This is a genomic window from Burkholderia sp. AU33423 (genome assembly GCF_002223135.1).
Classification (GTDB): domain Bacteria; phylum Pseudomonadota; class Gammaproteobacteria; order Burkholderiales; family Burkholderiaceae; genus Burkholderia; species Burkholderia lata_D.
Genome location: NZ_NKFH01000007.1, coordinates 1074592 through 1130301, shown reverse-complemented (window position 1 = coordinate 1130301; position 55710 = coordinate 1074592). Strand labels below are relative to the sequence as shown.

54 protein-coding genes (2 of these 54 cut by a window edge) are annotated in these 55710 nt (G+C 69.4%); 27 read left to right on the top strand and 27 right to left on the bottom strand.

Annotated features, from left to right (window positions below):
* Positions 1-622, top strand: the 3' portion of a protein-coding gene (gene mmsB / locus CFB50_RS23720) for a 3-hydroxyisobutyrate dehydrogenase (protein WP_069251227.1). Its footprint begins 269 nt before the window's first position; the window shows 622 of its 891 coding nt (coding positions 270-891); its start codon lies beyond the left edge, outside the window; the stop codon is at positions 620-622.
* A gap of 122 nt (positions 623-744) precedes the next feature.
* Here mmsB and CFB50_RS23715 read toward each other — a convergent pair whose 3' ends face one another.
* From CFB50_RS23715 to CFB50_RS23700, 4 genes are all read right to left on the bottom strand, one after another.
* Positions 745-1077, bottom strand: coding sequence for a hypothetical protein (locus CFB50_RS23715; RefSeq protein ID WP_069251226.1), 333 nt, complete (start codon positions 1075-1077; stop codon positions 745-747).
* Positions 1078-1327: 250 nt separating this feature from the next.
* Positions 1328-3742: a c-type cytochrome gene (locus CFB50_RS23710; protein WP_069251225.1), complete on the bottom strand. Its 2415-nt coding sequence runs from the start codon at positions 3740-3742 to the stop codon at positions 1328-1330.
* Positions 3732-4235 (bottom strand): (2Fe-2S)-binding protein, encoded by a 504-nt coding sequence (locus CFB50_RS23705; RefSeq protein ID WP_069251224.1) that lies wholly within the window; start codon positions 4233-4235, stop codon positions 3732-3734. The genes CFB50_RS23710 and CFB50_RS23705 overlap by 11 nt, the downstream gene beginning before the upstream one ends.
* A gap of 170 nt (positions 4236-4405) precedes the next feature.
* Entirely contained in the window at positions 4406-5563 is a 1158-nt protein-coding gene (locus CFB50_RS23700) for an FAD-dependent monooxygenase (protein ID WP_069251223.1), read from the bottom strand.
* A 298-nt stretch (positions 5564-5861) separates the two neighbouring features.
* Here CFB50_RS23700 and CFB50_RS23695 point away from each other — a divergent pair, with 298 nt between their 5' ends.
* The 5 genes from CFB50_RS23695 (at position 5862) to CFB50_RS23675 (ending at position 11738) form a co-directional block, all read left to right on the top strand.
* Positions 5862-6614 (top strand): maleate cis-trans isomerase family protein, encoded by a 753-nt coding sequence (locus CFB50_RS23695; RefSeq protein ID WP_060212471.1) that lies wholly within the window; start codon positions 5862-5864, stop codon positions 6612-6614.
* A 27-nt stretch (positions 6615-6641) separates the two neighbouring features.
* On the top strand, positions 6642-7472 hold the full coding sequence (locus CFB50_RS23690) for an alpha/beta fold hydrolase (RefSeq protein ID WP_069251222.1): 831 nt from the start codon (positions 6642-6644) through the stop codon (positions 7470-7472).
* A 47-nt stretch (positions 7473-7519) separates the two neighbouring features.
* Positions 7520-8560, top strand: a complete 1041-nt coding sequence (locus CFB50_RS23685; RefSeq protein WP_069251221.1) for a 2,5-dihydroxypyridine 5,6-dioxygenase — start codon at positions 7520-7522, stop codon at positions 8558-8560.
* 19 nt (positions 8561-8579) lie between these two features.
* Positions 8580-9233 (top strand): isochorismatase family protein, encoded by a 654-nt coding sequence (locus CFB50_RS23680; RefSeq protein ID WP_059792094.1) that lies wholly within the window; start codon positions 8580-8582, stop codon positions 9231-9233.
* A gap of 219 nt (positions 9234-9452) precedes the next feature.
* Positions 9453-11738, top strand: coding sequence for a xanthine dehydrogenase family protein molybdopterin-binding subunit (locus tag CFB50_RS23675; RefSeq protein WP_069251220.1), 2286 nt, complete (start codon positions 9453-9455; stop codon positions 11736-11738).
* A 72-nt stretch (positions 11739-11810) separates the two neighbouring features.
* Here the strand turns inward: CFB50_RS23675 and CFB50_RS23670 are convergent, their stop codons facing one another.
* Positions 11811-12257, bottom strand: coding sequence for a MarR family winged helix-turn-helix transcriptional regulator (locus CFB50_RS23670; RefSeq protein ID WP_046549825.1), 447 nt, complete (start codon positions 12255-12257; stop codon positions 11811-11813).
* Positions 12258-12791: 534 nt separating this feature from the next.
* Here CFB50_RS23670 and CFB50_RS23665 point away from each other — a divergent pair.
* Both CFB50_RS23665 and CFB50_RS23660 read left to right on the top strand, forming a co-directional pair.
* A complete protein-coding gene (locus CFB50_RS23665) occupies positions 12792-14099 on the top strand; it encodes an MFS transporter (RefSeq protein ID WP_089447432.1) in 1308 nt (435 codons plus the stop codon).
* A 296-nt stretch (positions 14100-14395) separates the two neighbouring features.
* Entirely contained in the window at positions 14396-15160 is a 765-nt protein-coding gene (locus CFB50_RS23660) for a DUF4397 domain-containing protein (protein WP_069251218.1), read from the top strand.
* Between the two features lie 65 nt (positions 15161-15225).
* On the opposite strand, the gene CFB50_RS23655 is transcribed toward CFB50_RS23660, so the two are convergent.
* Together CFB50_RS23655 and CFB50_RS39605 are read right to left on the bottom strand one after the other, a co-directional pair.
* Entirely contained in the window at positions 15226-15774 is a 549-nt protein-coding gene (locus CFB50_RS23655) for a DUF3005 domain-containing protein (protein WP_069251217.1), read from the bottom strand.
* A gap of 209 nt (positions 15775-15983) precedes the next feature.
* The gene (locus tag CFB50_RS39605) at positions 15984-16235 is read right to left on the bottom strand and encodes a hypothetical protein (RefSeq protein WP_069252892.1); all 252 of its coding nucleotides are present in this window, start codon (positions 16233-16235) and stop codon (positions 15984-15986) included.
* A 231-nt stretch (positions 16236-16466) separates the two neighbouring features.
* Here CFB50_RS39605 and CFB50_RS23640 point away from each other — a divergent pair, with 231 nt between their 5' ends.
* From CFB50_RS23640 to CFB50_RS23630, 3 genes are all read left to right on the top strand, one after another.
* Positions 16467-18017 (top strand): NCS1 family nucleobase:cation symporter-1, encoded by a 1551-nt coding sequence (locus CFB50_RS23640; RefSeq protein WP_069251216.1) that lies wholly within the window; start codon positions 16467-16469, stop codon positions 18015-18017.
* Between the two features lie 22 nt (positions 18018-18039).
* Positions 18040-18768 (top strand): aspartate/glutamate racemase family protein, encoded by a 729-nt coding sequence (locus CFB50_RS23635; protein WP_069251215.1) that lies wholly within the window; start codon positions 18040-18042, stop codon positions 18766-18768.
* A gap of 61 nt (positions 18769-18829) precedes the next feature.
* Positions 18830-20029, top strand: a complete 1200-nt coding sequence (locus tag CFB50_RS23630) for a LysR family transcriptional regulator (protein WP_069251214.1) — start codon at positions 18830-18832, stop codon at positions 20027-20029.
* 154 nt (positions 20030-20183) lie between these two features.
* Here CFB50_RS23630 and CFB50_RS23625 read toward each other — a convergent pair whose 3' ends face one another.
* Entirely contained in the window at positions 20184-21755 is a 1572-nt protein-coding gene (locus CFB50_RS23625; RefSeq protein WP_069251213.1) for an MFS transporter, read from the bottom strand.
* A 100-nt stretch (positions 21756-21855) separates the two neighbouring features.
* Between CFB50_RS23625 and CFB50_RS23620 the strand changes: the two genes are divergently transcribed.
* A complete protein-coding gene (locus tag CFB50_RS23620) occupies positions 21856-22734 on the top strand; it encodes a LysR family transcriptional regulator (protein ID WP_069251212.1) in 879 nt (292 codons plus the stop codon).
* Between the two features lie 157 nt (positions 22735-22891).
* Positions 22892-23878 (top strand): ABC transporter substrate-binding protein, encoded by a 987-nt coding sequence (locus tag CFB50_RS23615; RefSeq protein WP_089447431.1) that lies wholly within the window; start codon positions 22892-22894, stop codon positions 23876-23878.
* Between the two features lie 22 nt (positions 23879-23900).
* Here CFB50_RS23615 and CFB50_RS23610 read toward each other — a convergent pair whose 3' ends face one another.
* Positions 23901-24275 (bottom strand): phage protein NinX family protein, encoded by a 375-nt coding sequence (locus CFB50_RS23610; RefSeq protein ID WP_069252891.1) that lies wholly within the window; start codon positions 24273-24275, stop codon positions 23901-23903.
* Positions 24276-24591: 316 nt separating this feature from the next.
* On the opposite strand from CFB50_RS23610, the gene CFB50_RS23600 reads away from it, so the two are divergent.
* From CFB50_RS23600 to CFB50_RS23585, 4 genes are all read left to right on the top strand, one after another.
* Positions 24592-25674, top strand: coding sequence for a glycosyltransferase family 2 protein (locus tag CFB50_RS23600; protein WP_069251210.1), 1083 nt, complete (start codon positions 24592-24594; stop codon positions 25672-25674).
* Between the two features lie 6 nt (positions 25675-25680).
* On the top strand, positions 25681-26943 hold the full coding sequence (locus CFB50_RS23595; protein WP_069251209.1) for a glycosyltransferase family 87 protein: 1263 nt from the start codon (positions 25681-25683) through the stop codon (positions 26941-26943).
* 273 nt (positions 26944-27216) lie between these two features.
* Positions 27217-28296, top strand: coding sequence for a glycosyltransferase family 2 protein (locus tag CFB50_RS23590; RefSeq protein WP_069251208.1), 1080 nt, complete (start codon positions 27217-27219; stop codon positions 28294-28296).
* Positions 28297-28311: 15 nt separating this feature from the next.
* Positions 28312-29565, top strand: coding sequence for a glycosyltransferase family 87 protein (locus CFB50_RS23585; RefSeq protein WP_069251207.1), 1254 nt, complete (start codon positions 28312-28314; stop codon positions 29563-29565).
* Here the strand turns inward: CFB50_RS23585 and CFB50_RS23580 are convergent.
* The 12 genes from CFB50_RS23580 to CFB50_RS23525 form a co-directional block, all read right to left on the bottom strand.
* Positions 29538-30578, bottom strand: coding sequence for a TadG family pilus assembly protein (locus CFB50_RS23580; protein WP_069251206.1), 1041 nt, complete (start codon positions 30576-30578; stop codon positions 29538-29540). The two genes, CFB50_RS23585 and CFB50_RS23580, sit on opposite strands and share 28 nt — an antisense overlap.
* The gene (locus CFB50_RS23575) at positions 30571-30999 is read right to left on the bottom strand and encodes a TadE/TadG family type IV pilus assembly protein (protein ID WP_069251205.1); all 429 of its coding nucleotides are present in this window, start codon (positions 30997-30999) and stop codon (positions 30571-30573) included. Before CFB50_RS23575 ends, CFB50_RS23580 begins: the two co-directional genes overlap by 8 nt.
* Complete coding sequence (locus CFB50_RS23570; protein WP_069251204.1) at positions 30996-31871, bottom strand: tetratricopeptide repeat protein; 876 nt, start codon at positions 31869-31871, stop codon at positions 30996-30998. Before CFB50_RS23570 ends, CFB50_RS23575 begins: the two co-directional genes overlap by 4 nt.
* Positions 31868-32812 carry a type II secretion system F family protein gene (locus CFB50_RS23565; RefSeq protein WP_069251203.1) on the bottom strand — a complete coding sequence of 315 codons (945 nt, stop codon included), beginning with the start codon at positions 32810-32812 and terminating at the stop codon, positions 31868-31870. The genes CFB50_RS23570 and CFB50_RS23565 overlap by 4 nt, the downstream gene beginning before the upstream one ends.
* On the bottom strand, positions 32809-33786 hold the full coding sequence (locus CFB50_RS23560; protein WP_069251202.1) for a type II secretion system F family protein: 978 nt from the start codon (positions 33784-33786) through the stop codon (positions 32809-32811). Before CFB50_RS23560 ends, CFB50_RS23565 begins: the two co-directional genes overlap by 4 nt.
* Complete coding sequence (locus CFB50_RS23555; RefSeq protein ID WP_069252890.1) at positions 33783-35222, bottom strand: CpaF family protein; 1440 nt, start codon at positions 35220-35222, stop codon at positions 33783-33785. Before CFB50_RS23555 ends, CFB50_RS23560 begins: the two co-directional genes overlap by 4 nt.
* Positions 35219-36442, bottom strand: a complete 1224-nt coding sequence (locus CFB50_RS23550) for an AAA family ATPase (RefSeq protein ID WP_069251201.1) — start codon at positions 36440-36442, stop codon at positions 35219-35221. Before CFB50_RS23550 ends, CFB50_RS23555 begins: the two co-directional genes overlap by 4 nt.
* A 21-nt stretch (positions 36443-36463) precedes the next feature.
* Complete coding sequence (locus CFB50_RS23545) at positions 36464-36844, bottom strand: CpaD family pilus assembly lipoprotein (protein ID WP_069251200.1); 381 nt, start codon at positions 36842-36844, stop codon at positions 36464-36466.
* A gap of 15 nt (positions 36845-36859) precedes the next feature.
* Complete coding sequence (locus CFB50_RS23540; RefSeq protein ID WP_069251199.1) at positions 36860-38239, bottom strand: type II and III secretion system protein family protein; 1380 nt, start codon at positions 38237-38239, stop codon at positions 36860-36862.
* Positions 38240-38293: 54 nt separating this feature from the next.
* The gene (cpaB, locus tag CFB50_RS23535; RefSeq protein WP_069251198.1) at positions 38294-39322 is read right to left on the bottom strand and encodes a Flp pilus assembly protein CpaB; all 1029 of its coding nucleotides are present in this window, start codon (positions 39320-39322) and stop codon (positions 38294-38296) included.
* 20 nt (positions 39323-39342) lie between these two features.
* Complete coding sequence (locus tag CFB50_RS23530) at positions 39343-39816, bottom strand: A24 family peptidase (RefSeq protein WP_069251197.1); 474 nt, start codon at positions 39814-39816, stop codon at positions 39343-39345.
* An 88-nt stretch (positions 39817-39904) separates the two neighbouring features.
* Entirely contained in the window at positions 39905-40087 is a 183-nt protein-coding gene (locus CFB50_RS23525) for a Flp family type IVb pilin (RefSeq protein WP_069251196.1), read from the bottom strand.
* Between the two features lie 860 nt (positions 40088-40947).
* On the opposite strand from CFB50_RS23525, the gene CFB50_RS23520 reads away from it, so the two are divergent.
* The 6 genes from CFB50_RS23520 (at position 40948) to CFB50_RS23495 (ending at position 46829) form a co-directional block, all read left to right on the top strand.
* Positions 40948-42015, top strand: coding sequence for an ABC transporter substrate-binding protein (locus CFB50_RS23520; protein WP_069251195.1), 1068 nt, complete (start codon positions 40948-40950; stop codon positions 42013-42015).
* A gap of 15 nt (positions 42016-42030) precedes the next feature.
* On the top strand, positions 42031-42873 hold the full coding sequence (locus CFB50_RS23515) for an ABC transporter permease (protein WP_089447430.1): 843 nt from the start codon (positions 42031-42033) through the stop codon (positions 42871-42873).
* A gap of 39 nt (positions 42874-42912) precedes the next feature.
* Positions 42913-43734, top strand: coding sequence for an ABC transporter permease (locus tag CFB50_RS23510; RefSeq protein WP_089447429.1), 822 nt, complete (start codon positions 42913-42915; stop codon positions 43732-43734).
* A gap of 40 nt (positions 43735-43774) precedes the next feature.
* Positions 43775-44620, top strand: coding sequence for an ABC transporter ATP-binding protein (locus CFB50_RS23505; protein ID WP_089447428.1), 846 nt, complete (start codon positions 43775-43777; stop codon positions 44618-44620).
* A 148-nt stretch (positions 44621-44768) separates the two neighbouring features.
* A complete protein-coding gene (locus CFB50_RS23500) occupies positions 44769-45722 on the top strand; it encodes a TauD/TfdA dioxygenase family protein (protein WP_069251191.1) in 954 nt (317 codons plus the stop codon).
* 159 nt (positions 45723-45881) lie between these two features.
* Positions 45882-46829: a TauD/TfdA dioxygenase family protein gene (locus CFB50_RS23495; RefSeq protein ID WP_069251190.1), complete on the top strand. Its 948-nt coding sequence runs from the start codon at positions 45882-45884 to the stop codon at positions 46827-46829.
* 99 nt (positions 46830-46928) lie between these two features.
* Here the strand turns inward: CFB50_RS23495 and CFB50_RS23490 are convergent, their stop codons facing one another.
* Positions 46929-48590 (bottom strand): ABC transporter substrate-binding protein, encoded by a 1662-nt coding sequence (locus CFB50_RS23490; RefSeq protein WP_089447427.1) that lies wholly within the window; start codon positions 48588-48590, stop codon positions 46929-46931.
* Positions 48591-48871: 281 nt separating this feature from the next.
* On the opposite strand from CFB50_RS23490, the gene CFB50_RS23485 reads away from it, so the two are divergent.
* Together CFB50_RS23485 and CFB50_RS23480 are read left to right on the top strand one after the other, a co-directional pair.
* On the top strand, positions 48872-49279 hold the full coding sequence (locus CFB50_RS23485) for a DUF427 domain-containing protein (protein ID WP_089447426.1): 408 nt from the start codon (positions 48872-48874) through the stop codon (positions 49277-49279).
* Between the two features lie 296 nt (positions 49280-49575).
* Positions 49576-50568: a sulfonate ABC transporter substrate-binding protein gene (locus tag CFB50_RS23480; RefSeq protein WP_089447425.1), complete on the top strand. Its 993-nt coding sequence runs from the start codon at positions 49576-49578 to the stop codon at positions 50566-50568.
* A gap of 45 nt (positions 50569-50613) precedes the next feature.
* On the opposite strand, the gene CFB50_RS23475 is transcribed toward CFB50_RS23480, so the two are convergent.
* Positions 50614-51198 (bottom strand): putative glycolipid-binding domain-containing protein, encoded by a 585-nt coding sequence (locus CFB50_RS23475; protein ID WP_089447424.1) that lies wholly within the window; start codon positions 51196-51198, stop codon positions 50614-50616.
* A 174-nt stretch (positions 51199-51372) separates the two neighbouring features.
* Between CFB50_RS23475 and CFB50_RS23470 the strand changes: the two genes are divergently transcribed.
* Positions 51373-52281, top strand: coding sequence for a LysR family transcriptional regulator (locus CFB50_RS23470; RefSeq protein WP_089447423.1), 909 nt, complete (start codon positions 51373-51375; stop codon positions 52279-52281).
* A gap of 21 nt (positions 52282-52302) precedes the next feature.
* Here the strand turns inward: CFB50_RS23470 and CFB50_RS23465 are convergent, their stop codons facing one another.
* The 4 genes from CFB50_RS23465 to CFB50_RS23450 form a co-directional block, all read right to left on the bottom strand.
* Positions 52303-52923, bottom strand: coding sequence for an amino acid permease (locus CFB50_RS23465; protein ID WP_373452968.1), 621 nt, complete (start codon positions 52921-52923; stop codon positions 52303-52305).
* A 41-nt stretch (positions 52924-52964) separates the two neighbouring features.
* On the bottom strand, positions 52965-54122 hold the full coding sequence (locus CFB50_RS23460) for an iron-containing alcohol dehydrogenase (protein WP_089447422.1): 1158 nt from the start codon (positions 54120-54122) through the stop codon (positions 52965-52967).
* The gene (locus CFB50_RS23455) at positions 54119-54454 is read right to left on the bottom strand and encodes a putative quinol monooxygenase (RefSeq protein WP_089447421.1); all 336 of its coding nucleotides are present in this window, start codon (positions 54452-54454) and stop codon (positions 54119-54121) included. Before CFB50_RS23455 ends, CFB50_RS23460 begins: the two co-directional genes overlap by 4 nt.
* 207 nt (positions 54455-54661) lie before the next feature.
* A complete protein-coding gene (locus CFB50_RS23450) occupies positions 54662-55378 on the bottom strand; it encodes an SDR family oxidoreductase (protein WP_089447420.1) in 717 nt (238 codons plus the stop codon).
* Positions 55379-55511: 133 nt separating this feature from the next.
* Here CFB50_RS23450 and CFB50_RS23445 point away from each other — a divergent pair, with 133 nt between their 5' ends.
* Positions 55512-55710, top strand: partial view of a LysR family transcriptional regulator gene (locus CFB50_RS23445; RefSeq protein ID WP_089447419.1) — the beginning only. 779 nt of this gene lie beyond the right edge of the window; the window shows 199 of its 978 coding nt (coding positions 1-199); it begins with the start codon at positions 55512-55514; its stop codon lies off the right edge, out of view.

Here is a 55710-nt window from a genome sequence, read left to right as displayed (position 1 = left end):
GATCGACTGCAGTACGATCGATCCGGGCACCGTTCGCGCGGTGGCCGACGCCGCCGCGCAGCGCGACTTCCCGCTCGCCGACGCGCCCGTGTCGGGTGGCACGGGCGGGGCGCAGGCCGGCACGCTGACCTTCATGGTCGGCGCGGACGCCGCGCTGTTCGAGCGCATCCGCCCCGTGCTGCTCGACATGGGGAAAAACGTCGTGCAGTGCGGCGGCACGGGCACCGGGCAGATCGCGAAGATCTGCAACAACCTGCTGCTCGGGATCTCGATGATGGGCGTATCGGAAGCGATGGCGCTCGGCGCGGCGCTCGGGATCGATCCGGCCGTGCTGGCCGGCATCATCAATACGTCGACCGGCCGCTGCTGGAGCTCGGACGCGTACAACCCGTATCCGGGCGTGAGCGACACCGCGCCGGCCGCACGCGGCTACGCGGGCGGGTTCGCGGCGAACCTGATGCTGAAGGATCTCGGGCTCGCGACCGAAGCGGCACGCAGCGCCCACCAGCCGGTGTGGATGGGCGCGCTCGCGCAGCAGCTCTATCAGTCGATGAGCCAGCAGGGGCTCGGCACGCTCGACTTCTCCGCGTGCGTGAAGTTGTACGAGGCGCAGCCGGCGTAACCGCCGCAGCCCGCACCGGACGTGCGCCGACCCGCGATGTGCCTGGACGGCATCGCGGGTCGTTTTGCATGCGGGGGAAGGAAAACGTGCGGCAGAGACGGCGCGTCAGCGCCGCCGGCCGCTCAACCGCGCGGGTTCGACGCCGTCTCGAAGGTCGGATGGCACTCGAACGCGAGTTCGGAGCGCGCGCCGACACGGCTGCCGCCGGTCAGCGATTCCTGCTTCATGCTCGCGCGCATGCCGCGCTGCGTGCAGTAGTTGGTGGCTTCGTCGACGGCCTTCGTATGGGCATCGGCCCACGTCGTCGACACACCGACCGTGCGCGTCGTCACCGTATAGACGTTCGGGTTCGACGTCGCGGTCACGTCGGAAGCGGTCGAACACGCGGCGAGCAAGCATGCAGCAGCCGCGACGGTCAACCATCGCAAGGTTCGAAAGGAAACTGGAGTAGGCATGGGGGGCAAGCGCGCGCCGTTCGACGCGCATTGAGCAACATAGGCGACAGTATGCCTGCTCGATCGCCGGAGATCATGCCCCTTTCAGTGAACACATTGTTTCGAATGGTTAAACGATGATGAAAATGGGGCAATATTTCCGCCCCGTTTCCGGGCCAGATCACGCCAGCGGGTAGTTTTGCCCGATCGCCGGTTGCCCGTCGCCCGTCGCCCGCCTCCCGCAGCCCGCAGCCCGTTGCCTCGCGGCCGATCAGTGCGCGGCTGCCTGCCGGATCCTTGCCGACGCTTCCTCGAGGTTCCGCCACGCCGGCTGCCCCGGCGCGTAGCGCGCGCGGATATATGCGGCGAGTTCGGCCATCTGCCGGTCGTCGAATGCGTCGCCGAAGCCCGGCATGTAGCCGAGTTCGCCGGTGGCCGGCTGGTCGATCCCGTGATGCAGCACGCGCAGCAGGTTGTCCGGCGCGGCCTGGCTGACGCTCGTGTTGAGCCCCATCAGCGGGCGTACGCCGAAATGCCCGACGCCGCCCGATTCCGCATGACAGACCGCACACGCGGCGTCGAACGCACGGCGACCGTTCTCGAGGCCGAGCGTCGCGACGGTTTCCGCGCCGCGCGCCTGCCGGGCGGCCGCGTCGGCGGCGGCCGCTGCGTCGACGGGCGGCGACAGCGACGCGAGATAGTGCGCGATCGCCTGGACATCGGCCTCCGGCAGCGACGCGAGCCCCGCGACGACGGGCGCCATCGGCCCGGCCGCGACGCCATGCTGCGCGGAGAAGCCCGTACGCAGGTAATCGAACAGCGCGCCTTCGGTCCACGGCACCGGCGAAGCCGGCGACGCGACGAGCGGCGGCGCGACCCAACCCTCCGCTTCGCCGCCCGACAGGTACGCAACACCGCCCTTCTCCGCACCCAGCGCATTGCGCGGCGTATGGCACGCGCCGCAGTGCCCGGCGCCGTCGACCAGATACTTGCCGCGATTCCACGTCGCGGAGCGTGCCGGGTCCGGCGCGAACGGCCGCGCATCGTGAAACAGCCAGTTCCAGCCGGCGACGAGGCGCCGCTGGTTGAGCGGAAACGGCAGCTTCGTCTTCGGCGGCACGTGCTTCACCGGCGGCTGCGACATCAGGTATGCATAGAGCGCGAGCAGATCAGGCTCGCTCAGCTTCGCGAACGCCGTGTACGGGAATGCCGGGTACAGGTGCGTGCCGTCGCGCGAGATGCCTTCGCGCATCGCGCGCGCGAACGCCGGATACGACCACGTGCCGATGCCGGTTTCCGGATCGGGCGTGAGGTTCGTCGTGTAGATCGTGCCGAACGGCGTATCGAGTGCGAGGCCACCCGCGTTGGTCGCGCCGCCGGGCGCCGTGTGGCACACCGCGCAATCGCCGGCGAGGGCAACCAGGCGGCCGCGCGCGAGCGTCGCCGCGCTCCACATCGCGCCGTCCGCGCCGCCGGGCGCAACGGGTGCGATCGACGCGGGGCCCGGCAGGATCGCGCAGGCCAGGCCGATCAGCCCGCCGACCACCCCGCCCACGCCGCCGCCTGCCAGCCAGCGGCGCCAGCGCGATGCGCGACGCGGGTCGCTGCGCCCCGCTTCCACGGAATCGGTCGGCACCGGTCGCGCGAGCGCCGCGCGAATGCGCTCGGCGTCGAACGGCGGTGCGCGAAACCGCACGCCCGTCGCGTCGTACAGTGCGTTCGCGATCGCCGCCGCCGCGGGCGCCGCCGCCTGCTCGATCCGGCGCGCGTCGTGCCGAGAAAGCTCGCCGTGCGCGCGATGAGCGGTGTCGTCGAACGCAATCAGTTCATGCGCGATCGCATCCGGCTGCGCGCCCATGCCGGTTTCGTCGTGCGCGGGCCGCGCGGACAGGCGCGCGCCCATCACGCGCGAAATCGCCGCCTCGATCTGCCATGCGGGCAAGCCGGCCATCGACGCGTCGCCCGGTTCGCCGGCACCCTGCCCGGCCACGACGCGCCGCACCGCGACGTCGCCCGTCGCGCGGTCGACGTCGAGATCGACGACCCATGCGGACCAGCGCGCATCGCCGTCGCCTGTCGCGTCGGCGTCCGGCGGTGTGTTGCCGGACGGTGCCACGGCGCCATCGAAAGCGAAGCCACGCCCGCTCAGGCGCGCATGGGCACCCGGGTCGACCGCGGCCGGTGCGCCCCATGCCGCACGCTCGCTGACCATCCGGATGATCTCGCGTGGCCCGGCGTCCCGCGCCGCATCGAGATGCTGCAGGCGCAACGCAACCGGATCGCGCCGCAACGCGCTCGCGAGTTCGTCGACGAACGATTCGCGCGCGAACACGTGCGCGTGTCCGGGAATCGTGTGACCGGCATCGGCGAGTTCGATCGACGTCTGCGCGTGCCGGTAGACGAACGGTTCGGTCGGGCCGGTATCCGCGCGTTCGGTCTTCGCATCGTGCGGCGCGTGACGATCGTCCGGGGCCGCCTGCGCGCGATAGCGCCAGGTCGTCATCCGCCCGTCGGCCGCAGTCCGCGTTTCGACGTCGAACGATACCTGCGCGTCTGCATGCGCGTCGCCGATTGGCCAGGTATAGCGCGCGCGGTGTGCGCGCAATGCATCGGCGCCGGCTTCATCGCGCGGCTCGGGGCCCGTCACGCGCTCCGGTGCAACGGGCAAGCCCGTGTCAGGCTTCATCGCCGCCTCGCACGTAGCGGGCCGCGCGATGCACGGCCCGGATGATCTCCAGGTGCGTGCCGCAGCGGCAAAGATTGAAGCGCAACGCATCGCGGATCGCCGCGTCGTCCGGCGACGGATTGCGGTCGAGCAGCGCCTTCGTGCTCATGATCATCCCGTTCAGGCAATAGCCGCACTGCGCGGCCTGCTCGTCGATGAACGCGCGCTGGATCGGATGCGGCGCGTCGTGCGACCCGAGCCCTTCCAGCGTCGTGACGTCGCGCCCGCTCGCGGCGGCAGCCGGCACGACGCACGAACGCGTGGCCTGCCCGTCGACCAGCACCGTGCATGCGCCGCACTGCCCGAGCCCGCAGCCGTACTTCGGGCCGTTGAGCGCGCAGTCGTTGCGCAGGACCAGCAGCAGCGGCGCGTCGGGCGCGGCCTCGACGAAGGTATGCGGCGTGCCGTTCACGCGAAACGCCAGCGGCCGCGACGGAGAAGCGGGATGGGACATGAATGGATCCGGAATGCGGCGCGCGGGCCGGGGGCGACCGGCTGCAGGCACTGCCGCCGGTGTGCGCCCGCCGGCGCGCGCCTGACATATAACACGCCGAAAAACACGCGTACCGGCGCAGCGGCGCTCGCGACGGCGAAGCGCCGGCCGGCGCGGGCACCGCGTACGCGTCAGGCCACGGCCGCGACGCTGTTGCGCGACGGCGAGACGAGCGGCACGTCGAACACGTCGTAGCCGAACACCCACGACGGATCCTCGTTCGTGCGCAGCCATGTGTTGTTGTGCGACACGAGCTGCACCTTCGACGCACGCGCCGCGCGATTCGCCTCGTACAGCGCGAATGCGCCCGCGTAGTCGCCGACGCCGACTTCATCGAGGCAGCGCGCGAGCATCGCGGCATCCTCGATCGCCATCGCCGCGCCCTGCGCCATGTGCGGCTTCATCGGATGGCATGCGTCGCCGAGCAGCACGAGGCGGCCACGGCTCCACAACGGCAGCGGATCGCGCTCGAGCAACGGCCACTTGGTGATCGACGGCGACACGTCGATCAGGTGCTGGATGTCGGCATGGAAACCCGCGAACGCCTCGCGCATTTCGTCGCGGCTGCTATCGACCATCGACACGCCTTCGGGCCATTCGGCCTGCGGCACGCCGGTCACGTAGTAATACTCGTCACGCTTCTCGGTCACGTAGTAGACCATCATGTGGCGATCCTCCGACCACCACTTCACGCACATGTCGTACGGCTTGTTGCCGAGCAGCGACGCCGGGAACACCGCGCGGTGCGCGACGTAGCCCGTGTAGCGCGGCGGTTCCGCACCGAGCAGGTGCTCGCGGATCCGCGAATTCACGCCGTCCGCGCCGATCACGATGTCGGCGGTCTCGACGCTGCCGTCGGTGAACGTCAGGCGTACCGCGTCGCCGGTGTCCTCCACCGCCGTGAGCCGCTTGCCGAAGCGGATCGTGCCGGACGTCACCGCCTGCGTCATCAATGCATGGAAATCGCCGCGATGCACGGTCAGGTAGCTCGCGCCGTAGGCCTTGCGCGCGTAGTCGCCGAGCGGGATCTGCGCAAGCACGTCGGCCGTCTGCCAGTCGCGGCTGTACCAGCAATCCGGATGCGAACCCATCGTCTCCAGTGCGTCCTCGCAGCCGATGCGCCGCATGATCTTCATCACGTTCGGGCCGAGGTGGATACCCGCGCCGAGGCGCGAGAACGCCGGCGCCTGCTCGTACAGCGCGACGTCGTAGCCGCCGCGCTGGAGCAGCGCCGCGGCGGCCGTGCCGCCGAGACCGGCGCCGATGATTGAGATACGGGGTGTGCTCATGCGGATCTCCTGATCGTGGGCCCGTCGCCGAACGCGGCGCGAGAACGGGCGGATTGAATGGCGTTTATGTAGCGTACACACTCAATTTATTCAGGACAAGCGGATTGTCGTCGGCAGCAGCGACATTCGGGAAAACACCAATAAAACCCCAAATATCCGCGCCATCGCGCGATGGTCGCCCGATAGACGCCATTTTTATTCATTGTCATTTTCAAATGTACACACTAGACTTTGCTCGACATCCGGCGATCCCGCACCCGCGTGCCGCCCTCCCCTTACCGACACGGAGCCTCCCGTCATGAGCAAGACCTACCGCATCGGCCAGATCGTGCCGAGTTCCAACACGACGATGGAAACCGAGATTCCCGCGATGCTGCGGCTGCGTGAAGCGATCCGCCCCGAGCGCTTCACGTATCACTCGAGCCGGATGCGGATGAAGAAGGTCGTCAAGGAAGAACTCGCGGCGATGGACGCCGAATCCGACCGCTGCGCGGTGGAACTGAGCGATGCGCGCGTCGACGTGCTCGGCTACGCGTGCCTGGTCGCGATCATGGCGATGGGGCACGGCTATCACCGCGTGTCGCAGGCGCGCCTGACGAAGCACACGGCGGACAACGGCGCGCAGGCGCCGGTGCTGACGAGTGCGGGCGCGCTCGTCGACGCACTGAAGGTGATCGGCGCGAAGCGGATCGTCGTCGTCGCGCCGTACATGCTGCCGCTGACCGAACTCGTGGTCGACTACATCCGCAACGAAGGCTTTGACGTGCTCGCGTACCGCGCGCTGGAGATCCCCGACAACCTCGACGTCGGCCGCCACGATCCGGCGCGCCTGCCCGACATCGTGAAGACGCTGCCGTACCAGGACGCCGATGCGATCGTGCTGTCCGCCTGCGTGCAGATGCCGTCGCTGCCGGCCGTCGCGAAGGTCGAGGCGATGACGGGCAAGCCCGTGATCACGGCCGCGATCGCGACGACCTACGCGATGCTGCGCGAACTCGACCTCGAGCCGATCGTGCCCGGCGCCGGCGCGCTGCTGTCCGGCGCGTACTGAGCGCGCCCCTTCCGACGGAGTCCCTTCATGCCCTCGACTTTCCTGTATGGCGCGAACATCCGCGCGAACGGCATCCGCCAGCACTACCTGCGCTACGGCGGCGCGACCGGCGCGCGCGCTTCGCGCCCGGCGATCGTGCTGATTCCCGGCATCACGAGCCCCGCGATCACGTGGGGTTTCGTCGGCGAAGTATTCGGCGCGGCGTTCGATACCTACGTGCTCGACGTGCGCGGCCGCGGGCTGTCGGACGCGTCGCCGTCGCTCGACTACAGCCTCGACGCACAGGCCGACGACATCGCGGCCCTCGTCGCCGCGCTCGGCCTGCCGCGCACCAGCCTCGTCGGCCATTCGATGGGCGCGCGGATCGCCGCGCGCGCCGCGCGGCGCGGCATCCACGGGCTCGAATCGGTCGTGCTCGTCGATCCGCCCGTGTCGGGCCCGAACCGCCGCGACTATCCGGGCAAGCTGCCGTGGTACATCGACTCGATGGCGCTCGCGCGCGCCGGCACCGACGCCGAAGGCATGCGCGCGTTCTGCCCGACCTGGACCGACGCCGAACTGCAGTTGCGCGCCGAATGGCTGCATACCTGCGACGAGCGCGCGGTGCGCGCGTCGTACGAAGGCTTTCACACCGACGATTTCCACGCGGACGCCGCGAAACTGGCCGTGCCGTCGCTGCTGATCACGGCCGAACGCGGCGACGTGGTGCGCGACGACGATGTCGCCGAACTGCAGCGCGCGACGCCGTCGATGCGGCACGTGCGCGTGCCCGACGCCGGCCACATGATTCCGTGGGACAACGCATCGGGTTTCTACGCGGCGTTCGGCGACTTCCTCGGCGCGCCGCTCGCGGCCTGATCGCGCGGCGCCCGCCCCTTTCCTTCACGCCTTTACCGGAGCCGACGATGCCAGTCAGCGATTTCCAACTGATCGACGCGTGGAAGCAGGTCCTCACGCTGTCGCGCCTCGAACCGGGCCAGACCGTCACGATCCTGACGAGCGCGGCCACCCATCCGCAGACGCTGTCGTGCGCGCTGATCGCGACGCAAACGATGGGCGCGATCGTCAACCGCCTCGACCTGCCGCCGGTGAACGGCGACAAGGCATTCAGCCGCGACCCGCTCGCGTATCTCGGTACGACGCCGCTGACCGGCAACAAGGCCGCGATCGCCGCGCTGCGCGAGAGCGACCTCGTGCTCGACCTGATGACGCTGCTGTTCTCGCCCGAGCAGCACGACATCCTGAAGTCCGGCACGAAGATCCTGCTCGCGGTCGAGCCGCCCGAAGTGCTCGTGCGGATGGTGCCGACGCTGGCCGACCGCACGCGCGTGCTCGCCGCGGCGAAACGGATCGCCGCCGCCCGCGAGATGCGCGTGACGTCGGCGGCCGGCACCGCGCTCGTGTGCCCGCTCGGCGAGTTCCCGCCGACGGCCGAATACGGCTTCGTCGACGCGCCGGGCCGCTGGGACCACTGGCCGAGCGGCTTCGCGCTGACCTACCCGAACGACCGCACCGCGCGCGGCACGATCGTGATCGACCGCGGCGACATCCTGCTGCCGCAGAAGCACTACGTGCGCGAACCGATCGCGCTGACCGTCGAAGGCGGCTATGCGACGCGCATCGAAGGCGGCGTCGACGCCGATCTGCTGCGCGACTACATGGAGACCTTCGCCGACCCGGAAGGCTATGCGATCTCGCATATCGGCTGGGGGCTGCAGCCGCGTGCGCGCTGGTCGACGCTCGGGCTGTACGACCGGGAGGCGACGATCGGGATGGACGCGCGTGCGTTCGAGGGCAACTTCCTGTTCTCGCTCGGCCCGAACAACGAAGGCGGTGGCAACCGCACGACCACCTGCCACATCGACATCCCGCTGCGCCGCTGCACGGTCGAACTCGACGGCGCGACCGTCGTGCGCGACGGCCGCGTGACCGACCAACCCGCCTGACCGACGAGCACCCCACACCATGAACGATCTTTCCCGTCACGCCGAAGCGAACGTCTATCGCCAGCAGGGTTTCGGCACGCCGCTGCCGCCGCACGGCAACCTCGGCCTGCTGATCGTCGATTTCGTGGTCGGCTTCGCCGATCCCGCGACGTTCGGCGGCGGCAACATCGCGCCGGCGATCGCGCGCACGACGCGTGCGCTCGCGCTCGCGCGCGAACGCGGCTGGCCGGTCGCGCACAGCCGCATTGTGTATGCGGACGACGGCAGCGACGACAACGTGTTCTCGCTGAAGGTGCCCGGCATGGCGACGCTGACCGAGCACCATCCGAACAGCGCGATCGTGCCCGAACTCACGCCCGCGCCGGGCGAACTCGTCGTGCGCAAGACCGTGCCGTCGGCGTTCTTCGGCACGCAGCTGGCGCCGTGGCTCGCGCAGCGCGCGGTGCAGACACTGCTCGTCGCGGGGGCCGTGACGAGCGGCTGCGTGCGCGCGAGCGTCGTCGACGCGATGTCGCACGGGTTCCGCCCGCTCGTGCTCGCCGACTGTGTCGGCGATCGCGCGATCGCCCCGCACGACGCGAACCTGTTCGACATGCAGCAGAAATACGCGGCCGTGATGCCGCTCGACGACGCGATCGCGGCCATCGATGCGGTGCAGGCGCGCGCACGCTGAATCGTCGCGGCGGGCCCGCGGCGTGACCGGCCGACGCCCGCCCGCGCGATTGACGCTGCGCTTTTGGCGACCTAGATTGGGGACGCGCGCGCTCGCGACGGCCACCGTCATGGCGCTCGACACACACCGCGAACAGGACGCCCGGGCCACCCGCCGCCTCGCTCCGCGTACGCCGCATCGGGCCGCGCGCCGCCGCTCCCTCGACAGGACCCTTCATCCGTGAACCGCTCCGAACTGCTCGCGCGCAACGGCTGCCTGACCGTCATCCGGCCGCCCGCGCCGCCCGTCAAGCCGGCGCCCGGCCAGCCGGGCAGCCTGTCGTCCTACGTGCCGGCGCTGCCGGAAGTGTTCGTCGCAATTCTCGACGATGGCCGCATCCTCGCGTTCAACGGCCACGTCGATCTCGGCACCGGCATCCGCACGTCGCTCGCGCAGATCGTCGCCGAGGAACTCGATGTGCCGGCCGCGCGCGTGACGATGGTGCTCGGCGACACGGCCGCGACACCGAACCAGGGCCCGACCATCGCGAGCGCGACGATCCAGATTTCCGCGACGCCGCTGCGCTGCGCGGCCGCGCAGGCGCGTCACACACTGCTGGCGCTCGCCGCCGAGCGATTCGGCGTCGATGCGGAACGGCTGGCCGTCGACGATGGAACGATTTCGTTCGATGGACAAGCGATCACGTTCGCCGCGCTCGTCGCCGCGCACCGGATCGCGCTGACGCTGGACCTGAACACCCGCACGAAAGATCCCGCGCGCTACCGGATCGTCGGCAAATCGTCGCCGCGCGTCGACCTGCCCGCGAAGGCAACCGGCCAGCTCACGTTCGTGCACGACATGCGCGTGCCGGGCATGCTGCACGGCCGTGTCGTGCGGCCGCCCTATGCGGGGCATGACAGCGGTTCGTTCGTCGGTGATGCGCTGATCGACGTCGATCGCGCATCGGTGGCCGACGTGCCGGGGCCCGTGGCCGTCGTCGCGATCGGCGATTTCGTCGGCGTGGTGGCCGAGCGTGAGGAACACGCGATACGCGCGGCGCGCCAGCTGCGCGTGACGTGGCGCCCGCTCCCCGCGCTGCCGCCGCTCGACGAACCGGCTGCCGCGATCGCCGCCGCGCCGGCCAAGCGCCGCGTGCTGCTCGACGAAGGCGACGTCGACGCGGCGCGTGCGCAGCCCGACACGACCACGCTGTCGCGCACCTATGCGTGGCCGTTCCAGATACACGGCTCGATCGGCCCGTCATGCGCGCTCGCCGACTATCGCGAGCCGGGCAACGGCCGGATCACCGTGTGGTCCGGCACGCAGAATCCCGTGTCGCTGCGTTACGACCTCGCGACGCTCGTCGCGCGCGACGAAGCCGATTTCGACGTGGTGCGGATGGAGGCGGCCGGCTGCTACGGCCGCAACGGTGCGGACGACGTGTGCGGCGACGCGCTGCTGCTGTCGCGCGCGGTCGGCCGCCCGGTGCGCGTGCAGCTGTCGCGCGCGGACGAGCATCTGTGGGAACCGAAAGGCGCGGGCCAGCTGATGCAGGTGACCGGCACCGTCACGCGCGACGGCCGCCTGCTCGGCTACGATTTCACGACACGCTACCCGTCGAACGACGCGCCGTTGCTCGCGGCGCTGCTGACCGGCACGATCGCGCCCGAGCCGCGCGTGTTCGAGATGGGCGACCGCACGGCCGTGTCGCCTTACGCGAGCCCGCATCGCCGCTTCGTCTGCGAGGATCTTGCCCCGCTCGTGCGTGCGTCGTGGCTGCGCGGCGTGTCGGCATTGCCGAACTCGTTCGCGCACGATGCGTTCGTCGACGAATGCGCGGCGCTGACCGGCGTCGACCCGCTTGCGTTCCGGCTGCGTCATCTGCAGGACACGCGCGCGACCGAACTGCTGCAGGCCGTGGCCGATCGCGCGGGCTGGACGCCACGCGTGCGGCGCACGCCGCATGAACCCGAGCCGTCGCGGCTGGTGCGCGGCCGCGGGATCGCCTATGCGCGCTACGTGCACAGCCGCTTCCCCGGCTTTGGCGCGGCGTGGTCGGCATGGGTCGTCGACCTGAGCGTCGATCGCGTGTCGGGTGAGATCCGCATCGAACGCGTCACGGTCGGCCAGGACACGGGCACGATGATCAACCCCGATGGCGTGCGCCACCAGATCCACGGCAACGTGATCCAGGTATTGAGCCGCACGCTGAAGGAGCGCGTGCGCTTCGCCGACGGCAAGGTCGCGTCGCGCGAATGGGCGAGCTATCCGATCCTGACCTTCGCGGAAGTGCCGGAAGTCGATGTCGTGCTGATGCCGAGGCAAGGCGAGCCGCCGCTCGGCGCGGGAGAATCGGCGTCGGTGCCGGGCCCGGCCGCCGTCGCAAACGCGTTGTTCGATGCGACCGGTGTGCGGTTCTACGCGCCGCCGTTTACACCGGAGACGGTCCGGGCCGCGTTACGCGACGCAGGCCGGTTGATGACGGCCGATGGGACTGGCGTGCAGATGGCGACCGGCACGGCTTAGAAGCCGCGGGCTGCGTCGCAGGGTCGAATCGAACGACCGGACGGGTGCGCCCCCCTCCGCGAGCGACACGCATCACGCGTCGCCGTCTTCTTCCATCATCTTGCGCAGCAGGAACTGCAACGCGACCCGCTCGCCCGGATTGAGCGCGCCATACGTGCGCTCCGTCACCTGCCGCGCGAACGGCACCGTGCGATCGATCAGCGCGAGACCAGTCGCGGTTGCGCGCACGATCAGCTTGCGGCCGTCGTTCGGATCGGGCAGCACCTCGATCAGCGCGCGCGCTTTCAGCCGGTCGACCACGCCGCGAATCGTCGCCTGGTCGATCGCGGTCGCCTTGACGATGTCGTTCAGCGAGCACCCCTGGCGCTCCTTGACCGCACACAGCGTGACGAACTGCGCGGCCGTGAGATCCGAATCGGGGATCGCTTCCTGGAAGATCGACACGTGCCGCTGATACGCGCGGCGCAGCAGGTGCCCGACCTGGTCGTGAAAGTCGTAGGAATCCTTGGAAGACGCCATGAAAGTGCAGGCCCGTGCCACGTGTAATGGAAAGACATGCAGTGTACACCCTCAATTCGACCCGACCGGCAGCCGGGTTGCTGCTTCGTTGCGGTGCATCAGTATTCGACGTACCCGGCGCGCAGCGCGGCCGACGATCGCCCGGCGGCTACGCCTTACCCACCTGGAAGGTCGCCGAAACGGCAAGCCATGCACGTTCGACCCTACTGCCGCGCACGTGCTTGCGCACCTCGGTCGACTTTCGTGCACACACTTCACTTTTAAGCGCATACGCACGAATTTTGTGCATGCCATCCCTTCTCCATTCCCGCTTTCAACGTGCAGACGAATCCATCAAAATCCTCGTTAAACACGCGGCTTTTCTCACGAAAACATTTGCCTCCATGCGGCCGGAATCGTGCCTGTGTGATTCGGTATTTTCTAGTGTGTACGCTATTTAATTGCCGTGATATACAGACTCCAGTGCGCAGCGGAACGTCCGCTCGCGTCGATCGGCCACCCATTCATCCGTCACATTCGAACAGGGGCAATCCCATGTCTACCGCACACCCGAGCGCCGCCGTTTCCCCCGACGACGCGCCGCACGGCAATCTCTATCGCAAGGTCACGCTGCGCCTGATTACCCTCTTCTGCCTGTGCTACTTCGCGGCCTATCTCGACCGCATCAACATCGGGCTCGCGAAACTCCAGATGCTCGACGCGCTGAAGTTCAGCGATACGGTGTACGGGCTCGGCGCCGGCCTGTTCTTCGCCGGCTACATCCTGTTCGAAGTCCCGAGCAACCTGGTGCTGCAACGCGTCGGCGCAAAGCTTTGGATCGCGCGGATCATGATCACGTGGGGCCTGCTGTCGGGTGCGACGATGTTCGTGCACACGCCGATGCAGTTCTACGTCGTGCGCTTCCTGCTCGGCGCGGCCGAGGCCGGCTTCCTGCCCGGCGTGCTGCTGTACCTGACGCAGTGGTATCCCGATGCGCGCCGCGCGCGGATCGTCGCACTGTTCATGGTCGGACTGCCGTTGTCGAGCATGATCGGCAGCCCGATCTCCGGCTGGATCATGCGCGCGTTCGACGGCACGCACGGGCTCGGCGGCTGGCAGTGGCTGTTCCTGCTCGAAGCGCTGCCGTCGGTGCTGCTCGGCTTCGCGGTGCTGCGCTGGCTGCCCAACAGCATCGAATCCGCACAGTGGCTGAACGCCGACGAGAAGCACGCGTTGCGCGCGAACCTCGACGCCGATCCGTCCGGCAACAAGAGCCATGCGCTCGGCAAGGCGTTCTCCGATCCGAAGGTATGGGCGCTCGGCCTGATCGACCTGTGCGTGCTGCTCGGCCTCTATGCGGTGAGCTTCTGGCTGCCGACGATCCTGCGCGACACGGGTGTCAAGGATGCGTATCACATCGGCTGGCTGATGGTGATCCCGAATGCCGCGGCCGTGCTCGCCACGCTGTACTGCGGCGCCAGTTCCGATCGCGCGCGCGAACGCCGCTGGCATATCGTCGTACCGTTCATGGTGTCGGCTGTCGCGCTGGCGATCGCGGCATCGTCGCCGCACGGCACGTTCGGCACGGTGCTGCTGTTCTCGCTGATCAACGCGGGCGCGGCCGCCGCCATGCCGGTCGTCTGGGCCTTGCCTTCGACGTTCCTGAAGGGCTCGGCCGCCGCCGGCGGGATCGCGTTCGCGTGCTCGATCGCCAACCTCGGCGGGTTCGGCAGCACTTACTTCATCGGCTGGCTGCGCGACACGTTCCATTCGCAAAGCGCGGGGCTGTACGGTTTCGCCGCGTGCATGGTGGTCGGCTGCGCCCTCGCGCTCGCCTATCCGGCCCGGCTCGTGAACCGCTGACACAGCGCGTCGCCCGCGCGACGCGGTCATTTTTACAACCGCGCCGAGCGCGCGGCCCGCCCCACGCCTCCCCATCTCACCCCGCGCACGCCGCCCCGCCGGCGCGTGCGCGCCGCCCGCCCCCCGCTTTCCGCCTCCTTCCCGCCGCCCTTCGCCGCGCAGGCACATCGCTTGCGCCATGCACGCGCCCGCCGATCCGGCGGACGGCATCCTTCACTCAACCGGCGCTGCGCACCGCGCGACCCTTCGCGCGGCGATCCCGCATCGCAAGCAGGTTCCCTGAACGAGAGGACAACATGAAATCAATACGAACGCTGGTCGCCTTGTGCTCGGTCGTTTCCGTGCTCGCAGCGTGTGGCGGCGACGGCAACGACGTCGGCACCGTGCTCGGCATCTCGAAGCCGCAGGCGCGCTTCATCAACGCGGTGCCGGCCGGGCCGAACCTCGACTACTACCTGAACGCGAAGCTCGACCAGGGCGGTATCGCGTACAAGGGTGTGACGCGTTATCACGACGTCGACTCGGGCACGCAGAACGCGAGCTATGACGTCTCCGGCACGACGACGACCATTGCCGCGCAATCGTTCAGCGCGGCAAACGGCCATCATTACACGACGATCGCACTGCCGAGCACGACGTCGCTGATCTCCGTGATCGACGATCCGTACGACAAGGGCCTGCTGTCGGACAAGGCGCGCGTGCGCAGCTTCAACGCGTCGCCGAATGCGCAGAACGTCGACATGTACATCGTCCCGCCCGGCACCGACATCACGACGCAAAGCCCGACGCTCGCGGGCGCGGCCTACCAGAACGCAGTGCCGGCAACGACGCAGGATTCGATCTACCTGAACGGCGGCAGCTACCAGGTGATCGTCACGACCGCCGGCAGCAAGACGCCGATCCTCAAGACCGCGCCGGTCACCATCAACAACAACGCCGACTGGCTGCTGCTGACGATCCCGTCGGGCGGGATCGGCGACGTGACGCCGAACGATATCCACGTGCTGGTTGCGCAGGGCAACGACGCCGATACGTCCGCGCAGGAACTCGGTCCGCAATAAGGACCGCCGATGATTGCGGCGGGCGGCGCGATCGTGCCGCCCGCCGCACCTTTCCCGTCCTGCCGTCAGTCGGTCCGCTCCAGGACGATCACATGCTCGGCGCGGGTACTGTCGCCGTGCTCGATGTCGACATCGCCGACATGGCGTACGCGCCAGCCCGGCCGCGTCGCGATCTGCGGCATGTTGCCGGACGGACGGCTCTCGATCCCGCCGAGCCCGTCGTCGGGCGTATCGACCGCTTCGTCGAGCGACGCGTTCGAATAAATCACGTTGTCGTGCCACTTCGACGCGCCCGCGGCGGCTTCCATGCCCTTGCCGTCGACGTCGACCGTGTTGTCGGTCATCGCCATGTTCGCGTTGTCGAGCGTCGGGATCCGGGCGGCCGCTCGCCGCACGGGGTCGTCGCTGTCGGGCGCCTGCGTGCCGCGCTCGATCGGCGGCAGGCCGGTCGGCATTTTCCCGGCAATCTTCTCGGGTGTCAGCGGACGCTGCGCGACCTGCGCCGCCTGGGTCGCCGCGTCGGGCATGTCGCCGGCCGCCGGCGTCTTCACCGGGCTTTTCTCGATCTGTTCCCGCTGCTTTTCAGGGGTAGGGTTCGATTCCGCGTTCTGCATTGCACCTCCTTGTCCGGCCGGCGCGTGCCGGCATCAGGGCTGCCGCCGCCGTTCCGGGAATCGCTACAACGGTCCTTGCAAAACTTTCATGTGCGCGGCCCGGCGCGCACGTCACCGGGCGCACGTGCCAGGCCGGCACGGCGCCTTTCCTGCGGACGGCGCACCCGCGCGCAGCCGGCGCGACGTCCGCCCCACGCGTCAGCCGCGCGTCAGCCGCCGCTCGCGCCGCCCGGCGCGGAAGCCGCGCCCGGCATGCTCGCGCCGCTGCCGGCCGCCCCGCTGCTCGGCATACCCGACGGTGCGGTGGACGGTGCGGCCGACATGCCGCCCGGTGCGCTCGATTCCGAGCTTGCGCCGCCGTTGTCGCTCTTCTTCTGGCAGCCCGCGCCAGCCGCCAGGCCCGCAATCAGGATGCCGGCGAAGACGGCTCGCGATACATGACGAAGTGAATATCGCTGCATGACACCTCCGCTGATGTCGATGTGGATGGAGCCCGCAGGCGCGCAATTCGCGTGCCACACCCGGCCGCCGCGGCCGCCCGCTTCCATTCATTTTTCAAATGACGGCCAACTGAATATTTAATTTCCCATCGCGTTGCCCGCCTTCCATACTCGCGAACAAATCCGAGACATAACGTCCACCGCGGCCGGGCCGGCGCAGCGTTCCCACGTTGCCGGCCATGCGCCCCGCACATGGAAGGAGACAACGGCGTGCAACTGGAAGCCACCCACCGCCCGGGCATCGTGCTCGGCGCGGACGACGCATCGCATCGCACCGATTCGACCGCGCGCGACCCCGCGCTGAGTCCGCGGCTGCACAACCCCGACCTCGCGCCGACCAAGGCCGAGGGCCGGACGTGGGGCCGCTACAGCATCTTCGCGCTGTGGACCAACGACGTGCACAACATCGCGAACTACTCGTTCGCGATCGGGCTGTTCGCACTCGGCCTGTCGGGCTGGCAGATGCTCGCATCGCTCGCGATCGGCGCGGTGCTCGTCTACGCCTTCATGAACCTCACCGGCTACATGGGCCAGAAGACCGGCGTGCCGTTCCCGGTGATCAGCCGGATGAGCTTCGGCATCTACGGCGCGCTGCTGCCCGCGATGATCCGCGCGGTGATCGCGATCGCATGGTTCGGAATCCAGACCTATCTCGCGTCGGTCGTGCTGCGCGTGCTGCTCACCGCGATCTGGCCGGGCCTCGCCGCGTTCGACCAGAACGCGATCTTCGGGCTGTCGACGCTCGGTTGGGTCACGTTCGTCGCGATCTGGCTCGTGCAGATCGGCATCCTCACGTACGGGATGGAAATGGTCCGCAAGTACGAGGGGCTCGCCGGCCCGGTCATCCTCGTCACGACGCTGTCGCTCGCCGCGTGGATGTTCAGCCGCACCGGCGGCCATCTCGCGATGTCGATCGGCAAGCCGCTGACCGGCTTCCGGATGTGGACGGAGATCTTCGCGGGCGGCTCGCTGTGGCTCGCGATCTACGGCACGCTGGTGCTCAACTTCTGCGATTTCGCCCGTTCGTCGCCGAGCGCGAAGACGGTGCGCGTGGGCAACTTCTGGGGCCTGCCGGTCAACATCCTCGTGTTCGCGACGATCAGCTTCGTGCTCGCCGGCGCGCAGTTCAAGCTGAACGGCCACATCATCCACAGCCCGACGGAAATCATCGCGACGGTGCCGGACAAGCTGTTCCTCGTGCTCGGCTGCCTCGCCTTCCTGATCGTGACGGTGGCCGTGAACATCATGGCGAACTTCGTCGCGCCGGCCTTCGTGCTGACGAGCCTCGCGCCGCACCGCCTGTCGTTCCGCCGCGCGGGCCTGATCAGCGCGACGGTCGCCGTGCTGATCCTGCCGTGGAACCTGTACAACAGCCCGATCGTGATCGTCTACTTCCTGTCCGGCCTCGGCGCGCTGCTCGGCCCGCTGTACGGGATCATCACGGTCGACTACTGGCTCGTGCGCAAGCAGCGCGTGAACGTGCCCGACCTCTATACCGAAGCGCCGACCGGCGCCTACTTCTACACGCGCGGCGTGAACCGCAAGGCGCTCGCGGCGCTCGTGCCGTCCGCGCTGATCTCGATCACGCTCGCCGTCGTGCCGGCCTTCAGCGCGATGACGCCGTTCTCGTGGCTGCTCGGCGCGGCCATCGCGGGCAGCGTGTACTGGCTGCTGGCCGATCGCAACCGGCACTACGAGGAGCGCTCGGGCGAACCCATCGCGGTCGCCTGCGCCCAACACTGAAACACCTGCATACGGAGTCGCAATGAGGATCCTGGTAGTCAACGTCAACACGACCGAGTCGATCACCGACGCGATCGCCGCGCAGGCGCAGGCCGCCGCGTCGCCGGGCACGGAGATCGTCGGGCTGACGCCGCGCTTCGGCGCGGAGTCGATCGAAGGCAACTTCGAGAGCTACCTCGCGGCGATCGCCGTGATGGATCGCGTGCTGCACTATGACGAGCCGTACGACGCGGTGATCCAGGCCGGCTACGGCGAACACGGCCGCGAAGGCCTGCAGGAACTGCTGACGGTGCCCGTCGTCGACATCACCGAAGCGGCCGCCAGCATCGCGATGCTGCTCGGCCATCGCTACTCGGTCGTCACGACGCTCGACCGCACGGTGCCGCTGATCGAGGATCGCCTGAAGCTCGCCGGGCTCGACGCGCGCTGCGCGTCGGTGCGCGCCAGCGGCCTCGCGGTGCTCGAACTCGAGGAGAACCCGGCCCGCGCGATCGAGTCGATCGTCGGCCAGGCGCAGCGCGCGGTGAAGGACGATCACGCGGAAGTGATCTGCCTCGGCTGCGGCGGGATGGCCGGCCTCGACCGGCAGATCGAGGAATGCACGGGCGTGCCGGTCGTCGACGGCGTCTCGGCCGCGGTCGCGCTCGCCGAGTCGCTGGTGCACCTGAAGCTGAAGACGTCGAAAGTCCGCACGTACGCGCCGCCGCGCCCGAAGCGGATCGTCGGCTGGCCGGGCACCTTCGCACAATGACGCGGCGCCGGCCCGCTGCTGCGTCGCACGCGCGCATCGGGTCGCCGGGAGGCACATCGGCATGCGGGACCCACTAGACCCGAACACCCTGCCCCGCGGCACGTCCGACGCAACGGACGCGCTCGACGTGCTCGATGCGCGGCTGATGCGCATCCTGCTCGTGCTGCTGACCGAGCGCACCGTGTCGCGTGCGGCCGTGCGCCTGAACATGTCGCAGCCGGCCACCAGCGCCGCGCTCAAGCGCCTGCGCACGCTGCTCGGCGATCCGCTGCTGGTGCGCAGCCGCTACGGGATGGTGCCCACCGAGTTCGGCGCGCGGCTGATCGAACCGCTGCGCAACGCGCTGCGCGTGATCGACTTCATCCGCATCCAGCAGCCGAGGTTCGATGCGCGCACGTCGGTGCGCACCTACCGGATCGGCTGCCCCGACTACCTGAACGTGCTGTTCGTGCCGAAGCTCGTCGCGCTGTTCCGCGAACGCGCGCCGGACGCGCAACTCGTGTTCCATCCGCTCGGCGACGGCTTCGACGACGAACGCGCCCTGGCCGACGGCGAGCTCGACGTCGTGATCGACAATCGCCCGGCGCGCTCGTCGCGGTTCCGGCAGGACGACCTGTTCGACGATCGCGTCGTGTGCCTGATGCGCGCGACCCATCCGCTCGCGCGGCACGGCACGATGACGGCGGCCGAGTTTGCCGACGCGCCGCAGCTGTGCCCAACACCGTCATGGCTCGAAGCGTCCGGCGCGATCGACAGGCAACTCGAACGCGTGGGCCTGCAGCGGCGGATCGTCGTCACGCTGCCGCACTTCGAACTCGCCGCGCATGCGCTCGTGCGCACCGACATGCTGCTGACCACCACGTACCGGCTCGCGCGGCACTATGCGAAGCTGCTGCCGCTCGCCGCCGTCGCGCTGCCGGCCGAACCGCCGGACATCGTGTACCGGATGACCTGGAACGAATCGGGGGCATGCGCCGAGGGCGTGCGCTGGCTGCGCGGGCTGATCGCGGAAGCGACGCGTGCGTGGCTCGATGCGGAGGCCAGGTTGCCGGCGGTTGCGGCGGTGGCAGTCTCGGCGGTGGCGGCCGGCGCAGTCGCGGACGCGGACGCGGACGCGCGGAACAGTACGCCAGCCGAGGCCGATACGCCCGAGCCCACACGACGCACGCGCCGCAGGCAGTCAACGCATTGCCATGCGTCGCATCCGCGGCGCGTCGCCCATGCGGCACGCATCCACCGCCTCGCGACGAAGTCGCATTGACCGGCGCGATCGACAGGCGCGACAACGGGCCGATCCGGCGATACGCCGATACGCCGATACGCCGATACGCCGATACGCCGATACGCCGATACGCAGCTCAGGCTACGTTGACAAGCACCACGGCAAAACAACCGCTCGCGTGCCGCCCCGTGCATCACGCACCGTCGCGCATCGGTTGCGCAAGCAACTTGCAGGCAACGACGGCGGCGACCAGCGCAAGCATGCCGCTCACAATCAGCGCATCGGCGAACCCGCTCGCGAACGCGACGGGCGCGGCCTGCGCGAGCGCACCGGCGGCAGACGGCGGCACACGCTCGAGCGCCCGCGCCAGGTCGCCGGCCAGCAGGCTCGACATGAACTGTGCATCGGCGAATGCGCGCAGGCCGGGCGCGGCGGACAACAGCCGGTCGAGCCGCGCATGCGTGCTCGCCGCCAGCACCGCGCCGAGCACGCCGACGGCCGTCACGATCGCCGAGAAGCGCGTCGTCGTGCTGATGCCCGATGCCATGCCGGTGCGGTTCGGCGGCACGCACGCCATGATCGCCTTCTGCGTGTCGCCGTTCATGATGCCCGCGCCGCAGCCCGTCACGAACATGCCGAGCGCGACGAGCCGGTAGTCGCTGCTGGCCGTCAGCGCCGCGGTCGCGAGGTTGCCCGCGCCGATCAGCGCGAGCCCGCCCGCCAGCACGCCGCCGGACGACACGCGCGCGGCCAGCGCCGCGCCGAGCGACGGCCCGGCGATCATCGCGAACGCGAACGGCAACATCCCGAGCCCCGCATCGATCGCCGACATTCCGAACGCGTTCTGCAGGTACAGCGGCAGGAACGTCATCATCACCTGCGCGCACGCCGCATAGCCGAACATCGCGAGCACGGCGCCGACGAAGCGCGGCTGACGGAACAGCGCGAGATCGATCATCGGCCGCGCCTGCCAGCGCTCCGCGCCGATGAATGCCGCGAACAGCGCGGCGGCCAGCGCGAGCCGCCCGAGCGTCGCGGCCGACAGCCAGCCGTGCGACGGTGCGCCGATCAGCGCCGCGATCGCGCACGCGAGCGCCGCGCCGAACAGCAGGCTGCCGGCCGCGTCCACGCGCTTCGCGTGCGGATCGCGCGATTCGTCGATCGCGACACGCGCACCGGCCGCAAGCAGCAGGCAGACGGGCAGGTTCAGCAGGAACACCCAGCGCCAGCCGATCCATTGCGTGATCGCGCCGCCGACGAGCGGCGCGATGGCTGTCGCGATCCCCATGCACATGCCCCAGATCGCCCACGCGCGCGCCCGTTCGCGCCCCTCCGGAAAGCGGTTCGCGATCACGGCGAGCGCAGCCGTCAGCAGCAGCGCGGCGCCGCCGCCCTTCACCGCCCGCGCCGCGATCAGCCAGCCGGCCGTCGGCGCGACGCCGCAGCCGAGCGACGCGAGAAAGAACAGCGCGAGCCCCGTGAAGAGCATCCGCTTGCGCCCGAAGCGGTCGGCGAGCCCGCCAGCCGGCAGCAGGCAAGCGGCGAACGCGGTCATGTACGCGCTCACGACCCATTCGATATCGGCAAAGCTCGCGTGGAAACTGCGCGCGATGCTCGGCAGCGACACGGCGACGACGTTCGTGTCGAGCACGATCAGCGAGCAGGTCGCGGACGCGACGGCGAGCGTCGCGGCGGCGGGCAGGCGGGCGCCCGTGCGCGGGGCGGCAGCCACGCCTGCGCGCGACGCCGGTGAAGGCTGGGACATCGGTTACTCCGGAACAGGATCGACGAGCCGTATGCTAGGCTTGGCCCGTATTGCCTGTCATTGACACGCCGATGCTGTTTTATTGACGAAAATTGCAATCATGGACCGGCTCGAATTTCGCCACGTGCGCGCGTTCCTGAGCGTCGCGCAGCACCTGCACTTCGCCCGTGCGGCCGAAGCGCTCGACATGGCGCCGCCCGCGCTCACGCGGCAGATCCAGGAGGCCGAACGCGTGCTCGGCGTGCGCCTCTTTCACCGGTCGCGCCGCGCCGTCACGCTGAGCGCGGCCGGCGAGGCCTATCTCGCCGAGGCCAGCGCCGCGGTCGAGCACCTGCAGCGCGGCCGCGAACTCGCTGCCCTGGCCGAGCGCGGCGAACTCGGCCGGATCGAGATCGGCTACGTGTCGTCGGCCGTTTATTCGGGCACGCTGCAGCGCACCGTCGGCGCGTTTCGTGACGCGCACCCGCGCATCGAACTGAACCTGCGCGAAGTGCCGATGGACGACGTCGCGAACCAGCTCGACACGGGCCGGCTCGACCTCGCATACGTGCGCCCGCCGCTGCCACTGCCCGGCGGCCTGCGGATCGTCACGCTGCAGCGCGACGTGTTCGTCGCCGCCGTGCCGGCCGGGTCGCGCTATGCGTCGATGTCGGCCATTCGCGCGGCCGACCTCGCCGACGCGCGCTTCGCGGTGCCCGAACAAGAGCGCGGCACGCTCGAAGTCGCGCGCCGCGGCCGCTTCGCCCCGCTGATCGCCGCCCGCCCGGGCGGCTTGCTCGCGGTGCTCGCGTGCGTGTCCGTGAACGGCTGGGTTGCGGTGATTCCCGATGCGCTCGCCGGCTGCGTGTCGCTGCCGGGCGTCGTGTACCGGCCGATCGCCGGCAAGCCGATCACGTCGGAACTGGCGCTCGCGCACCGGCGCTTCGAAAAGGCGCCGGCGGTACGCGCGTTCCTGCGGACGGTTCCGTCGGCCGCGTAAGCCCCGCCTGAAGCCCGCATGCGGCGATGGCGGCCATCCCGGCCGTCGCCGCGCGAATATGCATTGCACGATTCGATGTTTGTCGGCCGGAAACCGATTCCGTAACCTGCCCGGCAGCCGCGCCGCCCGCGCGCGGATTACCCGAGGACTCCCGCCGATGAATCCCTCCTCCGCCCCGGCGCGCCGCCGCGTGCTGCGGCGTCTTGCCGCCCTCGCCGCCGCGCCGCTCGCCGGCGGCCTCGCACGGCCCGCCCATGCGGCCGGCGCCGACCTGTCCGGCGTGACGCTCGTGCTCGGCGACCAGGCCGGCGGCCTGCGCGCGCTCGCGGAAGCCGCGCATGTGCTCGACGGCACGCCTTACCGGTTCCGCTGGGCCAACTTCCAGGGTGCCGCGCCGCTGTTCGAGGCGCAGCGCGCGGGCGCGATCGATCTCGCGCCGGCCGGCGACCTGCCCGTGCTGACGGCCGCGCTCGGCGACCCGTCGTTGCGGATCGTCGCGACGCGCGTCGGCTCGCCGGCGTCGCTCGGCATCGTCGTGCAGCCCGATTCGCCGGTCCGCACCGTCGCCGACCTGAAAGGGCAAACCGTCGTCGTGTCGTCCGCGCGCGGCAGCATCTCGCAGTACCAGTTGTACGGGGCGCTGCGCGAACACGGCCTCGCGCCGCGTGATGTCGACGTGCGCTTCGTGCTGCCCGTCGATGCATTCGCCGCGTTCGAGGCGAAGCGGATCGGCATCTGGGCGACGTTCGATCCGTACTACGGGCATGCGGTACGGCGCGGCGCGCGCATCGTCCGCGACGGCAGCGGCATCAATTCCGGGCTGGCATTCCTGACGTCGCCGGTCGACACCCTCGACGATCGCGCGAAGCGCGCGGCGCTCGCGGATGTGCTTGCGCGGCTCGCCCGTGCGGGCCAATGGGCGCTCGCGCATCCGGCCGACTATGCGAGCGTCTATGCGTCGCTCACGCGCCTGCCGCCCGATGCGGCCACCGACATCGCGCGCCGGGCCGCGCTCGCGCAGCGCAGCCTCAGCGCCGCGGACATCGACGTGCTGCAGCGTGTCGCCGACCGCGCGGCGGCCGACGCGATCCTGCCGCGGCGCGTCGATGTCGCATCGATCGCGATCCGGAGCGTATCGGCCTGAACGATGACGCGCGTGGCCACGATCAGCGTGGGCGCGCCATATCGAGGTCCGGCACGTCGTCACCGAACGTCGACGCGACGAGCGTGCGCATCGCGGCGACCAGCAGCGTCGGTCCGGACTGGTTGAACGTGCAGCGCTCGCCCGCGGCCGGCACGGCCCGGTGCAGCACGGCCCGCCACGGGCCGCGCCCGCCGTCGCGCTCGAATCCGGCGAACGGCAAGCGCTCGACGATCGGGCCGCCGTCCGTCCATGACGACGACGGTGCGAACGGCGCCGGCACATCGCCCGCCGTGCGAATCGACGTACAACCGGATGCATCGGCGCGCGGGGCGTCGTGGCCTTGCGCGACCGCGACCCAGTAATCCAGCGGCGCACCTGTCAGATCCTGGACTTGCATGCCCGTCTCCATCACCGTCGTCGTTGAACCGACATGCTACCCGTGGCGCATGTGTCCATTGCGGTCTCCGATGGCGCCGCCGCGTGCGGCCCTGTCGCTGAAATCCCTGCCCCGAGCAAATCCGCGCACGCTTTCACCGCCACGTCATTCGTGCGTACAATGATCTGACCGCTTGCCGCCGCGGTTCGCGGCAAGCGGACGAGAACATTACAAACACAAGACAAACAAGAATTGCGCCGATCCGGACCCGTTTTCCGCAGGTCGGCGACAACCGGACCAGACAATGCGGCGCAGACCGGATTTCACGGGGGGACATATGTCCAGGCACACCCGAAAGCCACTGGTATCGCTCGTCGTACCCTTCCACGACGAGGCGGAAGCGATCGAGGCATTCTTCGCGACCACCCTTCCCATCCTCCAATCCATCGACACCACACGCTTCGAAATCGTGTGCGTGAACGACGGCAGCCGTGACGATACGCTCGGCAGGCTGATCGACGTCGCGGCCGGCGACCCGCGCGTGCGCATCGTCGATCTCACCCGGCGCTTCGGCAAGGAAGCCGCCCTCACCGCCGGCATCGACGAAGCCGCCGGCACCGCCGTGATCCTGATCGACGCCGACCTGCAGGACCCGCCCGCACTGATCCCCGCGATGGTCGAACGCTGGCTCGCCGGTGCCGAGGTCGTCGCCGCCAAGCGCACCGACCGCATGTGCGACCCGCTGATGCAGCGCGTCGCCGCCGCGCTCTACTACCGCGTACACAACCATCTCTCCGAAGTCGAGATGCCCGAAAACGTCGGCGATTTCCGGCTGATGGATCGCCAGGTCGTCGACGCACTGCGCGCGCTGCCCGAGCGGCGACGCTTCATGAAAGGCCTGTTCGCGTGGGTCGGCTATCGCATCGAGCTCATCGAATACACGCGTGCGCCGCGCAGCGGCGGCCGTTCCAAATTCTCCGGATGGCGCCGCTGGAACTTCGCGCTCGAAGGCATCACCAGCTTCAGTACCGTGCCGCTGCGCGTGTGGACCTACATCGGCCTCGCGTTCGCCGCGCTGTCGTTCATCTACGGCGCGTTCATCGTCACGCGCACGCTGCTGTTCGGCAATCCCGTGCACGGCTATGCGTCGCTCATCTCCGTGATGCTGTTCGTCGGCGGCATCCAGTTGATCGGCATCGGCGTGATCGGCGAATACCTCGGCCGCATCTATCACGAGTCGAAGCAGCGGCCGGTCTATCTCGTGCGGCGGCGCTACCGCGCCGACGCCCTGGTGGGCCAGCACCCGGCGCGGCACGCCGCGAAGCTGCTGCCGTTTCCGGTCCGGCGCGTCGCCGCGGCCCGGCGACGGCAGCCGGCCGTCGCGAGCGCGGCGGCCGCGCGCAATCTGTCGGTCAAGTAGCGCCGCATGGATATTTCCACCTCATCGATCCAAGCCGACGAACGCCCTGTCCGCGTCTGGCTGACGCCCGGACGCGTCGCGCTGTACAGCACGGTCATGCTGACGGCCGGCGTGCTGTTCATGACGATCCTGGTCCGGATCGGCTTCCACTCGACCGACCCGGGTGTGTTCCGCCCAGGCTCGGGGTTCATGGTGTTCTGGTCCGCGTCCCATCTGATGCGCCATGGTTCGCCGTGGCAGATCTACGACGTCCCCGCGTTCTCGCGGGTGCTCGTCGGCCTGTTCCCGACCGCGGCCCACTATGCGTTCCTGCCGTGGCTGTATCCCCCCACGTATCTGCTGGTGGTCGCACCCTTCGCGCTGCTGCCCTATGCGATCGGCTATCCGCTGTTCGTCGCGCTCGGCATCGTGCTGCTTGGGGTAGCGGCCTGGCGCGTGTCGGGGCTCGCGGCGACGCCCGGTGCGAAACGCGTCGGCTGGCTCGCGCTGCTCGCCTGCCCGGGCGTGATCGTCACCGCGACGTACGGACAGAATGCGATGCTGACCGCGGCGTGCGCGGCGCTCGCCGTGCATTTCGTCGACCGGCGGCCGATGCTGGCCGGCGTCTTCATCGGACTCCTGTCGGTCAAGCCGCAGCTGGCGTTGCTGTTCCCGTTCGTGCTGATCGCCGCGCGCGCGCGGCGCGCCTTCGCGTGGGCCGCGGCGTTCGCGACCGCCTTCACCGCGCTGGGCATCGCGACGGGCGGCATCGAGTCGCTCCACCTCTTTACGCAGAACGCCGGCGCGCTGCGTGCACTGATCATCGAGCATGGCGTTCCGTTCTGGTTTGCGTCGCCGACGCCGTTCGCGGCGTTTCGTCTCGCCGGCCTGCCGCTGACGCTCGCCTATGCCGGGCAAGCCGCCATCGCCGCGATCGCGATCGCGGCCGCGTGCTTCGTCTGGCACCGCCACCGGGATGCGCGGCTGCGCGGTGCCATGCTGGTCATCGCGACGCTCGCCGTGAATCCCTATCTCTGGCACTACGAACTGTCCTGGCTGTGCATCCCGATCGCCTGCATGATCGCCATCGGCTCGCAGGACGGCTGGCTGCGTGGCGAGCAAAGTTTCGTGGCCGTCCTGTGGGCGCTGCCGTTGTACGAGTTTCTGAATCCGTGGCTGCGTCTGCCGCAGGTCGGGCCGCTCGTGATGACGATCGCGTTGCTCGTGCTGTTGCGGCGCGCCCGGCTTGCGAGCCGCGGCACGCACGCCGCGGTCGTTCGCGCCCCCTGAGCCGATCGCCGCACGTCACGCCGGCACCTGCCCGTGCCGGCGGCCACGCCCGGCAATCGCGCACCAGGTCGCGCTCGCGCGGGCACAACGCCACCGACCTGAACGTCCAGCCAGTCAACCTGGCGTCCGTGCGCGCATTGCCGCGCCAGCATCAATTCGTGTTACGAATCCCCGATTCCTGCCTACAATGTTCAGAACGCCAGTCGTCCGGCCTGCCGCGGACGACAACCGGATCCATACGGCGCAGCGCAGGCCGGATCTCTCGGGGGACGTATGTCCGCGCATGCCAGAAAGCCACTGGTCTCGCTCGTCGTACCCTTCCACGACGAGGAAGAAGCCATCGACGCGTTCTTTGCCACGACGCTGCCGATCCTCGAATCGGTCGAGTCGGTCCGTTTCGAGATCGTCTGCATCAACGACGGCAGCCGCGACGACACGCTCGGCAGGCTGGTCGACGTCGCGGCCGGCGACCCGCGCGTGCGCATCGTCGATCTCACCCGGCGCTTCGGCAAGGAAGCCGCCCTCACCGCCGGCATCGACGAAGCCGCCGGCACCGCCGTGATCCTCATCGACGCCGACCTGCAGGACCCGCCCGCGCTGATCCCCGCGATGGTCGAACGCTGGCTCGCCGGCGCCGAGGTCGTCGCCGCCAAGCGCACCGACCGCATGTGCGACCCGCTGATGCAGCGCGTCGCCGCCGCGCTCTACTACCGCGTACACAACCATCTCTCCGAAGTCGAGATGCCCGAAAACGTCGGCGATTTCCGGCTGATGGATCGCCAGGTCGTCGATGCACTGCGCGCGCTGCCCGAGCGGCGGCGCTTCATGAAAGGCCTGTTCGCGTGGGTCGGCTATCGCATCGAGCTCATCGAATACACGCGCGCGCCGCGCAGCGGCGGCCGTTCCAAATTCTCCGGATGGCGCCGCTGGAACTTCGCGCTCGAAGGCATCACCAGCTTCAGTACCGTGCCGCTGCGCGTGTGGACCTACATCGGCCTCGCGTTCGCCGCGCTGTCGTTCATCTACGGCGCGTTCATCGTCACGCGCACGCTGCTGTTCGGCAACCCCGTGCACGGCTATGCGTCGCTCATCTCCGTGATGCTGTTCGTCGGCGGCATCCAGCTGATCGGCATCGGCGTGATCGGCGAATATCTCGGCCGCATCTATCACGAATCCAAGCAGCGGCCGGTCTATCTCGTGCGGCGGCGCTATCACGCGCAGCGGGACGCCGCCGCGCATCCGGCGTCGAAGCTGCTGCAGTTTCCGCTCAAGCGCACGCATGCGGCCCGCCGCCGGACGGCGCAGCCCGCAGCCGCCGGCCACGGCGCCGCGCGGAAAGCGTCCGTCAAGTAACCGCGCGCACGACGCATGGATCTCCCCCGACAAGCGATACGATCGGCGGCCCCTCCCGTCCGCTCGTGGCTGACACCCCGGCGCGTCGTTGCGTACAGCACGGTCGCGCTCGCGTGCTACGCGCTGTTCGTCGCGATCTGGATCGCCGTCGTCCGTCACGCGCCCGCTACCGCGCCGTCGCGCCCGGGCCCCGACTACGCGGTGTTCTGGTCGGCGTCGTACGTGATGCTGCATGGCTCACCCTGGCAAGCGTACGATCTGCCGACCTTTTCGCGGCTGGCGGCCGACCTGTTCCCGCAGTTCCGCCGCGAAGACCTCGTCGCGTGGCTGTACCCGCCCACCAACCTGCTGCTCGTGACGCCGCTGGCGCTGCTGCCGTACGCAGTCGGCTACCCGTTGTTCGTCGCGTTCGGCGTCGTCGTGTTCGGATTCGCCGCCTCCCGCGTATCGGGGCTCGGCGCGATGCCCGGCTTGCGGCGCATCGGCGCGTTCGCGCTGCTCGCCGCCCCGTGCGTGTTCGTCACCGGGATGTTCGGGCAGAACGCGTTCCTCACCGCGTCGTGCGCGGCGCTGGCCGTCTGCTGGGCCGACCGTCGGCCGATGTGGGCCGGCCTCTGCATCGGCCTGCTGTCGGCCAAGCCGCAGATGGCGCTGCTGTTCCCGTTCGTGCTGGTCGCCACGCGCGCCTGGCGCACGATCGCGTGGGCCGCGCTCGCCACCGCCGCGTTCGCCGCGTTGAGCGTCCTGATCTGCGGCGTCGAATCGCTGCGCCTGTTCGTCGCCGGCACGGCGCTCGCGCGCACGCTCCTCCTCGAGCAAGGCAACGTGTTCTGGCTCGCGTCGCCGGCGCCGTTCGCCGCGTTCCGCCTCGCGGGCCTGCCGCCTGGCGCCGCGTACGCCGCGCAAGCGTGCATCGCGGCGCTGGCGATCGCCGCCGCCTGCATCGTGTGGATGCGGTCACGCGACGTCCGCTTGCGCGCGGCGGTGCTGGCGGTCGCGACGCTCGCGGCGAACCCGTACGTGTGGCACTACGAGCTCGCCTGGCTCGGCATCGCGATCGCGTGCCTGCTGGCGATCGGGTGGCGGGACGGCTGGCTGCGCGGCGAGCAGACCGCGATCGCGCTCATGTGGCTGCTGCCGGCCGTCGAATACCTGAACCCGTGGCTGCAAGGGCCGCAGATCGGCCCGGTCGTGACGCTGTTCGCGCTCCTCGTGCTGCTGCGCCGCGCCGGCCCGGGGGCTCAGAACGCGAGCCGCGGCGGTACGTAGACGCCATAGTACGGCCCGACGCCGGTCGCGACGCCCGTCATCTTCACGCCGGCGACGAAATGGCCCTGGATGTACTTGTACGTACCGCCCAGTGACACGTCGATATGGAACGGCGCGAACGCGACGATCGGCACGCTGGTGCTGGTCGCCGTCTGCGTGACGACCGGCAGCACCACGGTCGCGCCGACCGGCACCGACGTGTAGAGCGTCGCCTTCACGCCGGTCGCGAGGTTGATGGTGTCGCCGATGCTGAGCGGTGTCGGATTGCCGGTTGTCATCAGGCCGCCCATCGTCGTCGTGTCGGTCGCGGCCGACTGGAACGACGTCCACTGTCCGCCCATGCACAGCAGGCCGTAGACCTGGCCGTTCGTGATCGAGAATTCGAACGGCTGCCCCGTCAGCGGATTGATCAGCGGCTGGTTGGTCGCCGCGTTCCAGTACTGGTTGTACACGCACTGGTCGATCGCGACCGGAAACAGCCCGCCCGCCCCGACCCCGCCCGGCGCCGCCAGCACCGCCACGGCGGTCGCGCTGTCGGATGCGCCGGGGATCCCCAGCAGCCCGCCGAGCAGCAGCGGAATCGAGCCGCCGTTCACACCGGGCGCGCGCGACACGGTGACCTGCACCGCCGGCACGTCGTACTGGCCCGGCGTGATGGTCGTCGGCTGCATGGAGGCGGGGTTGCGCGTCACGTTCCAGTATCCGGTGGTCACCGTGCCGGTCGACAGCGCCGCGCCGGCCGCCGAGTTCTGCGCGATCACGCCGTTCGCCGCCGGCGCGGCCTGCGACCAGTTCACCGCGCCGCCGCTCGGCGACATCATTGCATCGGCCCCCGCGAGCGCGGCCGCATCGGCCGCGTTCTGCAACTGGTTGTTCACCGTGACCACCCACGCGATGTCGATCGCCAGCGCGCCGAACGACAGCAGCGGAATCAGGAACAGCAGGAAGAACAGCGCGACCGAACCGCGCTGCCGTTCGGCGTCGACGGGCTGCGTGGCGGTCACGTCATTCATAGAGCATCACCGACGTCGCCGAGACCGTCACCGGGCCGGTGAGCGCGCTGAACGCGGACCCCAGCACGAGCCCCGAATACGTGTAGGTCACCGTCACCGTCAACGCGGTGCCCGACGTCGTGCCGTTCGCCTGCGTCACGGTCACCACCGGTGTCGTCGCGGTGCCGCCGGTGATCAGGCTGTTCTGCATCGCGTTCTGCGCGATGCCGGCGATCTGCGTCGTGGTCAGCATCGGCACGCGCAGCATGACGCCGGCGCGCGCCGCCTCGCGGCTCGCGTTCGTGATGACGGCCTTGTCGCACAGGATCAGGCTCGTGTCGATGATGCCGATCAGCACCATCAGCAGGAACGGCAGCATCAGCACGAACTCGAGGGACACGACGCCGCGCGCGTGGCGGGCGCCCGTCGCCCCGCGTGTCATTTTGCGGCTCCCGCATCCGGCGGGACGACGCCCGGCTCCAGCGCCGCGCCGGACAGCGGCGGCGTGCTACCGGCCCCGCCGGCAACCCCGGCGCCCCCGCGCGACGCAAGCCGCGCGCGCACCGCCTGGTAGAAGCGCAGGTTGTCGGCCACCGCCGACGCGGGCAACTCCGCGGACAGCAGCTTCTTCGCCGAATCGGTGTTGCCGAGCACGCCGTACGCGAACGCGAGGTTCTGGCGCGCCTGCCACGGCGCGGACGGCAGCCCGGCGACGTCGAGCAGCACGTTCACGCCTTCGCGCGGCCGGTTGCTCAGCACGAGCGACAGCCCGAGGTCGACGCGCAGCCCCTGCGCGTCCGGATGCGCGCGCAGCGCCTCGCGATACACGACCTGCGCATCCGCATGACGCCCCTGCAGGTCGAGCACGGTGCCGAGCCCCTCCGCCGCGAGCGGATGGTTCGGCTGCGCGGCGAGCAGGTCGCGATAGCGCTGCGCGGCTTCGTCGAGGCGCCGCTGCCGCAACGCGACGCGCGCGAGCCCGAGCTGCGGGCCGAGCTCCGCCGGTGCCTGCCGCTGCGCTTCGCCGTACAGGATTCGCGCACGCTCCAGGTCGCCCGCGCGGTAGTTGACGTCGCCGAGCCCCAGGCGCGCCGCGAGCGAATCCGGATGCTTCGCGAGCACCTTCTCGTACAGCGTCGACGCGAGATCGACGTTGCCGCCGGCCAGTGCGCTGTCGGCGATGCGCAGTTCGGCCTGCGGATCGTCGCTCTTGTGCGACAGCACCGGCCGCGTCTGGATGCCCGACGCGCCGCAGCCGGCCAGCACCGGCAGCACGGCCGCGAGCGCGAACGCGCGTACGACGGATCGTGTCATCTGAACACCTCGAGCAGGCGAATCGCCGCCGGGCCCGCCGCGATCAGGCAGACCGTCGGCAGGATGAACAGCATCATCGGCAGCGTGATCTTCGGCGCGAGCTTCGCGGCCCGTTCCTCGAGCGCGACGATCTGCTCGGTGCGCTCGGTGCGCGACAGCGTGCGCAGCGCCTGCGTGATCGGCGTGCCGAACCGCTGCGACTGCGTCAGCGTCGTCGCGAGCGAGCGTGCCGACGTGAAATCGACACGCATCGCGAAATGCGCGAGTGTCGCGGACACGTCGCCGCTCAGCGTCAGCTCGTCCGCGCACACGGTCAGCTCGTCGGCGAGCGGCGGGCAGATGCGCGCCAGTTCGTGCGCGACGCGCCGAATGCCCGACGCGAGACTGTTGCCGGCCATCGTGCAGATCACCAGCAGGTCCAGCGCATCGGGAAAGCACGTGGCGATGATCCGCCGCCGCCGCCGGATCATCACGCCGAGCACGTATTCCGGCACGATCACGCCGATCACGAAGGCGGCGATCATCGCCAGCGCGCGGATCAAGAAGTATTCGCCGAAGCGCGGAATCAGCGGGCTGAACACGATCGCGCCGCACGCGAACAGCACGCCGCAGCTCAGCTTGATCCCGATCATCACCGACGCCGCGCGGCGCTCGCGAAAGCCCGCACGCGTCAGCTGCAGGCCGAGCTTCACGCGCTGCATCGGGTCGAGCACCGGCAACCGTTCGCCGAGCTGCGCGAGCCGGCGGGTCAGGTCCAGGCGGACGCCGCCCGGCTGCAGCCACCCCGCCATCGATGCCGGCGGATGCTGCCCGGCAGCCTGCCGCACGCGCACCGCGATCCGCTGGCGCGTGCCGCCGCCGGGCGTGGCTAGCGCCACCGCGACACAGCCGAGCAACAACAGCAACTCGAGGCCGCGGGCGGCCAGTATCGACATCGTCATCGTGCAGTATCCAGTTTCGAGATCTTGCGGATCACCAACAGGCCGACCGTCAGCAACCCGGCCGCGATCGTCAGCATCGTGTGTCCCGGGTGCGTCGTGAACAGCAGCATCACGTACTCGCGGTTCACGAGAAACAGCACGCCGATCATCACGAACGGCACCGCCGAAATGATGTTCGTCGTGACGCGCCCTTCGGCGGTCAGCGCGCGGGTCTTCAGGCGGATGTCGCGACGCGTGCGGATGATGCTCGACAGCTCGTCGAGCGTTTCGCCGAGGCTGCCGCCGGTCTCGCGCTGCAGCAGCAGGTAGACGGTGAAGAACGAGAAGTCCGCGATCATCAGCCGGTCCGCCGCCTGCGTCAGCACGACCTTGAGATCCGCGCCGACGCGCAGGCTGTCGCCCATCGAGCGGAACGTCGCGCGCACCGGTTCGGCCGCGCCGTCGCCGACCATGCTGATCGCCTGCGTGACCGGAATGCCCGCGCGCACGGCCCGCACGATCATGTCGATCGCGTCCGGGAACGCTTCGAGAAAGCGAACCCGGAAGCGCTCCACCAACGCTCGGTAGCTCGCACGCATCGCGACCAGCGGCAACCCGACGTAGATCAGCGGACGCAGGAAGCCCGGCGGCCCGATCAGCTTTACGGCGACGATCGCGACGATCGCACCGGCGATCGTGCTCGCGACGACGATCCTCACGCCGCCCTTGCCGCCGACCGCGCGCACGCGCGTCACACGGCGCTGCAGCCACGCGCGCAGGCGGCCCTGGCGGCGCTCGAGGTTGAACAGCGCGACCCCGGGCGTGGCGGATGCGAGCCCGTCGCGCCCGGCGAGCGACGGCGACAGCCGGCGCATCCGTGCGCGGATGCGCTGGGCCGGCGTGCGGCTCGCGCGATCGAACCACGACGACAGCACGAGCCCGACCGCGAGGATCATCACGAACGCGCCCACCGCGAACAGGTCGGCGGCCCTCATTGCCGGAACACCTCGGCGAGCGCATCCTCGACGCCGTAATACGCGGCGCGCGCCGCGAATCCCGGCCGCAAGGGCGACGCCTCGAACACACCCTTCACCGCGTCGCGCGTCGTGTCGCCTTCCTGGCGGAACGCGAACAGGTCCTGCGTGATCACCACCTCGCCTTCCATCCCGACGATCTCCGTGATCCGCGTGACGCGCCGCACGCCGTCGCGCATCCGCTCGATCTGCACGAACAGGTGCACGGCGCTCGCGATCTGGCGCCGGATCGACAGCAGCTGCAGGTTCGCGTTCGCCATCATGACCATGCTCTCGAGCCGGCTGATCGCATCGCGCGGCGAATTCGCGTGGATCGTCGTCATCGAGCCGTCGTGCCCCGTGTTCATCGCCTGCAGCACGTCGAACGCCTCGGGGCCGCGAATCTCGCCGAGGATGATGCGGTCGGGCCGCATCCGCAGCGCGTTGCGCACGAGATCGCGCTGCGAGATCCCGCCGAGCCCTTCGGTATTCTCCGGCCGCGTCTCGAGGCTCACGACGTGCGGCTGCAGCAACTGCAGCTCGGCCGCATCCTCGATCGTCACGATCCGCTCGTGCTGCTCGATGTGCTGCGACAGCGCGTTGAGCAGCGTCGTCTTGCCCGAGCCGGTGCCCCCCGAGATCACGATGTTCAGCCGGCACGCGCACGCGACCTTGAGCACCTGCAGCATCGGATGCGAGATGTTGCCCTGCTGCGCCATCCGCGCGAGCGTGATGTCGCGCTTCGCGAACTTGCGGATCGAGATCGACGGGCCGCGCATCGCGATCGGCGGCAGCACGACGTTCACGCGGCTGCCGTCGGCGAGCCGCGCATCGACCATCGGGCTGCTCTCGTCGACACGGCGCCCCACCGCCGCCGCGATCCGCTGCGCGACGCTCGCCACGTGTGCGTCGTCGCGGAACTTCAGCGACGTGAGCTCGAGCCGGCCCGCGCGTTCGACGTAGACCTGGTCGGGCCCGTTGACGAGGATGTCGGTGACCGTATCGTCGGCGAGCAGCGGCTCGATCGGCCCGACGCCGAACATGTCGTTCAGGATCGCATCGACGATCAGCACCTGCTCGCCGGCCGTGATCCTCAGGCGCTCGCGCTCGACCGTGTGCGCGGCCACCTGCTCGATGCCCGCGCGCACTTCGTCGCGCGTCTTCATCAGCGCCGCCGACATGTTCATCGACGCGAACACCGCGCTGCGGATCGCGTCGAACTTGCTCGACCGGATCAGCGCCTCGTGGGTGTCGGCCGCCACGGGTGCGCGGGCCGGAGCCGGTGCAGGCGTGTCCGCCGCGGTCGGGGCCGGGGCCGGGGCCGATGGCGCGGCCTCGCGCGCCTCGGCGGGCGGCGCGGCCTGTGGTTCGGCCGGCGCGGGATCCGCCGGCGGCCGGTTGCGGGTGCCGAACGTCACGTTCCCTTCCTCCACTTGACAAGCCGCGCATACCACGGCTCGGCGACGACCATCGGCTCGCCGGTGATGCCGTTCGCGAGCTGCCGGATCTGGTCCAGGAAGCCGTTGCGCTTCGCGCCTTCGATCGGCTCGCCGAGGTTCTCGGCGACGGCGAGCGTCTGCGGTTCGTGCGGCAGTTCGTGCAGCTTCGCACCGCCGAACGCCTCCTCGAAATCGGCCGGTTCGACGCGGCCCGCGACCGGTGCGAGCGGATTGTTCAGCACCATCGACAGCAGCCGCTCGCCGGGCAGTTCCCGCACGAAGCGCACGAGCCGCGCGGCTTCGTACGCGGCGTGCACCGAACGGTCGACCACGACATGGACGAGATCGGACGCCACGAGCGCGTCCTCGAGCAGCTTGCCGGCGCCGCGGCCGACGTCGAACAGCACGTAGTGGAAACGGTCCTTCAGCATGTCGACCAGGCGCGCGACGGCCTGGTCGCCCAACGGGACGTCGGCGCCGTAAGCCAGCTCGGCGGAGAGGACGTGCAACCGGTCGCCCTTCGTCACGAACATGCGCTCGAACAATGCGTCGTCGGGACGCTGCCCCATGTTCAGCAATTCGATCAGCCCGTTGTTGCTGGACAGCCCGAGCATCGAATTCGCGCCGCCGCCATGCAGGTTCAGGTCGACGTAGGCGACCCGGCGGCGCTTCTCGCTCGCCAGGAAGCGCGCGAGGCTCACCGTGATCGTGGTCGCGCCGACGCCGCCGCGCGCGCCGACGAAGCTCACGACCTTGCCGGTGCGCACCTGCACGACCGATTCCGTCGCGGTCAGCGCACGCCGCATCAACTCGACGGTCAACGGCTTGACGATGTAGTCCTGCACGCCGATGCCGAGCAGGTTGCGAAACAGCCCGACGTCGTTCTGCGTGCCGATCGCGATGACGCGCACCGACGGGTCGCACACGTCGGCGAGCCGCATCATGTCCGATACCGGCAGCACCGAATCCGACACGTCGATGACGAGCTGGCGCGGCGAACGCTCGTACTGCTGCAGCAACCGGATCGCATCGTCGCAGGTGCCAGGCTGCAGGTGGGTGCGCGTGATCGCCAGCTCCTGCGTGACGCGGCGTATCACGTCCTCGCTGCCCGAATCGGCGACGACCGCGACGAGATCGGCCGCGCCCGCGAACGCGGCGCGCCGGGTTTGCTGACGGTCGAGGAGGTTCATGGGCGGCATCGTGATGGCATCCGGGTCCGGTCAATGGCTGGGCGAGCTGGTCGTCATCGTCTTGCCTGGCGTCGGCTGCTTCACGCGATCCTCGACGTAACGGCGCACCGCGTCGGCTGCCGTCTGCGCATCCGCGCCGCCGTACGGCACGGGCGCGACGAGATCCTCGGGCCGCGCGAGCATCGCCGCGAGGTTCGAATAGGTCGCGCAGCCGAACGGCACGCCGGGCCGCGCGAACCCCGCGTCGACGAGATGCGACGGCTGCATCAGCTTCGCGCAATCGGGCGCCACCGCGTGCGCGCCGTCGAAGCCGATCGCCCGCGCATCGGGCAGGTTGACCGGCGGCGGCGCCGACAGGCAGCCCACGAGCACCAGCGGTAGCAGTGCGGCAACGGTCGATCGGTTTCGCATGCGCGCTCCTCCGGTTCAGTACACGAAGCCCGCGGCGCCGACGAGGCGCGGCGTGTCACCCGACAGCAGGTCGAGCCCGAGGTTGCGCTGCACCGCGAACTCCAAGTCGCTGCTCGGCCGCGCGACGGTGTCGATTGCCTGCTCGAGCTGGCCGGGCCCGGTCGGCTGCACGATGTACGGCGTGACGATCACGACCACCTCGGTCTTGTTGTCCTGGAAGTTCTTCGACGAAAACAGCCGGCCGATGATCGGCAGCCGGCCGAGCCCCGGAATCTGCGACACGGTGTCGGCCGTCTGGCTCTGCAGCAGCCCGCCGATCGCGAAGCTCTGCCCGCTCGACAGCTCGACCGTCGTCTCGACGCGCCGCACCGTGAGCGCCGGCACCTTGATGCTGCCCGTCGTCACGCTGTTGCTCGCATCGACCTCGCTGACTTCCGGCCGCACCTTGAGGCTGATGCGGTTGTCGGTGAGCACGGTCGGCGTGAAATCGAGCGACACGCCGAACGGCTTGTACTCGACCGTGATCACCCCCGTGTTGCCGGTCTGCGCGACCGGGATCGGAATCTCGCCGCCCGCGAGGAAGCTCGCCGTCTCGCCGGACATCGCGGTGAGGTTCGGTTCGGCGAGCATCGTGATCAGGCCTTCCTGGTCGAGTGCGTCGAGCACGACGTCGATCGACCAGCGCCCCGCGCGGAATCCGCCGAGCACCGAGAAGGCGCCCGTCGGCGACAGGTTGAACAGGCCGTTCGTCGGGTCGAACAGCGTGCGTCCGTTGAACAGCCCGCCGACGAAGTTGCCGGCGGCGCCCAGCGAGCTCCAGTTGATGCCGAGCTGCTGCGTGACGTTGCGGCTCACCTCGGTCACCCGCACGCGCAGGTTCACCTGGATCGGGCGCGACAGCGTGAGCCGGTTTACGATCTTTTCCTTGTCGTGCAGGTACGGCGTGAGCGACTGCATCACGGCATCCGCGTCGGCCGCGCTCGGCACCTTGCCCGACACCATCAGCGAGCCCGGTGCGCCGGACACCGACAGCTTCAGCTGCGGAAAGCGGCTGTCGAGCACGCCCTGCAGCGACGCCGTGTCGACCTGCACGATCACCGTCTTGCGCAGGATCGGGCGATGGTTCGCGCCGAGCGCGATCAGCGTGGTCGTGCCCGCCTTCTTGCCGAACACGAACACGGTGCGCGGGGACGGCACCTGGATGTCCGCGATGGACGGATCGGCAACGAACATCGCGGCCGCGGGTTCGGGCAGCGACAGCAGTTCCCCCTTGCCGGTCGCGATCGACAGCGCCGCGCCCGCGTCCGGCGCGCGTGCGACCTGCGCCAACGCGCCCCCGGACGCGACGATGCAGGCCAGGCACCCGAAAGCGATCCAACGAACCATGCGCACCATGCGTGTTCCCGTCAAATGCCGGCCGCCGGGCGGCCGGCCCGAATCGTCAATCCGTCACTGCGCCGCCACGGCCGGCGGCTGCGCAGTGGCCTCCGCCGCGACATTGGCGCCGCCCGTCGTCGTGGGCGTCGCGGGCATCGCCGGCCAGGCCGGCAGCCCGGCCGGCAACGGCGGCAGGCCCGGCGTGCCGGTGCCGCCGCCACGCGATCCGTCGTCGACCGACGAACCGCGATAGATCACGACCGCGTTGCTCCGCCACGCCGGCCGCGCGCCCGACTCCGGCCGGGCGGACGGTTCGCGTGCGGCCTCGCGGGCCGCGCGCGACACGTCGCCGGCCCACACGGGCTGCGTATCGGGCTCCTGCGCGTCGCCGCCTGCCGGCTGCCGCCGGTCGCTCGTCGCGAAGCTGCGCAGCGCGAGCGACAGCGAGCCGAGGCGGGTCGCCACCAGCACGACCTGCGCGGTGCGCGGCGCGACCTCGAGCGTGACCGTGCGGGCGCGGGCCGTCGCGTCCGGTGCGCTCGCGGGCGCCTTCGCGCGCTGGAATTCGGAGCCGACCGCGAGCACGCGCGCGCGCCGCACCACGGTCTCCGCCTCGAACGTGCCGGGCGACGTCGCCGAGCCACCGATCTGCTGCGTCAGCAACACGTCGACGAAGTCGCCCGGCTGGATCAGCCCCGCGTTGCCCGACACGTCGTCGACCGGCACCGAGATCGCGCGCATGCCGGGCTGCAGCGCCGCCGCGAGAAAATCCGGCGCACCGGCCGGTATCACGTTCTCGACGCGAATCGGTGCGCCGGCACCGACGTGGTTGCGCAGCAGCGCGCCCTTCAGGTCCGCGCCCGGCTGCGACTCGACGAACGCGCCAGCCGGCACCTGCGCGCGCGGCATGCGCTTCCACGCCAGATCGTTGTCGCGCAGCAGCAGCCCTTCCGGCAGGTCGGCGGCGGCGACCCGCACGCGCGCCTGATCCGTTTCGGCAGGCACCGACGGCGTCGACGCGGCGACGTACAGCTCGCGCAGGATGAACGCACCGATGCCGGCGGCAACGACGAGCACGGCCAGTCTCAGCGGTTTGGGCATGGCGGCGTGCGTCCCCCCGGCTAGGTCAGCGAAACCGTGTGTGGAAACGACGCCCAGACGGCCAGCGTGCCGCCGAGCGCGAGCGCAACGCCGTACGGCACGCCGCGCGCGGCGACCGCGCGAACCGAGGCTGCGCGTCGCGGCCGCGCCGCCAGCAACGCGACGCCGCACAGCGCACCGCCCGCGCCGACGCCCGTCAGGACCGGCAACGCCAGTGCCGGGCCGGCCCACAGGAATACCGCCGCCGCCAGCTTGACGTCGCCTCCGCCGATCCAGCCCGCATGGCGCATGCCGCCGAACAGCAGCAGCATCGCCGCACCGGTCGCGACATGGCCGGCCAGCGGCGCGAACCCGTCGCGCGCGAGCGCCGCCGCGACGAAATACAGCGCCGCGAACGCGAGCACCGCGCGATTGGACAGGCGCCGGTCGCGCAGATCCTGCGCGGCGAGCGAGGCCAGCAAGGCCGTGGCCACCGACTGCACGAGCATGAGCATGGGAGAGCCGTCCGTCGACACGCCCCGGCCGGATACGTTCTACCGCTGCGGATCCCGGTGTTCGTCGGTGGCGCGCGGGTTCAGGGGATCAGATCAGGCTCGTCACCTTGTTGATCAGCGTCGTGAACACGCTCGGCAAGCCGCCGGCGTTGCTGCTGAGGATCACGCCGACCGCCGCGAGCGCGACCACGACGATGCCCGCCAGCACGGCGTATTCGAGCGAACTGACGCCACGTTCGTCACGCAGCAGGGATTTGACGTATTGCAGCATGGCAACCTCCGTGTAACGGGGCCGGTGACCGACCGTTGAACGCAAAGATGCTCCGTTGCTCCGGTGGTTGCGCAGGGCATCCGCCCATGGCGATCCATGCGCGCGACCCTGGCACGAGGTCGCCCGCATCCCCCGGAATCCTCTCTCGATTACTGCAACACGCGGCGTGCAACGACATCTTCGATCGTTGCGTGCCTGCATCCGTGGTGCGGTCTTCCCGCACGATGCAACCGCGCTGATTCGTCTAGGGTATAGACAATTTTTCAGGCGAATTCAAATTATTTGGCGTCGGAATGCATTTATGGATTTCATCCTGCAACGATGAAATCCATGTCGTGCATTTCCGGTCATTTTTTCTCGCGTGACAGCGAAGGGTCGCCGATCGGAACGAGCATGCCGACTGCTGCAGCGCGTGAATGATCGCCCCGGTTTCTGTTCGATTTATCGGCATGCCGGGCCGATCCGCATGCGGCCGTCTTGCCACGCCCGGCCGGCCGTCCCGGCATGCACGACGGCCTCGCATCACATCTCCCCCGACCACCTGCCCCCGTTTTCCCGCCCGGATTCGGCAAATGATCTTCGCGCGAATCCACGCGCGTCTTCATCGCGACTTTCCAACCGGAAATTTCATGATTCTGTTTCCGGCTTCATTCGACTTGATTGGAATCCTGATTGAATGTCAGTTGCATGTGAATGCCGTTCTCATCCGGATGGAACGAATCGCCCGGCGCACCAACCCGGAAAACGGCGATAAGCATAGTTCAAATCGTTTCTTGTCCAGCCCTGGCACGTCATCGAGAATGCGCCGACGGGCTGAGGCCCGGTCTCGCTTCCCCCCAACGTTCCGGAACCATCGATTCATGCTTCCATTGCGCCTGCTTCGCTCGCTGCTGATCGCGTCCCTCTTTGCGTTGCCGGCCGCCGCCGCGCACGCCGACAAGCCCGCCACCATCCGCATCGGTGTCGCCCAGCAAGGCGCCGGCGATCCGCCGACGTTCGGCGGATCCAGCGCGGCCACCGCGCAGTTGCAGCAACTGGTCGAAAAGGAGTTCGCGGCCGACGGCATCAAGGTGCAGTGGCTGTTCTTCAAGGGCGCGGGGCCGGCCGTCAACGAGGCGATCGCCAACAAGGCGCTCGACTTCGCGTACCAGGGCGACCTGCCCGCCGTGCTCGCGCGGGCGAACGGGATCAAGACGCGCCTGCTGCTCGCCGCGAGCGTGCGCTCGGGCGTCAAGATCGCGGTGCCGCCCGACTCCCCGATCCGCTCGATCAAGGACCTGAAGGACCGCCGCGTGTCGATCTTCCGCGGTACGAACCTGCAGCTCGTCGCCGACAACGCGCTCGCGAAGAACGGCCTCGGCGAACGCGACCTGCGCGTGATCAATCTCGACGCCGCGAGTTCGCTCGCCGCGCTCGCGTCGAAGGGCATCGACGCGTCGGTGGGCGACTACCAGCTGTACAAGCTGCGCGACGCCGGGCTCGCGAAAATCATCTACGAGTCGCAGAACGACGGTCCGCAGCTCACGCGCCAGACCCACCTGCTCGTGCTCGACGATTTCGAGCGCGCGCATCCGGACATCGTGCAGCGCGTCGTCACCGCAGTCGTGAAGGGCGCGCAATGGTCGTCCGATGAAGCGAATCGCGATGCGCTGTTCAAGCTGTGGGCGAAAAGCGGCGTGCCGGTGTCGTCGTGGCAGGCCGACTATGCGAACCAGCGCCTGAAGGATCGCCTGTCGCCGTTGATCGATCCGTTCGTCGTCGCGCGCTACAAGTCGGTCGCGCAGGATGCGCTGGCACTGAAGCTGATCCGTCAGCCGGTCGACGTCGATGGCTGGTTCGAGCCGAAGTATCTCGACAATGCGCTGCGCACGCTGAAGCTCGAAAGCTACTGGCCACGCTACGACGCGGCCGGCAAGCCCCTTTCCTGACCCGGACCTGCCACGATGAGCGACACCGCCTTTTCCATCCCGTCATCCGGGCGCCCCGCGCTCGCCGCGCCGCCGCACCGTGCGGCGGCCGTGAAGCGGTGGTCGTGGCGGCTCGCGCCGTGGCTGCTGCCCGCGCTGCTGTTCACGCTGTGGAGCGTCGGCAGCGCGCGCGGCTGGATCGCGCCGCAGATCCTGCCGCCGCCCGAACGCGTGTTCGACGCACTCGCGGATCTCGCGACGAGCGGCGATCTCGTGCGCCACACGCTGATCAGCCTGCAGCGCGTGCTGGTCGGCTTCGCCGCCGGCACGCTGCTCGGCTTCGCGACCGGCGTCGCGCTCGGCCTGTCGCGCACGCTGGAAGCCTACGTGCTGCCGAGCTTCAACGCGCTCGTGCAGATTCCGGTGCTCGGCTGGCTGCCGTTCCTGCTGCTGCTCGTCGGTGTCGGCGAGCCGCTCAAATACCTGCTGATCGCGCATGCGGCGCTCGTTCCCGTCACGCTGAGCACGTTGCAAGGGTTTCGCCAGACCCCGCCCGCGCTCGACGAAGTCGCGCGCGTATTCGGCTACACGCGGCGGCAACGCATCGTGCACGTCGTGCTGCCCGCCGCGATCCCGACGCTCGCGACCGGTGTGCGGCTCGCGTTCACGAAGTCGTGGCTCGCGCTCGTCGTCGTCGAGCTCGTCGCATCGTCCGAAGGGCTCGGCTACCTGATCGTGTACGGGCGACAACTGTTCCAGCTCGATCTCGTGATGGCGGCCGTGATCGTCGTCGGCGCGGTGGGCCTGCTGATCAACCGGCTGCTCGATGCGTTCGAAGCACGCTTGCGCCGCGGCGTGCCGTCCGCGTTCCGCGGCTGAAGCGCCGCCCCTGCCCGCGCCACCGAAGGAGTCCCACCCTTGACGTATCCTGCTGCCGCGCCTGACGCCACCCCGCCTGCTGGCGCGACCGCCCGCCGCCTGCGCGCACCCGACTGGCGCGGCTTCGTGCTGCCGCTCGTCGCGTTCGCGCTGTGGTGGGCGATCGCTTCCGCGCACCTCGTCAGCAGCGGGCTGCTGGTCGGCCCGGCCGACGTGCTGCGTACCGCATGGGCGCAAGCCACGAGCGGCGCACTCGGCCGCGCGCTGTCCGCGTCGCTCGCGCGTGAAGCGTGCGGCTTCGTGCTCGGCGCGACGGGCGGCCTGCTGCTCGGCGCCGCGCTCGGGCTGTCGCGCGTCGCCGCGCGCATGGTCGGCCCGAGCTTCGACACGTTCAAGCAGATCTCGCTGTTCGCGTGGATTCCGCTGATTTCCGTGTGGTTCGGCCTCGGCGACGTCGCCAAGGTCGTGTTCCTGTCGCTCGCCGCGCTGCTGCCCGTCGCCGCGCACACCTGCGACGGCATTCACGCGGTGCCACGCGCGTATGTCGACGTCGCCCGCGCGCTGCGCTACTCGCGGCTCCAGCTCGTGCGCTACGTGATCCTGCCGGCCGCGCTGCCGTCGATCTTCACCGGGCTGTATCTCGGCCTGATCTATTCGTGGCTCGCGACGCTCGGCGCCGAATACCTGCTGGTCGCCGGCAGCGGGATCGGCAACACGCTGATCGACGGCAGCGAGCAGTTCCGGATGGATCTCGTGCTGTTCGGGATCATCGTCGTCGGCGTGACCGGCTGGGCGCTGAACGCGATCGCGCGTGCGATCGAGCGCAAGGTGCTGGCCCGGCGCGGCGACCTGACGCGCTGATCGCCTTTTCCTTCCTCGTCACCCTCTTCCTCGCACCGCCATGACGACCCTCTCCTCCGATTCGCTCGACATCCTCCACGTGAGCAAGCACTACGCGCAACGCGGCGCCGCGCTCGCCGTACTCGACGACGTGTCGCTACACGTGCGCGCCGGTGAATTCGTCACGATCGTCGGCTCGAGCGGTTGCGGCAAGTCGACACTGCTGCGGTTGATCGCCGGGCTCGATACCGATTACGCGGGCGAGATCCGGGCCGGCGCCGAACGCGTGCGCGACACGTCGCTGCAGCGCGGGATCGTGTTCCAGGATCACCGGCTGTTCCCGTGGCTGACCGTCGCGCAGAACATCGAGGCCGCGCTGCGCAACGCCCCGCTCGATGCGGCCGCGAAGCGGCGCGCGGTTGCCGATCACATCGCGCTCGTCGGGCTGAACGGCTTCGAGCACGCGTATCCGAACCAGCTGTCGGGCGGGATGGCGCAGCGCGTCGCGATCGCGCGCGGCCTCGTGAACCGCCCGCGCGTGCTGCTGCTCGACGAACCGTTCGGCGCGCTCGACGCGCAGACGCGCGCGCGGATGCAGAACGAACTGCTGCGTATCTGGGAGCAGGAGCGCATCACGATGATCCTCGTCACGCACGACGTCGACGAAGCCGTGTATCTCGGCGACCGCGTCGTGACGATGGCGCCGCGCCCGGGCCGCATCGAACGCATCGTCGATGTCGCGTTGCCGCGCCCGCGCCGGCGCGATTCGCCGGAATTCGCGCGATTGCGCGATACCGTGCTCGCCGATTTCGACGACCACGAACCACCGGGCGACGATCGCCCGGGCGGCCAGCGCATCGACACGCCGCGCCCGCACCGGATCGGCGAATGGCGGCTTGCGTGGTAGTACGCATGTCGCGCCGCATTGCTCAGCATGACGACGCATATCGATCATCGCTGCGCACACGCTAAGGTTGTGACGATTCATCGGTTCCGATTGCGCGCGGTCCCTGCTTGAATGGAGACTCGACCGACCCGACTCCAGGAGACTCCCGATGTCCGAAGTCCAGCACGCCGCTCACCCGTCTTCGCATGCCTCGCACGCCGCGCCGCGCACGGCCGCCACGCCGCTCCAGCTTCGCCAGGTTGCCGGCCGGATCGGCGCCGAAATCGCCGGCGTGCGGCTGTCGGGCACGCTCGACGACGCGACGTTCGATGCGATCCAGGCCGCGCTGCTGCGCCACAAGGTGCTGTTCTTCCGTGGCCAGCAGCATCTCGACGACACCGCACAGGAAGCGTTCGCACGGCGCTTCGGCAAGACCGTCGCGCACCCGACCGTGCCGTCCGTCGACGGCAGCGCAGCTCTGCTCGAACTCGATTCCGCGCACGGCGCGCGCGCCAATTCGTGGCACACCGACGTGACCTTCGTCGATGCGTACCCGAAGATCTCGATCTTGCGCGCCGTCGTGATTCCGCCGTTCGGCGGCGACACCGTGTGGGCCAACACGGCCGCCGCATACGCCAACCTTCCCGACCCGCTGCGCGCGCTCGCCGACACGCTGTGGGCGCTGCACACCAACGCATACGACTACGCGTCGACGCACGTGCATGCCGACGATACGCAACTGAAGCGCTACCGCGAAGTGTTCACGTCGACCGTCTACGAAACCGAGCACCCGGTCGTGCGCGTCCATCCGGAAACCGGCGAACGCACGCTCGTGCTCGGGCATTTCGTGCAGCGGCTCAAGGGGCTGTCGTCGCAGGATTCCGCGCACCTGCTGCAGGTGTTCCATGAACACGTGACGCGTCTCGAGAACACCGTGCGCTGGAACTGGCAGGAAGGCGACGTCGCGATCTGGGACAACCGCGCGACGCAGCACTACGCGATCAACGACTACGGCGATGCGCGCCGTGTCGTGCGCCGCGCCACCGTGCACGGCGACGTGCCGGTCGGCATCGACGGCCGCCAGAGCGTCGTGCTGAAGGGGCCGGGCGCGACGCTGCAATAACGCCCGCGTCGCGCGGCGGCGGCGCTTCATGCGCGCCGCCGCGCCTGCCCCCGCTTTCCGCTCCCGGACACCGACCATGCACTTCCCGCCTCCGGATCGACGCGCACCCGCGCAACGATGTCGGCCCTCCGCCCCCTCCACTTCCGCCAGGAGCGTCGCATGAGCGCCCTACTCGAACCCGCCGCCCAGCCAGTCGACGTGATTCCGCTGTCCGCCCATATCGGCGCGGAAATCCGCGGCGTCGACCTCACGCAACCGTTGACCACGCCGCAGATTGCGGCGATCCGCGCCGCGCTGCTGAAATGGCGCGTCATCTTCTTTCGCGAGCAATTCCTCACGCACGAGCAGCACGTCGCGTTCTCCGCGCAGTTCGGCGAGCCGACGGTCGGCCACCCGGTGTTCGGGCACGTCGACGGGCATCCGGCCGTCTACTCGATCGCGAAGCATCGCAAGGCGACGCGCTTCGAAGGCGAACCGGTGCGCCGTCCGTGGACCGGCTGGCACACCGACGTGACGGCCGCCGTGAACCCGCCGTGGGCGTCGATCCTGCGCGGCGTGACGATCCCCCCGTACGGCGGCGACACGCACTGGACGAACCTCGTGCGCGCGTACGAAACGCTGTCGGCGCCGCTGCGCGGCTTCGTCGACGGCCTGCGCGGCATTCACCGCTTCACGCCGCCGGCCGGCGCGCGCGCCACCAGCGCGTTCGACGACGCGGTCGAACGCCGCCCGCTCGTCACCGAGCATCCGCTCGTGCGCGTGCATCCGGAGACCGGCGAACGCGCGCTGTACGTGAGCCCGAGCTTCCTGAAATCGATCGTCGGGCTGACGCCGCGCGAGAGCCAGGCGCTGCTCGAACTGCTGTGGGAACACGTGACGCGGCCGGAATTCACGATCCGCTTCAAATGGGAACCGCGCAGCATCGCGTTCTGGGACAACCGCGCGACCGCCCACCTCGCGCCGGTCGACATCTTCGATCTCGACTTCGACCGCCAGCTGTATCGCACGACGCTCGTCGGCGATGTGCCGGTCGGCCCGGACGGCCGGCCGTCGGTCGCGCTCGAAGGCTCGCCGGTCGAAGCCGCGACGGCAGTCGCGCTCAACTGAACCGACTCGACCTGCCGGTAGCCGGCGCATGCTGCATCGCGCCGGGCTTTGCCGTCGTCACACCGCGCGGACGGCAGCACCGTCCGCGCGGCCCGCCCGTCAATCCAGCCAGACCCCGTCGAAGCGATGACCGCCGAGCGGCGAGAACGTCAGCCCGTGCACGCGCTTGGACACCGGCAGCGACACGATCGACGTCGCGATCGGTGTGAACGGCACCTGGTCCTTGAACACGACCTGCGCCTGCTCGTACAGCGCCGTGCGCTTCGCCACATCCCCATTGGAACGCGCCGCGTCCACCAGCTTCTCGAAATCCTGGTTGCACCACTTCGCGAGATTGCTGCCATGCACCGCGTCGCAACCGAGCAGCGTGCCGAGCCAGTTGTCGGGGTCGCCGTTGTCGCCCGACCAGCCGTACAGGATCGCGTCGTGCTGCCCGTCATGCTTCGCGCGGCGGTTGTATTCACCCCACTCGTAGCTGACGATCTTCGCGCGCACGCCGATCTTCGCCCAGTCCTGCTGGATCAGCTGCGCCATCAACTGCGCATTCGGGTTGTACGGGCGCTGCACGGGCATCGCCCACAGCGTCAGGTCGAAGCCGTTCGGGAAACCGGCCTGCGCGAGCAGCGCCTTCGCGGCCGCCGGGTCGCGCGGCGCATCCTTCAGGCGCGGGTTGTACGACCATTGCTCGGGCGGCATCGGGTTCGTCGCGATCTTCGCGTCGCCGTTGAACACGGTCTTCACGATCGCCGACTTATCGATCGCGATGTCGAGCGCGCGACGCACGTCGACGCGATTGAGCGGCGCATGCTGCGTGTTGTACGCGACGAAGCCGACGTTGAAACCCATCCCCGAGAACAACGTCAGCTTCGGGTCGCGCCGCACCGTGTCGAGATCGGCCGGCCGCGGGAACGCCGATACCTGGCACTCGCCGGCCACCAGCTTCTGCAGGCGTGCGGCCGGATCGGGCGTGATCGCGAACACGAGGCGCGAGAGCTTCACGTCGTCCGGCTTCCAGTAGTCGGGATTCGCGTCGTAGCGGATCAGCGCGTCCTTCTGGTACGTGCGCAGCAGGAACGGCCCCGTGCCCACCGGGAACTGGTTGATGTCGGCCTCGCGATGGCGCGCCGCGAGCTGCGACGCATACTCGGCCGACAGGATCGACGCGAACGCCATCGCGAGATTGCGCACGAACACGACGTCGGGTGTCTTCAGCACGAAGCGCACCGTATAGTCGTCGACCTTGTCGATGCGCTCGACGTTGCGGTCGAAGCCGAGGTCGCTGAAATACGGGAAGCTGACCGGATAGGCCTTGCGGAATGGATCCTCGGGATCGAGCATCCGGCGGAACGTGAAGACGACGTCGTCGGCCTGGAACGGCCGCGTCGGCTTGAACCACGCGGTGGTCTGGAATTTCACGTCGCGCCGCAGGTGGAACGTGATCGTGCGCTGGTCGGGCGACACGTCCCAGCTCGTCGCGAGCGCCGGCTCGAGATCGAGCGTGCCGCGCTTGAACTGCACGAGCCCGTTGTAGACCGGGTACGTGCTCGCATCGAAATCGGTGCTCGTCGTATGCTGGCCCGGATCGAAGCCGGCCGGGCTGCCTTCGGTGCAATACACGAGCGTCTTGCCGGACGGCGCGGCAAGCGCGTGCGTGGCCGCGCCGGCGAGCAGCAGCGACGCCGCGATGCAACGCAGGGCCGCGGCGGCATGGGGTACGCCACGCGCACGACGCGCAGCTGACGAAACGAAAGCATTCTTCATGGTGACGGAGACAGGAGAGAGCTGTCATGAAAATGACGACGGCCGATCTTCGCGCGCCTCCCGCCGATCGCTTACCAATTAATTTCGCGTTGCTTATCGTCGTGGCTGCATCCCGCTGCCCGTGCATGAAAACGTCCACGCAAGCGCCGGGCGGCCGTGTTGCAGCGCCGTCTTCCGGCCCCCTGCAGACTCGCCGGAAATGGTGCATCGTATCGGCTGGCCAACACTGGTACGGGCGCGCCCGGATTTGCCCGGCGCCGCCGATTCCAGGAGGACACACGATGCCTGTCAGCTCCGAAACGTCTGCTCGCCCGGTAAAGACGCCGGGCCCCGATCACCCGATCACGATCGAACTGCACCCGCGGCGCGTCGTGGTCAAGGCGGCCGGCAGGGTCGTCGCGGATACGCGCCGCGCGCTGGCGCTGCGTGAAGCCGCCTACCCGGCGGTGCTCTACATCCCGCGCGAGGACGCCGACCTGACACTGCTGCAACGCACCAATCACGCGACGTACTGCCCGTACAAGGGCGACGCCGCCTACTACTCGATTCCGGTCGGCGGCGAGCGCTCGGTCAATGCCATCTGGACCTACGAGGCGCCGTATCCTGCCGTCGACGCGATCCGCGGGCACCTCGCGTTCTATCCGGATCGCGTCGATTCGATCGAGGAAAGCCCCGCCGGCTCCGATTGAGGGTCGCGGCAGTCGTTCATCGAACGCCGGGCGGCCCCGCGTGCGTAGTGATTTCGCCGGTGCGGCCCGCCGTGCCGGCAGGTTCTTGCGCGGATCGCCGATCCGTACGACGCCACCTGGCCCGCCGCTGATTTGCATATGCGGATTCGTTGGTTGGCCGCCGGCCTGCGCGGCCGTATCGTCCTGAATCCGGCGCGGGCCGGCCCGTGGCGCGCATCGCCCGCATCGGACCCCGCCCTGCGCCGGCCGCGCCGTCTTTCGCGCGCGGCCCGTGAACCCGCACGCAGGACGCCTCGATGAACGACACACCGCACGCAGACGTTGAACCGACACCGGCGAACCCGCATCGCCGCCAGTGGCTGCAAGGCGCGGCCGCCGGGCTGGCCGGGCTCGCGCTCGGACCGCTCGCGGGCCTGCCTGCCCATGCGCAAGACAGCGGCACGCGGCTGCGCGTCGGTTTCCAGAAATACGGCAACTTCGTCGTGCTCAAGGCGCGCGGCACGCTGGAGAAGCGGCTCGCGAGCCAGGGCGTCACCGTGCAGTGGCTCGAATTTCCGGCCGGCCCGCAATTGCTCGAGGGCCTGAACGCCGGCGCGATCGACGTCGGCACGGTCGGCGAGACGCCGCCGATCTTCGCGCAGGCGGGCGGCGTCGATTTCGTCTACATCGGCAACGAGCCGCCCGCGCCGCAGGGCGAGGCGATCGTCGTGCTGCCCGATTCGCCGATCCGCACCGTCGCGCAGCTGCGCGGCAAGAAGGTCGCGTTCAACAAGGGTTCGAACGTCCACTACCTGCTCGTGAAGGCGCTCGAACATGCGGGGCTGACGTATGCCGACATCCAGCCGATCTACCTGACGCCCGCCGACGCACGCGCCGCGTTCGTGCAGCGCAACGTCGATGCATGGGTGATCTGGGATCCGTACCTGGCCGCCGCCGAGCGGCAGATCGGCGCGCGCGTGATCGCGAACGGCGAAGGGCTCGTGCGCAATACGCAGTACTACCTCGCGGCGCGCAAATACGCGGCGGCTCACCCGCAGGTGGTGCGCGCGCTGCTCGACGAAGTCGACGCGGTCGACCGCTGGGCGCGCGATCATGTGCCCGACGTCGCCACGCAACTGTCGCCGCTCGTCGGCCTCGATGCGCCGACGCTCGAAGTCGCACTCAAGCGCGCCGGCTACGGCGTGCAGCCGATCAGCGACGCGACGCTCGCGTATCAGCAGAACATCGCCGACGCATTCAGCGCGCTGAAGCTGATTCCGGGCAAGCTGTCGGTCGCGAGCGCACGCTGACGCGCCGGTGCCGCTGCCGCCGACGCGCGGCGCGGTACGCGTGACTCAGCGCGCGGGGGCCGCGCCGATGCGCCGCCACTCGTCGTAGTCGGTGACGAGGCCCGCTTCGTCGACCGCGATATCGGCCGCATACGTGCCGCTTTCATAGCGGTACACACGCTCCGCCGTACGCGTATAGCGCTGCTCGCCGCGCACGAACGCGAAATCCGGAAAGCGCAGCCACGCGGTATGGATCACGGCCGCGTCGCCGACGGCCAGCCCGAGCCGACGGATCGGCAGCGTATTCGTCGACGGGCTGAAGCCGAGATCGAGGTCGGTCGCGCCCGCGAGCGCCGGGACGTCGACGCCATCGATCGTCCATCGCCCTGCGTCACAGCGGATATCCCACTGCCGCGGCGGCTGCGTGCCGCCCCACTGCGTGATGCTTGCCGAGCGCGTGAGCCAGTCGGCGCCGCATGCGATCGCATAATCGATGCGAAACGGCGAGCCGTCGATCGCACCCGACACCGATCCCGACAGGTCGACTCCCGTTCGCGATTCGACGAGCCGGCACCATTCGGCCGCCTGCCACGTCTGCACGATCTGCCATGCGACGCAGCGCGTGCGCACCGCGTCATCCTGTTGCGTCATGTCTTCGTCTCCAGTCGATCGCATGGAAGCCGATTGTCCTCCATCGCACCGGCGGACACATGCGGCTTCGCCGACCGATGCTCAGTATCGGTTCGCCACGCACCTTCAGGCGGCCCTGCTTTGGTACCATCCGTCGATCGGCATCAACCGGAACCAGACAAGGGGCGCGACTTCATGGATTTGCTGGCGACGATGCGCATCTACGTGAGGGTCGTCGAGCGCGGCACGATGTCCGGCGCGGCGCGCGATCTCGACATGGGCCAGCCGGCCGTCAGCGAGCGCATCGAGCGACTCGAGAAGCATCTCGGCACACGGCTGCTGTTGCGCAGTGCCCGCACCCTCACGTGCACCGAAGAAGGCCGGATCTTCTACGAACGCAGCAAGGAACTGCTCGAAGCGGCCGACGATGCGGTCGCGTCGGTGTCGAAGACGGAGAACGCGCTCGACGGCACGATCCGGCTCGCGGCGCCGCAATGCGTCGGCGAAGTCGTGCTGCCGGGTGTGCTGATGCATGTCCGCAGCGCGTATCCGAACCTGCACATCGACCTGGTCCTGAACGACGACATCGTCGATCCGGTCACGGAAGGCGTCGACATCTCGATCCGCGTCGGCCAGCTCGGCGACGGCGGGTTCGTCGCGCATCCGGTCGGCGCGGTCGGCCGCCGGCTCGTCGCCGCGCCGTCGTATCTCGAGCGGCACGGCCCGATCGATTCGACGGCCGATCTCGCGAACCATCCGTTCATCCGCGTGAAAGGCGTCTTCGCCAGCGAACGGCTGCCGCTGCAGCGCGACGGCGACGCGCTCGACTACGCGCGCATCCGCACGATCATGACGACGAGCCACTGGCGCCCGATGTTCGACACGATCGTGGCCGGCGGCGGCATCGGCGTGGTCCAGCAGCCGGCCTGCGCGGAGGCGCTCGCGGCCGGCACGCTCGTCGAGCTCCTGCCGCGGTACGTGATTCCCGACTTCGCGCTCAACGTGCTCGTGCATGCGCAGCGGCCGCTGCCGCCGCGCGTGCGGGCCGTCGTCGAGTTGCTGAAGCAGGACATCCCGCCGCTGCTGGCCCGCCCTGCCCGATAACGGCGGCCAGCGCCGCCTCCGTCACGCCTGCAGCGACTTCCCCGGCTCCTTCACGTGGGCATCGACTTCCATCTGGTAGAAGCGCGCGCTGACGAAGCCGAACAGCGTCCAGCCGAGGAACACGCACAGCCCGCCGAGCATCAGCGCCTGCTCGCCCGAGCTGAACAGTGCATAGAAGCTGTACGCGGTGGCCACCATCGCGATCACGTTGGTCAGCAGCGCCTTCGCCGGCGGCACCTTCGCGACCTTCTGGATCGTGATCAGCGCGGCCATCGACATCACGTACGGCACGAGGTTCGTGACGACCGCGAGATCGACGATCTTCTGGAACTGGCTGCTCAGCTCCGGGCTGATCGCCATCAGCGCCAGCGCGACCTGTGCGACCAGCAGGATCACCATCCCGACGATCGGCGTGCCGGTGCGCGTCGCACGCGCGAACACCGGCAGGAAGTAGCCGACGTCCGCCGAGCTCTTGAACACCTGCGCGACCGTGAACTGCCAGCCGAGCAGCGAGCCGATGCACGCGATCACCATCAGCGCGGTGACGATCGTGCCGACCGTCGGGGTGAACATCGTCGCGAACGCGAGCGCGTGACGGCGGCCCGGCGGGCGGCCACGCGCCGCTCGCGGTCCTGAGCGCATCGCGAGACATGACGGGCGGCGCGACGCGCCCGCCCGCCGCATCACCACGCCTGCCGGTAGATCTCCAGCGCGTCGGCCTCCGTCACCTCGCGCGGATTGTTCACGAGCAGGCGCGTCTGCAGCATCGCATCCGACGCCATCCTCGGCAGGTCGCCTTCCCCGATGCCGACCTCGCGCAGCGTGCGCGGAATGCCCGTCGCGACGATCAGCCGGTCGATCTCGGCGATCAGCGCATGCGTGCGCGCTTCATCGCTGCCCGTTGCCGACGGTGCGACGATCGCCGCGAGTTCCGCATACAGCGGCGCGGCGGCCGGCGCGTTGAAACGCAGCACGTGCGGCAGCACGAGCGCATTCGACAGCCCGTGCGGCACATGGAAGATCCCGCCGACCGGATAGGCCAGCGCGTGCACGGCCGCGACCGGTGCATTCGCGAACGCCTGCCCCGCGAACATCGCGCCGACCAGCATCGCCTCGCGCGCGTGGCGGTTCTGGCCGTCGTCGCACGCCGCGAGCAGGTTGCGCGACAGCAGCGTCAGCGCGTGCGTCGCCAGCATGTCGGATACCGGGTTCTTCAGCCGCGCGGACGTGTAGGCCTCGATCGCATGCACCATCGCGTCGATGCCCGTCGCGGCCGTGGCCGCACGCGGCAGGCCGAGCGTCAGTTCGGCGTCGAGGATCGCGACGTCCGCGAACAGGTGCGGCGACACGACGCCCATCTTGCGCGCCTCGCCGACCGTGACGATCGACACGGCCGTCACTTCGGAGCCGGTGCCGGCCGTCGTCGGCATCTGCACGAGCGGCAGCCGCGCGCTCGTGACCTTGTCGACGCCGTACATGTCGGCCAGCGCCTGCCGCCCCGGCGCAAGCACCGCGATCAGCTTCGCGACGTCCATCGACGATCCGCCGCCCAGGCCGAGCACGATCTCGGCATCAGCCGCGACGGCCCGCTCGGTCGCTTCCAGCACCACGTGCTCGGGCGGATCGGCGATCACGTCGTCGATCACGGTCACTTGCCAGCCGTGCTCGGCAAGGCTCTCCAGCGCGGGCGCGAGCACGCCGCTGCGATGCAGGAACGCGTCGGTGACGACACATAGCCGCACGAGCGCCGGAAAGCGTTCGCGCAACAATGCACCGAGCCGGCGCGCGGCGCCGAATTCGACGACCTGCGTCGGAACGGTACGGAATTGAAACGGGTTCATCGGGTGCCTCCCGGTGGCGTCGCCGTGCCGGTGCCCGGCTGCACCATGTAGCTGGACACTTCGCGGCGATCGAGCAACGGAATGATCGCGCCGAACCCGATCCGCTGGAAATGCGGCGTTTCCCGATGCACGTCGAGGCCGTCCGCGTCGCGGTAGCGTTCGAGGATCACGACGTGGTCGGGGTCCTCCGGCGACCGGAAATACGCATAGTCGAGATTCTTCGGCTCGGCACGCGTCAGGGGCGCGAGCTCCGCGAGCAATTCGACCACGCGGTCGCCGTTGCCGGGCTTTGCGTGGAAATGCGCGATGACCTGCAGGTAAGGTTCGTTCATGTTGCGCTCCGTGTTCGACTGGGGGCCGTCACGACGGGGACGCACGCAATGCGCGGCGAACCGGAAGGATTCGAACGCGACGGCGCAACGCCGTGTCACTGGCGGGTCGTCGCATTGTATTGAATCGGCGCGGCCTTCGCAGCGCCGCCATCGCGCCACGAAAAACAGGGCGGATCGCCGTTGCCCTCTACTCGCGCGACGCGCCGACTACCACGGCACCGTCCTCCCCAGATAGTCGAGATAGTCGAGCCCCGGGCGCACCCGCTTGGCGATCAGCACGTCGACGAGACTCGGCACGCTTTCCTCGATCGTCAGGCGCGCATCCGGCCCACCGAGTTCCGTGCGAACCCAGCCGGGCGCCATCAGCACCATCGCACGCCGCGTATCGGCCTGACGCGCCGCGAAGCTGCGCATGAACTGATTCAGCGCGGCCTTGCTGCCGCGATAGACCTCGCGCATCCCGCTGACGTTGTTCGCGACGCTGCCCTGCCCCGACGACATCGCGCCGATCAGGCCTTCCTCGGTCACGAGATCCTGCAGCGTCTCGATCACACGCATCGGCGCCAGCGCATTCGTGATCATCACGCGCACGAACTCGTCGGTCGTCACTTCGCCGATCGTTTCGGTGGGGTCGTTCGTCGTGCCCGCATTCACGAACAGCATGTCGAAGCGCCGGCCCGACAGCCGCTTGCGCAGCGCGGCCAGTTGGGCCGGCTCGCAGATGTCGAGCGTCTCGATGTCGAGCTGGCCGTCGAACCGGTCGGCGAGATCGTGCAGCTTCGTGCGCCCCGATCCTGCGCGCACGGTGCCCGTTACGTGCCAGCCTTTGTCCAGGAACGTCTCGGCCATCGCGAGCCCGAGGCCGCGTGACGCCGCGACGAGCAGAATCGTGGGCCCATTCGCGTTCGATACCGTTGATTGCATGGTTTCCGCCTTTGCCGGGTTTCGTCATGCACCCACTATAGGTGCGCATCGAGACAGGCGCCAGACGCACCCGATTCAACTTATAGTTGCATCCAACGCCATGTCAAATTGCACGGAGGCGTATCCTGTCGCGATGGAAGACATCGACCTGAACCTCGTCACCGCGCTCGACGTGCTGCTGTCGGAAGGCAGCGTGACCGGCGCCGCGCGCCGGCTTGGCCTGAGCACATCGGCAATGAGCCGCACGCTCACGCGATTGCGGATGGCCACCGGCGATCAGTTGCTCGTGCGCGCCGGACGCAAGCTCGTGCCGACGCCGCACGCCGCCGCGT

What these genes read in the sequence shown, in the direction of transcription:
- CFB50_RS23595 (WP_069251209.1), top strand. Translation starts at nt 25,681, where the DNA reads ATGGATATTTCCACCTCATCGATCCAAGCCGACGAACGCCCTGTCCGC.
- CFB50_RS23540 (WP_069251199.1), bottom strand. Translation starts at nt 38,239, where the DNA reads ATGGTGCGCATGGTTCGTTGGATCGCTTTCGGGTGCCTGGCCTGCATC.
- CFB50_RS23625 (WP_069251213.1), bottom strand. Translation starts at nt 21,755, where the DNA reads ATGTCCCAGCCTTCACCGGCGTCGCGCGCAGGCGTGGCTGCCGCCCCG.
- CFB50_RS23630 (WP_069251214.1), top strand. Translation starts at nt 18,830, where the DNA reads ATGCGGGACCCACTAGACCCGAACACCCTGCCCCGCGGCACGTCCGAC.
- CFB50_RS23600 (WP_069251210.1), top strand. Translation starts at nt 24,592, where the DNA reads ATGTCCAGGCACACCCGAAAGCCACTGGTATCGCTCGTCGTACCCTTC.
- CFB50_RS23570 (WP_069251204.1), bottom strand. Translation starts at nt 31,871, where the DNA reads ATGACACGATCCGTCGTACGCGCGTTCGCGCTCGCGGCCGTGCTGCCG.
- CFB50_RS23695 (WP_060212471.1), top strand. Translation starts at nt 5,862, where the DNA reads ATGAGCAAGACCTACCGCATCGGCCAGATCGTGCCGAGTTCCAACACG.
- CFB50_RS23525 (WP_069251196.1), bottom strand. Translation starts at nt 40,087, where the DNA reads ATGCTGCAATACGTCAAATCCCTGCTGCGTGACGAACGTGGCGTCAGT.
- CFB50_RS23565 (WP_069251203.1), bottom strand. Translation starts at nt 32,812, where the DNA reads ATGACGATGTCGATACTGGCCGCCCGCGGCCTCGAGTTGCTGTTGTTG.
- CFB50_RS23665 (WP_089447432.1), top strand. Translation starts at nt 12,792, where the DNA reads ATGTCTACCGCACACCCGAGCGCCGCCGTTTCCCCCGACGACGCGCCG.
- CFB50_RS23700 (WP_069251223.1), bottom strand. Translation starts at nt 5,563, where the DNA reads ATGAGCACACCCCGTATCTCAATCATCGGCGCCGGTCTCGGCGGCACG.
- CFB50_RS23655 (WP_069251217.1), bottom strand. Translation starts at nt 15,774, where the DNA reads ATGCAGAACGCGGAATCGAACCCTACCCCTGAAAAGCAGCGGGAACAG.
- CFB50_RS23485 (WP_089447426.1), top strand. Translation starts at nt 48,872, where the DNA reads ATGCCTGTCAGCTCCGAAACGTCTGCTCGCCCGGTAAAGACGCCGGGC.
- CFB50_RS23640 (WP_069251216.1), top strand. Translation starts at nt 16,467, where the DNA reads ATGGAAGGAGACAACGGCGTGCAACTGGAAGCCACCCACCGCCCGGGC.
- CFB50_RS23530 (WP_069251197.1), bottom strand. Translation starts at nt 39,816, where the DNA reads ATGCTCATGCTCGTGCAGTCGGTGGCCACGGCCTTGCTGGCCTCGCTC.
- CFB50_RS23575 (WP_069251205.1), bottom strand. Translation starts at nt 30,999, where the DNA reads ATGACACGCGGGGCGACGGGCGCCCGCCACGCGCGCGGCGTCGTGTCC.
- CFB50_RS23620 (WP_069251212.1), top strand. Translation starts at nt 21,856, where the DNA reads ATGGACCGGCTCGAATTTCGCCACGTGCGCGCGTTCCTGAGCGTCGCG.
- CFB50_RS23480 (WP_089447425.1), top strand. Translation starts at nt 49,576, where the DNA reads ATGAACGACACACCGCACGCAGACGTTGAACCGACACCGGCGAACCCG.
- CFB50_RS23610 (WP_069252891.1), bottom strand. Translation starts at nt 24,275, where the DNA reads ATGCAAGTCCAGGATCTGACAGGTGCGCCGCTGGATTACTGGGTCGCG.
- CFB50_RS23690 (WP_069251222.1), top strand. Translation starts at nt 6,642, where the DNA reads ATGCCCTCGACTTTCCTGTATGGCGCGAACATCCGCGCGAACGGCATC.
- CFB50_RS23590 (WP_069251208.1), top strand. Translation starts at nt 27,217, where the DNA reads ATGTCCGCGCATGCCAGAAAGCCACTGGTCTCGCTCGTCGTACCCTTC.
- CFB50_RS23680 (WP_059792094.1), top strand. Translation starts at nt 8,580, where the DNA reads ATGAACGATCTTTCCCGTCACGCCGAAGCGAACGTCTATCGCCAGCAG.
- CFB50_RS23580 (WP_069251206.1), bottom strand. Translation starts at nt 30,578, where the DNA reads ATGAATGACGTGACCGCCACGCAGCCCGTCGACGCCGAACGGCAGCGC.
- CFB50_RS39605 (WP_069252892.1), bottom strand. Translation starts at nt 16,235, where the DNA reads ATGCAGCGATATTCACTTCGTCATGTATCGCGAGCCGTCTTCGCCGGC.
- CFB50_RS23490 (WP_089447427.1), bottom strand. Translation starts at nt 48,590, where the DNA reads ATGAAGAATGCTTTCGTTTCGTCAGCTGCGCGTCGTGCGCGTGGCGTA.
- CFB50_RS23615 (WP_089447431.1), top strand. Translation starts at nt 22,892, where the DNA reads ATGAATCCCTCCTCCGCCCCGGCGCGCCGCCGCGTGCTGCGGCGTCTT.
- CFB50_RS23460 (WP_089447422.1), bottom strand. Translation starts at nt 54,122, where the DNA reads ATGAACCCGTTTCAATTCCGTACCGTTCCGACGCAGGTCGTCGAATTC.
- CFB50_RS23470 (WP_089447423.1), top strand. Translation starts at nt 51,373, where the DNA reads ATGGATTTGCTGGCGACGATGCGCATCTACGTGAGGGTCGTCGAGCGC.
- CFB50_RS23455 (WP_089447421.1), bottom strand. Translation starts at nt 54,454, where the DNA reads ATGAACGAACCTTACCTGCAGGTCATCGCGCATTTCCACGCAAAGCCC.
- CFB50_RS23545 (WP_069251200.1), bottom strand. Translation starts at nt 36,844, where the DNA reads ATGCGAAACCGATCGACCGTTGCCGCACTGCTACCGCTGGTGCTCGTG.
- CFB50_RS23635 (WP_069251215.1), top strand. Translation starts at nt 18,040, where the DNA reads ATGAGGATCCTGGTAGTCAACGTCAACACGACCGAGTCGATCACCGAC.
- CFB50_RS23450 (WP_089447420.1), bottom strand. Translation starts at nt 55,378, where the DNA reads ATGCAATCAACGGTATCGAACGCGAATGGGCCCACGATTCTGCTCGTC.
- CFB50_RS23505 (WP_089447428.1), top strand. Translation starts at nt 43,775, where the DNA reads ATGACGACCCTCTCCTCCGATTCGCTCGACATCCTCCACGTGAGCAAG.
- CFB50_RS23685 (WP_069251221.1), top strand. Translation starts at nt 7,520, where the DNA reads ATGCCAGTCAGCGATTTCCAACTGATCGACGCGTGGAAGCAGGTCCTC.
- CFB50_RS23585 (WP_069251207.1), top strand. Translation starts at nt 28,312, where the DNA reads ATGGATCTCCCCCGACAAGCGATACGATCGGCGGCCCCTCCCGTCCGC.
- CFB50_RS23670 (WP_046549825.1), bottom strand. Translation starts at nt 12,257, where the DNA reads ATGGCGTCTTCCAAGGATTCCTACGACTTTCACGACCAGGTCGGGCAC.
- CFB50_RS23550 (WP_069251201.1), bottom strand. Translation starts at nt 36,442, where the DNA reads ATGCCGCCCATGAACCTCCTCGACCGTCAGCAAACCCGGCGCGCCGCG.
- CFB50_RS23520 (WP_069251195.1), top strand. Translation starts at nt 40,948, where the DNA reads ATGCTTCCATTGCGCCTGCTTCGCTCGCTGCTGATCGCGTCCCTCTTT.
- CFB50_RS23500 (WP_069251191.1), top strand. Translation starts at nt 44,769, where the DNA reads ATGTCCGAAGTCCAGCACGCCGCTCACCCGTCTTCGCATGCCTCGCAC.
- CFB50_RS23475 (WP_089447424.1), bottom strand. Translation starts at nt 51,198, where the DNA reads ATGACGCAACAGGATGACGCGGTGCGCACGCGCTGCGTCGCATGGCAG.
- CFB50_RS23710 (WP_069251225.1), bottom strand. Translation starts at nt 3,742, where the DNA reads ATGAAGCCTGACACGGGCTTGCCCGTTGCACCGGAGCGCGTGACGGGC.
- CFB50_RS23515 (WP_089447430.1), top strand. Translation starts at nt 42,031, where the DNA reads ATGAGCGACACCGCCTTTTCCATCCCGTCATCCGGGCGCCCCGCGCTC.
- cpaB (WP_069251198.1), bottom strand. Translation starts at nt 39,322, where the DNA reads ATGCCCAAACCGCTGAGACTGGCCGTGCTCGTCGTTGCCGCCGGCATC.
- CFB50_RS23495 (WP_069251190.1), top strand. Translation starts at nt 45,882, where the DNA reads ATGAGCGCCCTACTCGAACCCGCCGCCCAGCCAGTCGACGTGATTCCG.
- CFB50_RS23560 (WP_069251202.1), bottom strand. Translation starts at nt 33,786, where the DNA reads ATGAGGGCCGCCGACCTGTTCGCGGTGGGCGCGTTCGTGATGATCCTC.
- CFB50_RS23715 (WP_069251226.1), bottom strand. Translation starts at nt 1,077, where the DNA reads ATGCCTACTCCAGTTTCCTTTCGAACCTTGCGATGGTTGACCGTCGCG.
- CFB50_RS23705 (WP_069251224.1), bottom strand. Translation starts at nt 4,235, where the DNA reads ATGTCCCATCCCGCTTCTCCGTCGCGGCCGCTGGCGTTTCGCGTGAAC.
- CFB50_RS23465 (WP_373452968.1), bottom strand. Translation starts at nt 52,923, where the DNA reads ATGCGCTCAGGACCGCGAGCGGCGCGTGGCCGCCCGCCGGGCCGCCGT.
- CFB50_RS23660 (WP_069251218.1), top strand. Translation starts at nt 14,396, where the DNA reads ATGAAATCAATACGAACGCTGGTCGCCTTGTGCTCGGTCGTTTCCGTG.